The organism is Actinoplanes sp. NPDC049802, assembly GCF_040656595.1.
Taxonomy (GTDB): domain Bacteria; phylum Actinomycetota; class Actinomycetes; order Mycobacteriales; family Micromonosporaceae; genus Actinoplanes.
The window spans coordinates 1-46,798 of the sequence record NZ_JBFAMR010000022.1 but is presented as its reverse complement, the minus strand read 5'-3'; the positions used below and the strand labels follow the sequence as shown (position 1 = coordinate 46,798).

The following is a 46,798-nucleotide window of genomic DNA, read 5'->3' as shown; positions in this document are numbered from 1 at the left end:
GCGAGCTTGCGAGCGAATCAGTTGGCTCAGGTTTGGACTCATGGCGGCGCCGGAGCGCAGCGGAGGGGACGGCATGAGCGAGCTTGCGAGCGAATCAGTTGGCTCAGGTTTGGACTCATGGCGGCGCCGGAGCGCAGCGGAGGGGACGGCATGAGCGAGCTTGCGAGCGAATCATTCAGCTCAGTTGCCAGATCATGGCGGCGCCGGAGTGGAGCGGAGAGGACGACATGATCAAAGTGGTGATAGTGGACGACCACCCGGTGGTGCGGGACGGGCTGCGCGGCATGTTCGCCGGCGACGACCGGTTCACCGTCCTCGGTGAGGCCGGTGACGGCCGGGAGGCTCTCGCCGTCACCGAGGCCGTCACCCCCGACGTCGTGCTGATGGACCTGCGCATGCCGGTCATGGACGGCGTCACCACGATCCGCGAGCTCCGGACCCGCGGCTGCACCGCCCGCGTGCTGGTGCTCACCACCTACGACACCGACAGCGACGTGCTTCCCGCGATCAAGGCGGGCGCCACCGGCTACCTGCTCAAGGACACGCCCCGCGAAGAGCTGTTCCGGGCCGTGCTGGCGGCGCACCGCGGCGAGTCGGTGCTCTCCCCGGCGGTCGCCGGCCGCCTCATGGGCCGCCTCCGCACCCCCGCCAAGGAGCCGCTCAGCCACCGCGAACTGGAGGTGCTCGGCCTGATCGCCCGGGGCTGCACCAACCGGGAGACGGCCAGGCGCCTGTTCATCAGCGAGGCCACCGTCAAGACGCACCTGCTGCACGCCTACGCCAAGCTCGGCGTCCGCGACCGGGCCTCCGCGGTGGCCACGGCGATCGGTCAGGGCCTGATCCGCAGCGAATGAAACACCATTTTCGGTACGCGTGACACCGCCCCCGAAAGCACGACGGCCGTTCCGTCCGCTCCACGCGAGCGTCTGCCACACCGGGCCGTGACGCGACCCCCGGGCTGACGTGACCCCCGGGCTGACGTGACCCCCGGGCTGACGTGACCCCCGGGCTGACGCGACCCCCGGGCTGACGCGACCCCCCGGGCTGACGCGTCACCCGGCCTTGCGCGGCTCGCCCCGATACGTGCCGAAGGACCACAGGTTGCCCTCCGGATCCCGGGCCATGAAATCCCGCGAACCGTAGTCGGTGTCGGACGGCTTCCGCACGATCTCGGCGCCGGCCGCGACCGCACGCGCGTACAGCCCGTCGACGTCGTCGGTCACCGCGTACGCCCCGAACGTCCCCGGACTGAGTTTCCACGGATGGCTGGGATCGCCGCGGTCCGAGCCCAGCATCACGCCGCCACCGGGCGGCCAGCTCAGCTCGCAGTGGTCGACCCGGTCGCCCTCGCCGTAGACGGCGGTCTCCTCGAAACCGAACGCCTCCACCAGGAACCGGATCAGTGCCCGGGCGTCGTTCGCCCGCAGGATCGGCCACACCTGAGGGGCCGGTTCACGCATGTCAGTCATACCGCCCATCGTCGTCGCCCGGCCCCGCGTGCGCTTGGACGAAACCGAAGTCCTCGAACCCGCCGTCCAGTTCCGCGTGCGTTCGGACGAAACCGAAGTCCTCGAACCCGCCGTCCAGTTCCGCGCGCGCTTGGACGAAACCGAAGTCCTCGAACTCGTCGGCCAGCCAGCGGGACGGCGCACATCCGGCGAACGCCCGGAAGTCCCGCACCAGATGTGACTGGTCGGCGTACCCGTGCGCGGCCGCCACCTCGGCCAGCCGCACCCCCGGCCGGATCGCCCGCCGCGCCCGGTCGAAACGGGCCACCCGCGCCGCCTCCTTCGGCCGGATCCCCACCTCGGCCCGGAACCGGTCGGTCAGATGCCGTGGACTCCAGCCCACCTCGGCGGCCAGGCCGGCCACACTGACCGGCCCGGCCCCGAACAGGCGGCGAACCGCGTGCCGGGCCCACGACGGCCCGGTGTCCTCCCGCAGGAGCCCACCGAGCATGGCGTCCAGGACCGCGAACCGGGCCGGCCAGCCCGCGGCCGCACACAGCCGGTCCCGTACCTCCCCGACGAACCGGTCCCCGAGCACCGCTGTCGCATCCACGTCCACGTTGGCGAGCTCGGCGGCCGGCAACCCGAACAACGCCCGGCAGCCCAGCGGGCGAACCGCCACCTGCACCCCCGACTGCCGGCCGTCGTGGGTGATCAGCGCGGGCCCCAGATGCAGCCCGCCCACCAGCGACCGGTACCGCCCCGGCGCCTGCCGCGGATCCGGGTGCGCGGCCACCACCAGCGGATCGTCCAGCGTGAAGATCAACGTCAGGTACGGCGACGGCAGCCCCCGATGCCGGGCCGGGGCGACACCACACTGGCGATACCCGGCGTAGTGACCGATCCACGGGCGCAACACCGGAGCCGGGTGGGACCACGCGTACTCGTCCATGCACGCCAGTGTGCCCCCAACCGTACGGGTGCGAGGATCAGCGCATGGCGCGTGCGGTGGTGATCGGAGCCGGAATCGGTGGGCTGGCGGCGGGACTGGCACTGCGGCGGCGGGGCTGGGAGGTGACCGTCCTGGAACGGGCGCCGTCCCTCGAACCGGTCGGCGCCGGCCTGGCCGTCGCCCCGAACGCGCTGCGCGTCCTCGACGCCCTCGGCGCGGGCGAGCGGATCCGGAAACTGGCCGGTCTCCAGGGCGCCGCCGGCATCCAGCGCCCCGACGGCGGCTGGATCTCCCGCACCGACGCGTCGAAGGCGGCCGCCCGCTACGGCGAGCCGGTCATCGTGGTGCACCGGGCCGTGCTCGTGCAGATGCTGGCCGAGAGCCTCGCGCCCGGTGATGTGTGGATTTGGGGTCCGTTTCGCACCCGAATTCCACACGCTCGGGGGGTTTGGGTCGTTGGTGTAGCGGGTTCGGGCTGGGTGGGGCCGCCGCAGTTGGGTGTGTGGAGTTGGGGTTCGTTTCGCACCCGAATTCCACACGCTCAGGAAGCTCGGGTCGTTGGTGCCGGTTGGAACGCTGCGCGTGGGTGTGTGGAGCCGGGGTCTGATCCGTGGGCCGAGCCGAGTTGATCGTGTGCGGAGTTCGGCCGGCCGCCGGCGTCGTCTCATGGCCGCTGAGGCGGCGCCGGCGCCCGACCGGGCGGGTCAGCCGGCCAGGGTCTTGGCCAGATCGTCGCGGAAGGTGCGCTCGTTCTCGGTGACGGTCTCGCCACCGATGCCGAGCAGGCCGCCGCTGGAGGCCGCGCCCACCACCTCGTCGGCGATCTCCACGAGCCAGTGCCGGTACGTCTCGGCGTCGGCGGCGGACGCCTTCGCGGCCAGCAGCGCCGCCGCCTCGGCAGCCCGGGTCAGTACGTCGGCCGCGTAACCGGCCGGGTCGCGCGGCTCGATGACCGGCGCTTCCTCGCCGATCTCCGGGTCGCCGGCCTCGGCCACCGCGGCCGCGGCGACGGCGGCGACCAGCGGGCTGGCCGACCCGCGGCCGTCCGAGATGCGGTCCAGCCCGGCCGCGCTCTCCGCGCGGGTCTTACGGGCGCTGTCCGGGCTGGCGGCGCTCGCCGCGGTGAGCACCGACTGCGGCAGGCCGGTCAACAGCCCCCACTCGGAGTCGGTGAAGCCCAGTTCGGCGTAGAGCGGTCGGTCCGTCACGCGTTTTCCTTCCCATCAGGTGAGTCATCAGCATTCTTACCTACCCGCTCCGGCCCGCTGATCCACACGTGTCACGATCGTCGGCATGTCGCGCCGCGCTGTCTGTCTCGGACTGTTCGCCGTCTGGGCCGTCCACGACCTGGAGGAGGTGCTCACCGCGACCTGGTGGTCCGAGCGCACCGTCCCGCGCCTGCTCGCCGAAGGCTGGCCACCGGGGCTGGTGGAGAGCATCGGCTCCACCACCCCACGCTTCGCCCTGGCCGCCGCCCTGGTGGGAGTGGCGGTTCTGGCCGCCGCGGTTCAGGGTGCCCGAACCGACGGCGAGTCCCGGTTCTTCCGGGCCGCTCTCCTGGTCTTCGGCTGGCACGGCGCCGTCCACGCCGCGCAGGCGATCGCTCTGCGTGACTACGTTCCCGGCCTGGTGACGGCCGTCGTCCTGGTGATCCCGTACTCGATCTGGGCGTGGCGCCGCCTCCGCCCTGCCCCGGTTCCCGGCCGTGTCATCGCCGCTGTCGCGCTGGCCGCCATCGCCCTCACGGTGGCCGCCCAGGCCCTGGCCCGGATCCTCCTTACCTGACCAGCAGGGTCAGCCAGGGCTCGGGTCAGATCCCGGGCCGGGAGGCGCACCTGAACATCATCCATGTCAGGGCTGTTCGAGGGCGCTGGAAGCCGGACCAGGACACCCGCGCGGCGCCAGCCGCCCGGGTGGGACCGTGCGGCGCCAGCCGCCCGGTCAGGCTGCGGGACGGAGTGGCAGCGCGGCCGCGTGGAACAGACGGGACGGGGAGAATTCGATGGGACGGTCCGCCGCGTACGAAATCAGGGTTTTGCCTCGTAGACGATGTTGAACGGGGTTTCGGCGACGCGGCGGAACCGGGTGAAGCCGGCGTCCGTGGCCAGGCGGCGGATCGGCTCCTCGCCGGCCTGGGCGCCCAGGGAGTAGCCGCCGTCCTGGGAGAGGGCGCTCGGCACGCAGAGGAACGCCGAGAACGAGTAGTAGACGCGGCCGACCGGGTTGAGGTTGTCGGCGACGGTCGCGCCGGCGGCCGGTTCGACGATCATCCAGGCGCCGGACGGGGTGAGCTGGGAGTGGATGTGCCGGGCGGCGCCCAGCGGGTCGCCCATGTCGTGCAGCGCGTCGAACGTGGTGACCAGGTCGTACGGTCCGCCGCCGAACCCTTGGGCGCCCGACGCCTCGAAGGTGACCCGCCCGTCCAGGCCGGCGTCGGCGGCCCGTTTGCGGGCCTGTTCGACGGAGCCGTGGTGGTAGTCGGACCCGGTGAAGACCGAGTTCGGGTACGCCTGGGCCATCAGCACCGTCGACGCCCCGTGCCCGCAGCCGACGTCGGCGACCCGGATGCCCGCGCGCAGCCGGTCGGAGATCCCGTCCAGGGCCGGCAGCCATTCGGCGATCAGGTGGGCGCTGTAGCCGGGCCGGAAGAACCGCTCGCAGCCGGTGAACACGTCGTCGTCGTGCTGGTGCCAGCCGAGGCCGTCGCCGGTGCGGAACGCCGCCGTGATCCGCGGTTCCGCCTTGAGCGCGCCGAGCGCCAGCTGGAACGCGCCGGGCGCGAAGATCGGACCGTCCGGGTCGGTGAGCGCGAACGCCTGCTCGGGGGTGAGCGAGTAGCGCCCGCTCGCCGGGTCGAACTCGACGTAGCCTCCGGCCGCCTGGCCGCGCAGCCACTCCTCGACGTAGCGGGGGGCGGTGCCGGTCCGTTCGGCGAGTTCCTCGGGCAGGGCCGCGCCGGTGGCGAGGGCCCGGTACAGGCCGAGCCGGTCACCGACGACGACGCCACCGGCGGCCATCGTGGCGCCCAGGTCACCGACGAACTTGTGTACGAACTCCATCAGTTTCGCTTCGTTGACTGTCATGCCTCTGTTCTAGAGAAGACCGGGGCCGCGGGAATCCGTGTCGGCTACCTAGCTCGGCGGGGGTGGATACCTAGACCGGCACCTAGACTCCGCCGCATGGGGCGGGCCCTGCTGGAGAGGGATCACGAACTGAGCGAGCTGGGTGTGGTGGCCCGGCGGGCGCTGGACGGGCACGGTTCGGTCGTCCTGATCACCGGCGAGGCGGGGATCGGCAAGTCGAGTCTGGTCGACGCGATCCGTTCGGTGTTGCCGGCGGAGGGTCGCCTGCTCGTCGGCTACTGCGACGACCTGGCCACCCCACGGGTGCTGGGCCCGCTGCGTGACCTGGTCGGCAAGGTCGGGTCGCGGTTGACCGAGGCGCTGTCGTCGGGTGACCGTTCCCGGGTGTTCGAGGCGTTCCGCAGCGAGCTGGACTGGCCGGGCCATCCGACCGTGCTGGTCGTCGAGGACCTGCACTGGGCGGACGAGGCGACGCTGGACGTGCTGCGGTTCCTGGTGCGGCGGATCGCGGCCCTGCCGGTGGCGCTGGTCGCGACCTACCGGGACGACGAGATCGGCGCCGGCCATCCGTTGCACGGCCTGCTCGGGCTGGCCGCGAACACGCCGATGCGCCGCCTGCCGCTGGCCCGGCTGTCCGCCGGAGCGGTGCACCGGCTGGTCGGCGACCGGGGGCTCGACCCGGGTGAGGTCTTCGCGGTCACCTCCGGCAACCCGTTCTTCGTCACCGAGGTTCTCGGCACCGGCGACACCGACGGTGTCCCGGCGACGGTCACCGAGGCGGTGTACGCCCGGCTCCAGTCCCTGGAACAGCCCTGCCGGGACGCCCTGGCTCAACTCGCGGTGGTGCCGTCGGCGGTGGAGTCGTGGCTGGTGGAAGCCGTGGTGCCGGGCGGTCTGGAGGCGCTGGGCGCGGCCGAGCAGCGGGGCATGCTGGCGGTCACGCCGTCGCGGGTGGCGTTCCGGCACGAGCTGATGCGCCGCGCGGTGGCCGCGTCGCTGCCGGCGTCCCGGCGGATCGCCGCCAACCGGGCGGTGCTGGCCGCGCTGCTGGACCGGGGCGGCGCCGACCTGTCCCGGCTGGTGCATCACGCCGCCGAGGCGGGCGCCGACGACCTGATCGTCCGGTACGCCCCGGCCGCGGCCGCCGAGGCCGCCTCCGCCGGTTCGCACCGGGAGGCGGCCGCCCACTACCGGCTGGTCCTCGAACACAAGGCGGCGTTCCCGCCGGATTCCCGGGCCGGGCTGCTGGAGGCGTACGCCGAGGAGTGCTACACCCTGGGCCTGGCCGAGCCGGCGGTCACCTCCCAGCGCGAGGCGGTGGCGTTGCGCCGCGACCGGCACGACCCGGTGGCGCTGGGTCTCGCGTTGCGCCGCCTCTCCCGGGTCTGCTGGTACGCGGGCGACCGCCCGGCCGCCGAGACGGCCGCCACCGAGGCCGTCGAGGTGCTGGAGCGGGCCGGCGACGACGCGGCGCTGGCGTTCGGGTTGAGCAACCAGTCGCAGTTGCACGCGCTGGGCGGGCAGACCGGGTCGGCGGTCGCGGCGGGGGAGCGGGCGATCGTGCTGGCCCGGGCCACCGGGTCGGCCGGGGTGCTGGCGCACGCGCTGAACAACGTCGGCTACGCCCTCTGGGACCGTGGTGATCCGCGCGGCCACCGGCTGCTGGCGGAGAGCCTGGCGGTGGCGCTCGCCGCCCGGGAGGACGATCACGCCTGCCGGGCGTACGCGAACCTGGCCTGGCATCTGATGGACGACCTGCGGCTGCGGGAGGCGTGCGAGCTGCTGGACGAAGGGATGGCGTTCGCCGAGCGCAACGAGGTGCTCGGCTTCCTGCGCTATCTGCACATCACACGCTCGATGGCGTTGCTGCGGCTGAGCGAATGGGACGAGGCGGACCGGCACGCCCGCTGGGCGGAGGGCGCCCCGCTGATCATGCGAAGCCCCGCCCTGGTGGTACGGGGCCTGGTGCGGGTGCGGCGGGGCCGGCCGGGCGGCGAGGCCCCGATCGAGGAGGCGTGGGCGGTGGCCCGCGGCATCGGCGAGGCGCAGCGGGTCGGCCCGGCGGGCGCGGCGATGGCCGAGGTGGCCTGGCTGCGCGGGGACCGGGCCGCCGCCGGCCGGCTGGTACCGGTCTATCTGCGGACGCTGGACCGGGAGGGCGGCCGCCGGCTGGGCGCGTTCGGCTACTGGCTGCGGCGGCTCGGCGCGGACGTCCCGGTTCCCCGTCCGTACGCGTCACTCGTCGACGGCGACCCACGCGAGGCGGCCCGGACCTGGGCGGAGGCCGGCTGCCGCTACGACCAGGCGCTCGCCCTGAGCCACAGCGACGACGCGGACGATCTGCTGGCGGCGGTCCGGATCCTCGACTCCCTGGACGCCGAACCGCTGGCCCGCCGGATCCGTTTCCGGCTGCGTGAGCTGGGCTTCTCCCGGATCCCGCGTGGTCCACGGCCGGCCACCCGGGACCATCCGGCGGGGCTGACCGGCCGCCAGTCGGAGGTGCTGCGCCTGCTCGCCGAGGGTCTGAGCAACCCGGAGATCGCCGCCCGGCTGGTGCTGTCGGTGCGTACCGTCGACGCCCACGTGGCCGCCGTCATGGCGAAGCTGACCGCCCGCTCCCGGCGGGAGGCCGTCTCCCGGGCCCGGGCGATCGGCCTGCTGGAAGAATGATCGCGTGCTAGAGGTGGTGGACGGGGTCTTCGAGCTCCGCCTGGGATATGTCAACGTGCACGTGGTCGTCACCGACGACGGTGTGGTGCTGGTCGACACCGGACTGCCGGGCCGGTCGCCGCTGATCGAACGCGGGCTGAAAAACATCCGGCGGTCGCTCGGCGAAGTGACCGCGATCCTGGTCACCCACCACCATCCCGACCACGTCGGCAGCCTCGCGGAGCTGCGGAGACGAACCGGCGCCCGGGTGATCGCGCACGCCGCCGACGCACCGTGGATCACCGGCCACGTCCCGCCCGCGCAGCCGGTGGGGTGGCGGGCGAAACTGGTCGGCCGGCTGATCGGCACGGTCGAGCCCACGAAGATCGACCAGTTGATCACCGCGGACGGCTCGGAACCGCTGCCCGGTTTCACCGCCCTGCACACCCCCGGCCACACCCGGGGTCACGTCTCCTACCTGCTGGACCGCTCGGGCGGCATCCTCTTCGCCGGGGACGCCGCCGCAAGCCGCAAGGGCCGGGTCACCGGCCCGCCCCGGGTGGTCACCGCCGACCCGGAGCGGGCGGACCGGAGTTTGGCCCGCTTCGCCGAGCTGGAGTTCAACCACGCGGTCTTCGGCCACGGCCGGGCCGTCTCGGGCCTGGCCGTGGAAGCCTTCCGCAAGGCCGTCTCCGGCTGACCGGATCTTCGGTCCCCTTCGATGGGGCGCCGGCGGCCACCAGCTGATCGTCCACGACTCCACCGCCCGGCCGGCCGCGCCCGGGTCACCGCAGCCGGGGCTGGAAGGCCTCCAAATCGCCGGAATCCATGCCACTCTCCTTCAGAAGCGCCTCCGCCTCGTCCCGCCGGCCCTGCGCCACCAGGCTTCTGCCGAGCAGAAGGACAGCCGACGGCGGCCGGCGACCCGAGCCGAACATCGCCCGCACCACCTCCTCCGCCTCGGCGGGCCGGTGCAGGGACAGCAACAGGACGGCCTCCGGCCAGCGCAGCTCCGGATGCCGCTGCGCCCGCTCCAGGGCCAGGTCCGGGCGCCCGGCGTTCCACGCGATCTCGCAGAGCGAGAGCTGAATGTCGGTGGCCCGCCTGCCCTTGTACGGCGGCGGCAGCTCATCGATCCGGGCGAGCACCTCGACCCAGTCCGCCGGTGGGGTCTCGCATTTCAACATCGCGTCCACCAGCGCTTTCGCCTCCTTGGCGGTGCCGCGGCTGGTGCGGAGCAGCGCGGCGGCCTCCAGCAGGTAGGCGGCCGCGGTATCGCCGTGCGACGCGTCGGCGGCCTCCCGCAGCAGGGCCGCCCGGTTCGGAAGGCCCTTCGGCAGCTCCGGCAGGGCGAGCAACTCGGTCAGCAGCAGGTGCGTGGTCTCCCGGTGGCGGCCGTCACGCCGGTACAGCTCGGCCAACAGGTAGCGGCAGCGTGCCGCCTCCATGGTGAGCCCGGCCAGGTCGAGGCTGCGGCGTGCCTCCTCGGCGGTCTCCGTGGCGTCGGCCATCCTTCCGGCGTTGCGCAGCAGATAGGCCAGCTCGAGCCGGGCGCACGCCGCCCCCGCGGCATCCCCGGCCACGGTCGACTCGGCCACCCTGCCCACCAGCGTGGCGACCTCGCCGGCGACCGGATCGTCCACGATCCGCCGCCCGGCCAGAAGGGTGAGTGGCAGCTCCGCCACGATCGGCTCGGCGACGAGGCGTGCCTCGATCCGCTCGCTCTGGTACGTGTTGCGGTTGCGCGCGTCGAACCGGGCCGCCTCCGCCCGGGCCAGCGCGGCCAGCTCGGCCCGCGTCTCGGCGACCGTGCTGTCCCAGCGGCGATCGCCGTTGTCGCTGCGCCGTCCCAGCGTCTCGCCGCCCCGGCCCGCCTCGACGAGCCTGCGCAGCAGCAGCGCGGAAGCCGTTGCGAACTCCATCGCCGCCGCCGGCGAGGCCGGCCGGTCCAGCCACGGCAGGTGCTGCTCGACGATGCGCAGCCCGTGTGTGGCGTTGCCGGTCAGCGCGCAGAATTCCACGTGCAGCGCGATCAGCTCCAGGTCGTCACGCTGACTGCGAACCCGCGCATACGCCGTACGGTGTGCCTCCACCGCCTCGGCGTGACGGCCGGTGTGCAGATAGGACAGCAGCAGGTGGCTGAGGATCTGGTGCGGTTGCTCGATGCACCCGCCGCGGACGAACGGTGCACCCACCTCCACGGCCTCCTCGTGCCGCCCGACGGCCGCGAGGTACTGAACCTGGGTGGTCGGCACGCAGGCCTGGCAGTCGGACAGCCCGTCGCGTGGAGCGGTGAGCATGTCGTCGTAGCGCCGAGCCGCCTCCTCGAAGTCGCCCAGGTGTATCGCCATCTTCACCCGGTGCTGGTGGACGGCGTGCAGGCTGTGGCCGCCGGCCCGGTAGCGCCGCTCCATGTCGTCGAGCAACCCGGCCACCTGGTCCAGTGTCATCCCGTGGAACTGGGACAGCTCCCAGACGATCCACTTGTACGCCCACAGCAGCGCGTGCTCGTCGCCGGGCCGCGTCACCTCGGGATGCCGGTCGAACGTGGACAGACACCACGAGAAGGCCATGAAGGCCCGGGCGTACTCCCCCGAGTTGTGCAGCAGCGACTGCGCGTCCATCCGGGCCCGGAACGCGAACGCGATCTCCCCGGCCGTGTCGGCGTGCCGGAACGCGCAGCCCGTCGCCGAGCGTCGCGCGCACCTGCTCCAGCAGGCTGTCGTCGTAGAGCGCCTCCCGGCTCGCGGTCGGCCGCAACTCGGAGGTGTCGACCACACAGCGGACGAAGAACGCCCACGGTGGCAGCAGTCCCTCGACTCCCTCGGACAGCAGCATCTGCTTCGGATAGACCCGGTGGGCCACCCGCACCGCCGGGTTCGCCGGCGCCGGCAGCACGAACGCGACGCCGCGCACCCCACCCTCCGGCGCCGAGAGTTCGACGACGTCGAAGGGCGAGAAGCCGAAGACCTCCTGAGCGTACGACGAGAGCCGTGCCCACCTGGCCGCCGACGACTCGCCCGGCGCCCGCTCCCACGGTGGCGTGCCGGCCGTCACCAGCGTCTCGCCGACCCGCACCGCGATCGGCAGCATCGAGCCGTAGAGCCCGGCCGGGTCCGGATGGAGGTCGTCCCGAACGGATGGTGCCGGACCGTGCGCCGCCGGCGCCGGTCACCCGTCCAGGTTGACGAACTCGGGGTGATCGAGAAGGAACGACGCGACCCGCTCCTCGGTCACCGCCTCGAAGAAGTCGTCGACCTCGGGGTAGAACTGCTCGCCCTGGTAACCGCCGTTGTAGAGGCCCTTGCCCGGCAGCTTGACGGTGACCATGTCGTCGATGTTGACGGCCTGCAGCTCGGTCGCCCAGTCCAGGATGGAGTGCTCGCCGCCGGAGAAGGTCAGCGAGTCGCCGGCCGCCTCCAGGACCCCGAGCAGTTTCGTCGGGTTGGTGACGACGTCCCGGCTCATCGCCTGCTTGGCCATCGCCTTGATGAACTGCTGCTGGTGGCGTTGCCGGTCGTAGTCGGTCATGCCGTCGCCGTAGCGCTGCCGCACGTAGTCGAGCGCCTCCCACGCTTTCAGGCGTACCGGCTCGTCGCTCTTCTTGTAGACCTTCTGCACCCCGGTGTACGGCCGGGAGCAGTTGTGGTGGCCCTGGCAGGCGGGGGTCCGGTCACGTGGGCTGCCGTCCGGTTTGAGGTGCTCGGACTTGACGTCCATGTCGATGACCATCTCCACACCGCCCATCGCTTCGACGATCTTCTTGAAGCCGCCGAAGTTGACGATGGCGCCGGCGTCGAACTTCTTGATCCCGGTACGGTTGCTGACCGTCTTGGCGAGCAGCTGGAAGCCCTGCGCCGGGCTGAACTCGCCGTTCTTGAGGCGGCTGCCGTACGCCATCGCGGCATTGATCTTGGTGGTGTCCGCCCCGGTGCCGGACGCCTTGAAGGCGGGGATGTCCACGACCAGGTCCCGGGGCATGGAGAACAGGTAGGCGCTGTGCCGGTCCGCCGGGATGTGCGCCACCACGATCGAGTCGGCCAGCGGCGCGGTCTCGTCGTCCCGTGGGTCGATCCCGACGAGCAGCAGGTTCACCGCCCCGTCGATGTTCGCGTCGAGGTCCTTCGGCGGGACCGCCTCGGCCGGGGTCTCGAAATCCTTGAGCAGGCTCTTGTCGGTGACCTTGTTCTCGTACCGGGACAACAGCGCCTGTCCCGCGACCAGCCCTCCACCGCTGGGCACCAGCAGGAGGACACCCGCGACCACAGTGATCCGCGCCCACAACGGCGCACGGCGTTTACCGGACTTGCCCACCAGTGCCGACCTCCCCCGTCGCGGTGACCCGCGCATGATTGCACGCGCACGCAACCACCGTCCCTGGAGATCGAGAGCGCTCCCACCAGAATTACCCGGCGTCCGGCTTCCGCACCCGGTCACGCCCGAACTCCCAATCCGGGCCTATGCCACCAGCACCCGCGAACCGGGCCGCCCTCTCTTTCGAAAGACGCGGGCTATGCGGCGGCCAGGAGGCCGGCGCAGGCCGCATGAACCCCGGCACTCGCGTAGATCACCACCAGTTCTGCCTCAACGAGAAGTGGGAGACGGTCCGTGACGGCCGAGGACGCGCGGTCGGCCACCGCGTCACCTACGAGCTGCCACTGCGTGATGGGCGGATCCTGCGTACCCGGATCTCGCGGCCGGTCAACAAGGACACCTACGGCGCCCGCCTGTGGAAGACCATCCTGGCCGACCAACTCGAGGTGACGGAGGCCGAGTTCTGGGCTTGCGTCAAGGACAAGCAGCCTCCCGACCGGGGATGGGAAGAGGCCGAGATCCCGGCGAAGGCGCTGCCGGCGAGTCTGGTCTACCAGCTCATCCACGAGGTCGGGTTGGCTGAGTCCGAGGTGGCGGCGATGACGCTGGAGGATGCGATGGCCGCAATGGTCGGACACTGAGCAAAACCGCATCCCGGAGGCGACGGCTCCGTTCGAGCCGAAACGGGGGTGTAGTCGACGAAGCCCGCCTTGGCCAGAAGCTTGATGTGCGCTGTGAGGGACTTGTGGTCCTTCCATCCGCAGGCTTAATGAGTTTCGGCCTGGAGACCCGCGCGGCGCCCTGTCTTGCCGTTCGAGCATGTCGCCAGCGTCAAGCGCCGGGAGCCGGAGTTTCCGGTTCAGTCCGTTCTCGGCAGCGGGCGAACGGACGGCACGCTCGAAGCTGAACCGGGATCCACCCAAGGCCAGCGATCACCGGTAGGGCTTTGTCGCCGACTCTCGTGATCGTCGCTGAGTGGTGTGCCGCCATCGCGGCGCCGATGTCGGGTAGCGGACTGGAGATGGCGTGCCGCCACGGCGAACCGAGGCATCGATGTCGGCGTACGTTCCGGTAGAGGCAGGATTCGTGCGTGACGGGGAGGACATCGATGCATCCGGGGCAGCTGGGGGTGGATGTGGTGGCCCTGCGTGTCATGGGCGCGGATGTCACTGGTGCGGCGGCAACGTTGCGGGGTGCGGTGCGGGCGACCGGCTCGGGCCTTGCGCCTGCCGTTCAGCCCGGTTGTTCGGCGGGCGCGGCGGCGCAGGCGGCGGAGAAAGCCTGGGTGGCGGACCTGGAGCGGCTGACTGCCCGGTTGGATCAGCTCGGCCGGCGGATGAGCGAGGCGGCGGACACCTACCGGGCTACCGACCAGGCCGGTGCGGACGAGTTGCGGCGTAGCGGGCCGCCGGGGGTGCTCTGATGAGCGAGATGACATTGGAGCAGCTGTTGTCGTTCGACGCTGGGCCGTGGCATGGGGCGGCGGACGAGTGGCAGCGGCTCGCGAAGGGTGTCGACGACGCCACCGAACAGCTGATCGTGGGCACACGGGATCTCGGTCATGTTTGGACGAGCGGTGCGGGGTCGAGTGCGGCTGCTGAGGAGTCGGCTACGTTGCGTAATGCGGTGGACAACACCTGCAGCCGGGCGAGGTGGGTCCAAAATGTGATGGATCAGCATGCGTATGCGATGACCGCGCTGCGGCAGCAGGCCGAGAACATCCTCGCCTCCGCCCGGACGGCCGGTTACAGCGTGGATACGGCGGCCATGACGGTCACCGCGCCCGCCTCGGCGTACATGGGTGGCAACCTGGACAGGACCGGCCGGGAGACGGGCGCACTGCTCAACGATCTGCGATCGGTCGTGGAGTACGCCCGGGCGCAGGACGACGCGACGGCCGGCAGCATCAACGAGAGTGTTCCGTCGGGGCAGACCGGGTTCGGGGCCGCGTCGCCCGGCACGATCGCGAGGGCTGAGGAACTAGCCCGCAAACTGAAGGATCCGACCTACCAGCCGACCTTTGCCGAACTGGACGAGTTGCGGGACCTGATCAAGCTGTACGGCCGGGATCCGGCTCTCGCCTACACCGTCCTGAACTCCCTCGGCCCGAAGGGGTTGCTGGAGCTCAGCGGCACGCTGGCGACCTACCAGCTCGACTATCCCGGTAAGGGCACCGATGACGCACTGTTCAGCCGCGACACCGCCGACATCGTGCGGGATCTGCAGAACGGTCTCGGGGTGATGCTGGCGACCGCGACCGAGCCGTCCGGTATAACGGGCGGGTTGCGCGGCGAGGACTACGTGCGCGGCGAGCACGAGTTGTCCAGCCAGTGGGTGTCCGATCTGATGGCCGCCGGGCGCAGCCGGATGGACATCGGCGATCCCTTCAGCCCGATGCGATACGTCGAGGACGTCTACGGCTACCAACTGCTCTCGCCGCTCCTGCGCAACGGCGGTCTGGACCCCGGGTTCGTGGCCACCGTCGGCGGCGACATCGTCGACTTCGAGATCGAGCAGGGCCAGGGGAGCGCCCTGTGGAACGGCGGGCGCGGTGAGAACGTCCGCCTGGACTGGACCCAGGGACACGACGAGAACGGCGTGCCGGCTGGCTACGACCCGGTGAATGCCCTGATGGACGGGCTGTCACGCAACGGTGAAGGCGCCCGCGACCTGTTCACCGGCGTCACCGAGTCCTCGACCGACCCGCGAGCTCCGGACGGCGGCCGCCTGCCCCGCCTCGGCTACCTGCTCACCGACCGGGACTGGCAGGCGGACGTGCCCAGCGGGCCCGGCTGGACGGCCGAGGTGATGCAACACGGTGACGACTACCGCAAGAGCAGCCTCCACGATCTCGGCACTGCGCTCGAACGCGGCACCCTCGATCATCCCGGCCCGGCCGCCCGGCACCTGGTCGAGGCGATCGTCTACGAGAGCTCCATCGACGAGAAGGTCACCGCCGCTGCGGCCACCGACGCGGCGGCGCACGCGAACAAGCAGCAGTCCAACGAGTTCATGAAGACCGACGTGATCCCGCCGGAGATGCGTGACTCGATGGCCCGGATCATGTCGGGCTACATCGCCGACGTGAACGGCAACATCGCCGACGCCGACTACGGCACACCCGAGTCCATCGACGTCGACCGCCAGCAGTTGGTGCGGTTCCTGGCCGACATCGGCAAGGACGAGGCCGCGCACGACATCGTCGCCCGCGCCGAGGCCGGCTACGGGGCGGCCGCCTACGACAACGTCCTCTCCGGCAGGCAGAACCCGGAGGCCGACGTGCGCGCCAACCTGGACGCGATGAAGGTCATCTCGCAGAACTACGGCGGCGTCATGGGCGCGCTCGACATGGGTGCAATCGAGGCGGACATCGAGACTAGCGCCCAACTCGACGAGAAGACTAACACCAGCATCGAAACCCGGTACAAGGTCATCGGTCCCCTGGTTGAGGGAGCAGTAGGCGCGGCGACCTCGCGGGTTCCCGGCGCCAGTGACCTGATCAACGGATACGTCGGCGAGGCGTTGGAAGGGCTTGAGGAGTGGGAGAAGTCCGACAGCAGTGGCCAAGCCCGCTACCAGGTCGGCGAAGTACTCGGTGCGGGTCGTAGCTCCGCGGTTCTCCTCGCTGAAGGCGCGTTCTACGAGAGCGGCAAGCTTCAAGAACTTCCACCCATCCTCAGGGACGACAACGGTGGCCTCAAGCCGATGGACGAGTGGACCGGTGACGAGGTCCGGGCGTGGCAGAACTACAAGGGTGCGCGTGGCCTGGACACGGTAGGCACCGCCGCCACCGATGCTGGCAATGCATACCAACTCGGCTACGAGTGGGCAAAATCCACGCTGACTCCAGACGTGCCGAAGGGCGGTGGATCCAAGTGAGACTGCGGATTGCGGCGGCCGTCGCCGTTGCATTCGGTCTGGTGACAGCAGGTTGCACCGATACCAATGATCCCGGGACTGAAGGTCCATTGGTCTCCGGTTCACCGAGCATCGGTGTCTCGTCGATGACGTTTGACGAGGCCTACCACCAGGTGCCGGTTGACGGTGTGGGCGATCTGAAGATCAACTGGGACGTTCCGTCGGAGGCCGATGTCGACGATGTCCTCGCGGCCAGGCGAGCACTCACGCATGTCTACTGGGGATCTCAGGCGACCGACTGGACTCCGATAACGGCAACCGCGCGATTCCTTTTCACCGAGGAGTACTACCAGCGGGTCCTCGCAGGTCTGGGGACCTCTGGAGCTGGCGATCCGATGATCGGCCCGATCTGGGTCAAGTTCATGGGCGTTGAGAACCTTGGCCTCGACCAGACCAGAGTGACGTTCTGTACCGATATCGGCTGGTGGCACGAGGCCAGCGACAGCACACCGCAAGTCCGCGAAGACCGGGCAAACCTGGAATCGTTCGTTATGAGGAACGTCCCGACCGGCGACGGTGAACAGCATTGGCTCGCCGACCAGCACTGGAATCCCGACGCTGACCGGAGAGCGAAGTATGGAGCTGAGTGCACGGAGTGGGCCCAGCACAAGCCCTGACGAGTCACCGAAACGGGAAGAGTGTAAGGGGCCTGCTCGAGTCCCTCCGGCTCTCTGGTGTCCGGAGTCGGGCTGCGAGCGGCTCATCGCGCACCTGGTGGCTTGCCAGCGCAGCGATGAACGTGACGACGAGCTTGGATGGCTGAGAGGGTGATTGACCAAATCTCGCCCGCTTTTGTCCGCCTGATCGCTCCTGTTATGTCTCAGTTTCCGGGTTTCGAAAGCGTCTTGACTGGTGTCAACAACGCGTTCGCGATGACGACCGGCACTGACAACGTCTTGTAGCCGACGTCGTCGAAGAGCACCATCATGCGGTCCTCCTCGTAGTTCATCACCATGCCCACGCCCCACTCGTCGTGGCGGACCTGGCTGTGGACCGGGAACGGGCCCTGGAGTTCGGCGGCGGCGATCTCGTGGGCGGTGCCGTCGGCGCAGTTGTCGCAGTGGCCGCACGGTCTGTGGAGTTCCTCGCCGAAGTAGGCGAGCAGCGTCTCGGTACGGCACTGCCGGGACTGGGCGAAGGCCCGCATCATGTCGGTGCGGGACTTCACGACCGCCTGCTGTCGCTCGTACTCGGTCAGTGCGGCCTCGGCGGCCGCGGCCGGGAGTGGCGCGCGGGCCGGGACCGTCAGTTTGTGGCCGGCGCCGGCTCGCATCGCCCCGGCCTGTTCCAGCAGGTTGAGGTACTGGGCGAGCTTGCGTGGCCCGAGGCCGGTGGTCTTCTGCAGCGCGGTCTTGGTGACCGGTCCTTTGTGCAGTTCGCCGGCGAGTTCGCGCAGTTCGTCGCCGTCGGGGGAGCCGCCCTGGAAGAACCGCTGGATGGCCTCGTCCTCGGAGCGCCAGAGCAGCAGCGCACGGGCCGGCTCGCCGTCGCGGCCGGCGCGGCCGATCTCCTGGAAGTAGCTGTCGGGGGAGTCGGGCAGGGCGACGTGCGCCACCCAGCGGATGTTGGGTTTGTCGATGCCCATGCCGAACGCCGACGTCGCCACCATGATGTCGATCTTGTCGTCGGTGAAGTCGGTGTGCCGCTGTTCGCGCAGGCCGGCGGCCATCCCGCCGTGGTAGAAGGCGGCCGGGTAGCCGGCCGTGGTGAGCCGTTCGGCGAGTTCCTCGGCGGCCCGCCGGGTGGCGACGTAGATGATGCCGGGCCGCTGCTGTTCGTCCAGCAGGGTGGTGAGGCGCCGCCACCGGTACGCGTCGTCGGGGCAGTAGGCGACCTCGAGGAACAGGTTGCGGCGGTCCAGCCCGGACACGTGGATCTCGGGCTTGTGCAGGCGCAGCCGGGCGATGATGTCCTCGCGGACCGGCGGCGACGCGGTGGCGGTGAGGGCCAGAATCGGCGGCCGGCCGATCTGCTTGATCATCTCGCCGAGGGCGAGGTAGTCGGGCCGGAAGTCGTGGCCCCACGCGGAGATGCAGTGCGCCTCGTCGACGGCGACCAGGCCGGGTCGCAGCGCACGCACCTCGGCCAGCCGGTCCGGGTCGCTGAGCTGCTCCGGGGTGATGAAGAGGAATTCGGCGTCGCCGCGGCGGATCGCCTCGATGGCCTCGCGCTGTTCCTTCGGCGTCTCGGCGGAGCTGACCCGGACCGCGCGGGTCCTCGGGTCGTTCCGCTCGTTGAGGGCGGCGATCTGGTCCTGCTGGAGGGCGAGCAGCGGGGAGATCACCACGGTCGGCCCGGGCAGCAGCACGGCCGGGATCTGGTAGATGGCCGACTTGCCGGCGCCGGTGGGCAGCACCACGAGCGAGTCCTTGCGGCGCAGCACGGCGCGCATCGGCTTGAACTGGCCGGGCCGCAGCTTCGGCCAGCCGAACTGTTTGCGGGCCACGCGGCGCAGGCGTGGCCCGTAGACGGGAAGTCTCATCCGAGCTTCGGCAGGATCTCGCGTGCGTACATGTCGAGGAGGCCCTGGTGGTGCGGCCCGGTGTTGGCGACGTAGATTTCGTCGAAGCCGGCGTCGGCGTACTCGCGGATCGTCTCGAGGTGCTCCTCCGGGTCGTTGCCGCAGACGAACGCCTTGGCGACCGCCTCCGGCGTCACCAGCTGGGACGCCTGTTCGAAGTGCCTGGGTGAGGGCAACACCTGGGAGAGTTCGCCGGGCACGCCGGCGTTCGGCCATTTCCGGTACGCGATCCGCGCGCCCTCCTCCGCGGTGTCCGCGAAGGCCGCCTTGAAGCCGCCCTGGGCGACCTTGGCGCCACCGCCGGACTCGCGGAACCGCCGCACCATGTCGCCGTCCGGCATGACGCTGATGTAGCCGTCGCCGATCCGGCCGGCCACCTCGACGGCCTTGGGCCCGAAGCCCGAGACGAGGATCTCCACCGGCTGCTCGGGCAGGGTGTAGATCCGGGCGTTCTCGACGGTGTAGTGCTTGCCGTGGTGCGAGTGGAAGCCGCCCGCCCACAGCCCGCGGATGATCTCGACGGCCTCTTCGAGCATCTCCAGCCGTACGTCGAGCTCGGGCCAGGCGTCGCCGAAGATGTGCTCGTTGAGGGCCTCGCCGGTGCCGACGCCGAGCCGGAAGCGGCCGCCGGTGAGGACGGCGCTGGTGGCGGCGGCCTGGGCGATCACGGCCGGGTGGATGCGGACGGTCGGGCAGGTGACGGCCGTGGTGATCGGCAGACCGCACGCCTGGCTGATCGCGCCGATCATGGACCAGACGAAGGCGCTCTGTCCCTGGGCGTCCATCCACGGGTGGTAGTGGTCGGAGATCCACAGCCCCCCGAATCCGGCCCGTTCCGCGCCCCGGGCTTGTTCGAGCAGCTCGGCGGGGCTGTACTCCTCGCTGGAGAGGAAATATCCGATGCGCATGGCCGCCCCGGTACCCCTATTTGCCTCCGAACATGCGGCGGATCGCCCACAGCAGGAACAGCACCGCCAGCGCGATGCCGAGAAGGCGTACGGCGTGCACCTCGGACCAGTCGACACCGGTCGCCGCCACGGTAGTGAGCACGTGCGCATCCTACCGGCGGGAAGCCACAGCAAATAGAAAGGTTTGTTGACTAAATGCGGCGGAGGGTGTGAACATAGGTCCCCGACGGGGGAGCGAAAGCATCGGAGGTACGGGGGCTCATGTCCATTCACGGCGAATTGCCGGAGTTGGCGGCTGCGGTCCTGCAACCAGGATTCGTCGGCACGACCGCCCCGGACTGGGTCCGCCGGTGGCTCGGCGCCGGCCTCGGGGGCGTGGCCCTCTTCGCGCGCAACGTCGAGTCACCCGGACAGGTGGCCGCCCTGACGGCGCAACTGCGTGCCGAGCACCCGGATGTGATCGTGGCCATCGACGAGGAGGCCGGTGACGTCACCCGGTTCGAGTCCCGGCTCGGCAGCTCCCGGCCCGGCAACCTGGCCCTCGGCGCGATCGACGACCCGCGGCTCACCGAGGCGGTCGCCCGCGATCTCGGCCGGGAACTCGCCGACGCCGGCATCACCCTCGACTACGCCCCCGACGCCGACGTCAACAGCAACCCCGGAAACCCGGTCATCGGGGTACGGGCATTCGGCGCCGAACCGCACCTCGTGGCCCGGCACACCGCGGCTTTCGTCCGTGGCCTGCAGGAGTCCGGCGTGGCCGGGTGCGCCAAACACTTCCCCGGGCACGGTGACACCGCCGTCGACTCCCACCACGACGTCCCGGTCATCGACCGCACCGCGGCAGAGTTGGCGGCCTGCGAGCTGGTCCCGTTCCGGGCGGCGATCGCGGCGGGCGCCAAGGCGGTGATGACCGGGCACCTGCTCGTCCCGGCGTACGACACCGAACAGCCCGCCACCCTGAGCCCCCGCATCCTCACCGGCCTGCTCCGGGAGGAACTCGGCTTCGACGGCCTGATCGTCACCGACGGCATCGAGATGCAGGGCGTGCGCCGCCGCTACGGACTGGAAGGTGCCACGGTCCGCGCGCTCGCCGCCGGGGTGGACGCCATCTGTGTGGGCGGCGACCACGCCGACGAGCGGACCGCGACCCGGCTGCGGGACGCCATCGTCGCGGCGGTCCGTTCCGGGGAACTGCCCGAGGAACGCCTGCGCGACGCCGTACGCCGGGTCCGCCGGCTCGCCTCGTGGACCACCCGCGCCCAGACCGCCACCGGCGCCCGGGCCGTCGCGGACGCCGCGGCCGGCAACGAGGCCGTCGTCCTCGGCTCGACGGTGGGATTCGCGGCCGCCCGCCGCGCCGTCCGGGTGACCGTCGCCGACGGCGGACCCGAACTGCCGGTCACCGGTGCCCCGCACGTGGTCGAGTTCGCGCCGCCGCACAACATCGCGATCGGCAGCGAGACCCCGTGGGGTGTCGGCGAACCGCTCGCCGAACTGCTGGCCGGCACCACGTCGGTCCGGTTCTCCGCCGGCGACCTGGAGCCGCTGGCCGACCCGGCGGCCCCGGTGCTGGCCGGCGCCGGGGAGCGGCCGCTCGTGCTGGTGGTCCGCGACGTCCACCGGCACCCGTGGATCGCCACCACGCTGAGCCGGGTCCTCGCGGTACGGCCGGACGCGATCGTGGTCGAGATGGGCATCCCGGTGACGGTGGCCGGCGGGGTGCACATCGCCACCCACGGGGCGACCCGGGCGCTGGGCCGTGCCGCCGCCGAGTTGATCGCCGGCGTCGACGTCCCCGCTCCGCAGCCGGTCGCCGCCTGAACGACGGTCAGTGGGCGACCAGGTCCGCGTACTCGGGGTGCTCGCCGATGTAGGCGGCGAAGAACGGGCAGGAGGGGACCACCCGGTCGCCCCGGTCGCGGATCCGGTCGAGGGACTGCCGGGCCAGTTCGCCGGCCAGGCCACGCCCGCGCATCTGCGGGGCGGTCTCGGTGTGCAGGATGTGCACCGCGCCGTCCCGGACCCGGTAGACGGCCAGAGCGGCCACCGCACCGTCCACGACCAGCTCGAAACGACGCTCGGCGGTGTTGTCCCGGACCTCGTAGTCGCTCATCCGGACAGCTTAGGGTTGCTTGTCGCGCGTACCGTGAAAGGGTGTTGATCTCGAAGCCCCGTCGCCGCGCCGCCGCCGCTCTCGCCTCCGCCGTCCTCGGCCTCGCGTTGCTCACCGGGTGCGGTGACGACGTGAGCTGCGGGCTCGACCAGTGCACCGTGACCATCGCCCGGGAGAACAACGCCAGCGTCGACGTCCTCGGCGTGGAGGCGAAGTTCGTCTCCGCCGACGAGAACACGGTGACCCTCGACGTCGCCGGCGAGCAGATCCAGCTCACCAAGGGACAGCAGGCGGTCGAGGCCGGCGGTCTGACCTTCACGTTGTCGAGCGTGACGCAGGACGAGATCAAGGTGGAAGTGTCACGCTGAGGCGTCACGTTTGACGATCGTCGCTGCCGGTCACATTGGGGGCATGTCCTCCACAGCCTCGAACGTCAAATACACCGCGTCACGGGCCGCCGACAGCAAACCCCTGGAGTACCTTGCCCGGGGCGGTTTCGTCGGATACGGCATCATCCATCTGCTGTTCGCGTGGATCGCGTTGCAGGTGGCCTTCGGCGTCGGCTCCGGGCAGGACAGTGACCAGTCCGGAGCCCTGCAGACCATCGCCCGGCAGTCGTACGGCAAGACGCTGCTGATCGTCATCGCCGTCGGCCTGGCCGCCATGGCGATCTGGCAGGCGTTCGAGGCCGCCATCGGCGAGAGCGGCCCGCGGGACCGCACCGCGATGGCCGAGCGGGTGCTCTCCGGCGTCCGGGCCGTCCTGTACGGCTACCTCGCCTGGATGGCCGTCAAGATCGTGCAGGGCGCGAACGCCTCGATGGGCGACAGCTACCAGAGCAAGACCTCCGGCCTGATGGCCACCGACGGCGGCCGCTGGCTGGTCGCGCTGATCGGCCTGATCGTGCTCGGCGTCGGCGTCGGCATGCTCTGGTACGGCTACAAGCGCAAGTTCGTGAAGCACCTCAACACCCAGCAGATGCCGGCCGGCACCCGTCAGCCGATCATCCGTCTCGGGGTCGCCGGCTACATGGCCAAGGGCACCGCGTACGCGATCGCCGGCCTGCTGTTCGTCACCGCCGCCGTCAACTACGACGCGGACAAGGCCCGCGGCCTCGACGCCGCCCTGAAGACGCTGGCCGGCTACTCCTGGGGCGTGTGGCTGCTCGCCCTGATCGGCGCCGGCATCGCGGCGTTCGGCGTCTACTGTGTGGCGCAGGCGCGCTACCGGAAGATCTGACACTGGACCGTTGACGGCGGCGGATGTGAGCTATCTCCGACATCCGCCGCCGTCGGTGCGCCCGCACCCCGCCGGGGAGAAGGCTTCTCGTCCGTGGAGGCGATACCAGTGACAAGTGTGATGACCGCCCTGCTGGCCGTCCTCGGCGCGGCCGCCGTGGCGATCGTGTTCGTCGAGATCGTGCACCGGGTGATGCTGCGGCTCGGCCGTGAGTCACCGCTCGCCGCCGACCTGGCACGGAAGGTGCACCGGCCGCTGCTGGTCACCGTCACGCTCGTGGCGGTGCAGCAGGCGATCCGGATCTGGGCCGGCGACTTCCCCGGCCGCTCCGGCGTGATGCACGTGCTCGTGCTGCTCTGCATAGCCGCGTTCGCCTGGCTGGTCGGCGCCATGCTGCTGGTGCTCGAGGACATGGCGCTGGCCCGGTGGCGCACCGACGTGCCGGACAACCTCAAGAGCCGGCGGATCAAGACCCAGGTGGTGATGCTGCGCCGGGTCACGGTGGCCGGCATCGTGGTGCTGACCATCGGCGTCATGCTGATGACCTTCCCGGACATCCGTGCCCTCGGCGCCAGCGTGCTGGCCTCGGCCGGCCTGATCAGCGTGGTCGCGGCGCTGGCCGCGCAGAGCACCCTGGGCAACATGTTCGCCGGGCTGCAACTGGCGTTCAGCGACGCGATCCGGGTCGACGACGTGGTCGTGGTGGAGCAGGAGTGGGGCCGGATCGAGGAGATCACCCTCACCTACGTGGTGGTGCAGATCTGGGACGACCGCCGGCTCATCCTGCCCACCTCGTACTTCACCACCAAACCGTTCCAGAACTGGACGCGTACCGGGTCGGCGGTCCTCGGCACCGCCGAGATCGACGTGGACTGGTCCACCCCGGTCGAGCCGGTGCGGGCCGAGTTGCAGCGTGTCTGCGAGAGCAGCGACCTGTGGGACGGCCGGGTCTGCGTGCTCCAGATGACCGAGGCGACCGACGGCCGGGTACGGCTGCGGGCGCTGGTCAGCGCCGGCGACGCGGCCGCGCTCTGGGACCTGCGCTGCCTGGTCCGGGAGCGGCTGGTCGGCTGGATCTGGCAGCACCAGCGGACCGCGCTGCCGCGGATGCGCGCCGAGGTGGAGTCGGTCCCGGCCGAACCGTTCCGCGCCGACGGCCACGCCGGCCCCGGCCCGTCGTCCGACGCGGCCCGGGTGTTCAGCGGCGGTTTGGACGGCGACACCCGCGGGGTGGTGTTCGGCGGACCGCTGCCGGTTGCCCCGGAGCGCAAGGATTGAGCGGGCGGTGACGAGGGCATACACCGCTCACATGGGATGAAGGGGGGACGCGATGACCCGGCCACTTGTCGAGCAATCCACCGCGGAGCTGGTCCAAAGGGCCAGTGAGCAGGTCAGCCGCCTGATCCGCGACGAACTGACGCTCGCCAAGGCGGAACTGACGGAGAAAGGCAAGCACGCCGGGATCGGCGCGGGTCTGTTCGGCGGCGCGGGCGTGCTCGCCGGCTACGGCGTCGGCGGCCTGATCGCCACCTCGGTCATCGCGCTGAACCTGGTTCTCCCGCTCTGGCTGTCCGCGCTCATCGTCACCGTGGTGCTCTTCGTGATCGCCGGTGTGCTGGCGCTGCTCGGCCGGAAACAGGTGAACCGGGCCGTCCCGCCGGAACCACTGGCCGCGATCGAGAGTGTCAAGGCCGATGTCGACGAAGTGAAGAACGCGGTCAGGAGTGGGAGGGCATGAGCGAGCTTGCGCATGAGAAGAACGGTTCGGCGGCGAAGCCGGATCTGGTGGCGTTGCGGGAGGAGATCAGGCAGACCCGGTCCGAGCTGGGTGAGACGGTGCAGGCGCTGGCCGCGCGCGCGGACGTGAAGGCCCGCGCCCGCGAGCAGGTGGCCGAGACCAAGGAGCGGGTGCGTACCCAGGCGGCGGTGATGACCGGCCGGGTGCGCGAGGCCGCGACCGACGCGGCGGTCCGGGTCCGCGAGGCCGATAAGCGCGATCTCGCACATCGCGCCGGTTCCCGGGTACGGGCGAATCCGTGGCCGGCGGTGCTGACGGTCGCCGGGCTGGCGGCCGTGGCCGGGATCGTGCTGATCATCCGAGGGAGGCGCTGATGGCGGGGAAGTTGAAGAAGGCCGCGTTCAAGCCGGTGAACATCGCGCTGGGGGTCGCGGCGGGCGCGCTGGCGGGGATGCTCTTCAAGGAGGCCTGGAAGCTGGTGTCCGGCGACGACGACGCTCCGGACGCCGGCGATCCGGATCGTGGCTGGGGTGAGATTCTCGCGGCCGCCGCGATCCAGGGCGCGATCTTCGCCGTGGTGAAGGCCGCTGTCCACCGTGGCGGGGCGATCGGGACGCAGAAACTGACCGGCACCTGGCCCGACTAGATCATCTTCTGTATAGACAGGGGTCTTGACGGTCCCCCGCTTCGTTCCGACTTCGTCGGGAAGAAGTGGGGGACCTTTTCCATATCGGCCACCCATTATTTGATTCCTACGTGGGGGAGCTTTACGGCCCGATTTTCGGGTACAGTGTGGCCAGTTTTTGCGTACGTGGTTCGCTGCTTCCGCTTGACCGCGGGACGTCGGCCCCATCCCGGGAGGGTCGGCAGTTGTCTCGAGGTCGGGTGGATGGGTCGTCCTCTGAAAGGCCGCCTCGCGGTACCGCTGCTCGAAAACGGTCATCGGCCCCGCGCTGCCGCGGTTGGGCGGGCCGGCATTTTCAGAAGGAGAGTTCAGCATGGCGCAAGGAACCGTGAAGTGGTTCAACGCAGACAAGGGCTTCGGCTTCATCACCGTCGACGGCGGGGGTGCTGACGTGTTCGTCCACTTCTCGGCCATCCAGACGAGCGGCTACCGCACTCTGGAAGAGAACCAGCGGGTGGAGTTCGAGATCGCCCAGGGCCAGAAGGGCCCGCAGGCGGAGCAGGTTCGCCCGCTCTGAGACTGATCCGCCGGTCGTGAGACCGGTTCGCCGGCCGCCTGGCGGAGGCCGGCCCGACCGTGGCCCCGCACCCTCATCCGAGGTTGCGGGGCCTCTTTCGTCACTGGACGGGTCGCTGGGCGCCGGAGCGACGGCGCATCCCGACGGCGATCAGCAGAAGCCCGGCGACGATCAGGCCGCCACCCACGACCGCCCACACCGTCTGACCGCTCATCCGGCTGTAGGGCAGGACATCCAGCCCCTGAAGCGTCCACACCCCACCGAGCACGACTGCGAGCAGGCCCAGAGACATGGCAAGCCAGCCCCGCAACCGCGGCCTCTCGGTTTCATTGTTCACCATTTGTCGTGCACCTGCGGGCGAATCAACTCATCGTAGACCGCTGTGATCATTTCTCGGGTTTCCGGCGAGAGTTGCGAAACATCTGCCGCCGCCGCGTTCGCCCGCGCCTGTTCCGGGTTACGGGCGCCCGGGATCACCACTGTCACGCCCACCTGATCGATGATCCATCGGAGCGCGAATTGCGCCATGGTGACACCGGCCGGAACCAACGGGCGCAGCCGGCCGACCGCTTCCAGGCCGGTCCGGAAGTCCACCCCGGAGAACGTCTCGCCGACGTCGAACGCCTCGCCGTGCCGGTTGTAGTTGCGGTGGTCGTCGGCGCTGAACGTGGTGCTCTCGTCATAGCGCCCGGAGAGCAGACCGCTGGCGAGCGGAACCCGGGCGATGATCCCGACCCCGGCCTCGGCGGCGGCCGGCAGCACCCGCTCCAGCGGCTTGAGACGGAACGCGTTCAGGATGATCTGGACGCTCGCCACCCCGGGCCGGGCGATCGCGGTGAGCGCCTCGTCGACCCGCTCGACGCTCACCCCGTACGCCGCGATGCGCTTCTCCTCGACCAGGGTGTCGAGGGCGTCGAAGACCGCGTCCGAGGAGTAGACCGAAGTGGGCGGACAGTGCAGCTGCACCAGGTCGAGGGTGTCCACGCCGAGGTTGGCGCGGGATCGGTCGGTCCAGGCCCGGAAGTTGTCCAGGTGGTAGTTCTCCGGCTCCTGCGGCAACCGGCGGCCCATCTTGGTGAAGACGGTAAGGCCGGGACGGTCCTTGAGGAACGAGCCGATGATCTGCTCGCTGCGGCCGTCGCCGTACACGTCGGCGGTGTCGATGAACGTGACGCCGGCGTCCACCGCGGCCTGCAGGGTCGCGTGCGCGTCGGCCTCGCTGACCTGGCCCCAGTCGGCGCCGAGCTGCCAGGCGCCGAGGCCGACCACGCCGACCGTGCGCCCCAGCTTGCGAAAGCTTCGATTTTCCACGCCGTGACCCTACCGCCAGGCCGACGGCTTGAAACAGAACAGACGTACGGTTTGTGGGGAGGATGTTGCGGCGTGCGGCGGATTGGCGCGGATCATCCGCGTACCGTCGGGGGTGAGGCTTCTATGTGAGGGGATACTCCTTTGACGGACCTGACGTCGTTCATCGCCGGCCTGCCCAAGGCGGAGCTGCACGTCCACCACGTCGGCTCGGCGTCACCGCGGATCGTCGCCGAGCTGGCCGCCCGCCACGAGGGCACCTCGCCGGTCCCGGCCGACCCGGCACGGCTCGCCGAGTACTTCGAGTTCCGGGACTTCGCCCACTTCATCGAGATCTACCTGAGCGTGGTCGACCTGATCCGCGACGACGAGGACGTCCGGCTGCTCACCTACGAGATCGGGCGTGAGCTGGGCCGGCAGAACGTCCGGTACGCCGAGCTGACCATCACGCCGTACTCCAGCGTGCGGCGCGGCATCCCGGCGAAGGCGTTCTGCGAGGCGATCGAGGACGCCCGGGCCGGCGCCTCCCGGGACTTCGGCGTGGACCTGCGGTGGTGCTTCGACATCCCCGGCGAGGCCGGTCTGCCCGCCGCCGAGGAGACTCTGCGGATCGCCCTCGGCGAGCGGCCCGACGGCCTGATCAGTTTCGGGCTCGGCGGCCCGGAGATCGGGGTGCCGCGGCCGCAGTTCCGGCCGTACTTCGCCCAGGCCCGCGCGGCCGGGCTGCACAGCGTGCCGCACGCCGGCGAGACAACCGGCCCGGAGACCGTCTGGGACGCGCTGCGCGAGCTCGGCGCCGAACGGATCGGGCACGGCATCGCGGCCGCCCAGGACGAGCGGCTGATGGCCCATCTCGCCGAGAACGGCATCCCGCTCGAGGTCTGCCCCACGTCGAACCTGCGCACCCGGGCGGTCACCGACCTCGACGAGCACCCGATCACCACCCTGGTCGCGGCCGGTGTGCCGGTCAGCGTGAACTCGGACGACCCGCCGATGTTCGGCACCACCCTCGAGCAGGAGTACACCACCGCCGCCCGGCTGCTCGGCCTGGACGCCGCCGGCGTGGCCGACCTGGCCCGCGCCGCCGTCCGGCACAGCTTCCGGCCCGGCGACGGGAAAGCGGCCCTGCTCGCCGAGATCGACGCCTACCAGGCCGCTCAGGGGTAGAGCGGATCCTGCCAGCAGGCGACCATCGTCAGGGTGCCGATGGTCAGGATCGTCAGCCAGCGCACCAGCCGCCTCCGGTTGAACCGGGCCGGATCCTCCTCCGGCTCGGTCTCCGCCTCGCTCAGCAGATCAGGCATCAGCCTCTCCCGTCGTCCTCCGGTCAGTCGGGAACCGCGGTCCAGCTCTGGTGCCGCTGGTCGGTGTCCTTCTGCAGTACCAGCACGCGCCGCGTGCCGAAGCGCTGCGCGCCCACGCCGATGACCAGGTCGCCGGCGGCGGCCCGGATGGTGAAGCCGTACGCCGAGGCGCGCAGCGTCCACCGCGCCGCCCGGCCGGCCTTGCAGTCGCCCTGCACCAGCGGCGCCCCGGCGACCGCGGACCCGCCGAGCGGGACCACACACCGGTTGCTCGCCTTGGACACCAGCGAGTAGGTGCCGCCCTCCGCGGGCACCAGCTGCCACTGCTGCTGGGTGCCACCCTCGTCGCTGCCGAGGATGACCGGGGTGCCGTCGGCCGCTCGGGCCGCGTACAGGTCGGCCGCGCCGCCGGTCAGCGAGTTGGTCAGCACGAACCAGGAATTCTGCACCGGGCGGGCCGACGGCGCCGTCTCGGCGGTGCCCTTGGCGTGGTAGCCCAGTCTCCGGTTACGGACCTCGACCCGGTACTTCGCGTCCGGCCTCAAGCCGATCAGCCGGGCCCGGGTGGCCCGGGTGGTGGCCACCGGCTCGCCGTCCACCGACACCTCGTACTTCGCGTCGGCGGCGGCCGCGCTCCAGATCAGCCGGACCGAGCCGCTCGTCGCCTCACGGATCTCCAGTACCGCCTGCACGCCGTCGTCGGTCACCTCCGGCGGGGCCGCCGGGACCGCGTCGCCGGGCTGGTCGCCGGTGCCGTCCGCGACGGGCGGCGTGGTGTGGTGCGCGACCGGGGTGACGTCCACCGGCGGCAGCCCCGCGGAGACGCTGGGCTGCGGCGCCGGGCCGGTGCTCGCCGAGACGCTGGGTTCGGGTGTGGGCGTGGAGCCGCTCGGGCTCGGCGCCGCCGTGCTCGGCGCCGGTGCCGGGGCGGACGGGCTCGCCGGCGGGGGGCCGGCCGGCGCGCCCTTGTCCGGCACCGTGGCGCCGGGAGCGTCCGGGATGTCGTCACCGCCGTCGCTGCGCAGCAGGAACTCGCTGAGCGCCACGTTCCAGTGCTTCGCCAGGTAGCTGCCCGGCTTCGGGTTCGTGCTGAAGTAGTCGTCGTGCCCGCAGTCGAGGCGGATCTCGTTCTTCTTCGGGCACACGTTCTTCACCGGCTTGCCGGTCCGGTCCTCGCCGCAGAGCAGGTCGTACTCGTCCAGGCAACTACCCGCGCCGGTCGCGTTCGGCGAGTCGGTGAGGACCGCGCCGAGGGTGTGGGTCAGCTGGTGGGCGGCCATCGCGGCGCTCCAGCAGCCGGAGTCGACCCGGGCGTACGACGGGCCGCCGTTGTTGCGGTTGCCCCGGCCGGCCCGGGTGTCGTTGACGTAGGTCGAGATGCCGCAGTACAGGTTCGTGTCGGCGAACATCAGGTACTTGCGGTCGGTGCGGTTGTAGCCGAGCCCGCGCAGCGCGTCGACGGTGGTGGCGAACGTGCGCAGCGAACCGTCCGGCAGTTCCACCTCGGCGACGTCGGCGCGGCACTCGGGCGTCGTGACGTACCGGACGTGCCGGGAGCCGCCGGTCTCGCCCGCGCTGGCGTCGAAGATGGTGTCCACCCCGGCGGCCCAGGTGCGGAACGAGTTCAGGAACCTCGGGTACCGGCTGGCGTTGCCGGACTCGTGCAGGTAGAGCAACTGCACCCGCTTGCCGGTGCGGCCGTCACCGGCGCAGGCCACGTCGCCCGGGCCCAGGATGAAGTCGGCCTGGCCGGGCGCGGCGTCCGGGATCAGGGCCGGGGCGTCCGCGGTGATGGCGCTGCCGCCCTCGTCGCGGGCGATCTCGGCGTCGCCGGGCACGTTCCCGGTCTCCCGCCGCACGGCGGCCATCTGGTCGCCGCCGGCGGTCACCGGGGCGACGTCACGGCGCACCGCGAGACCTGCCGGAGCCGGATCCGGGCCGTGCGTGCAGAGCTCGTCGAACAGCTGGTACGACCCGGCGCAGGCCGAATCGGACGAGGCCAGCTTCAGCCCGTCGTAGACCAGACCCTGCTCCGGGGCGTCGGTCGGCAGCGCGGTCAGCGCGAAGTCGTCGTCGGAGGGGCCGCCGCCGATCACGCTGGGGCCGACGACCCCGCCGACCCCGAGCAGGGCCAGACCCAGCGCTACCGGGAGGAGGCGGAAGGTCGCGGAGCGTGTGCGGGGAGTTTTCGGAGGGCTCGCCGCGCGGCGCCGTCCTGGCGGCGACCCGCGGAACGTCGGCCGGCGATGCGCGGACACGGCGTCTCCTCGTCGAGCGGTGTTGCGGTGGGAGGGGCCCATGGGGTGACCGCCTCCCACCGCACGGTGGCTTCGCGGTTCGCGGCGTAGGGGACGCGCTGCGGGTTGCGATCCGGGAAGCCGGATGGGATCGGTGGGAACCCTGCCAGCCCCGCGCCCCCAGGGGAACGTTCTTAAAACAGATATAAGCCAGGGCTGTCCCGATCGGGGGATACGGCTCATTCCCGTCCTCGTTGCCAGCGACGCCGTCCCGGATCACGGTCGCGTGCCGGCCGGCCCCGTCCGACCAGCCCGAACCTGCTCGGCTGTTTCGGGGTGGCGTCCGCGTCGGCCAACAGCATGACCACGCTGGCGCCACCCATGGCGGCCCGGTCCAGGCTGAGCGACCCGCCGGTCGTCTGCGCCACCCGGCGGGCGATGTCCAGCCCCAGACCGGTCGAACCCTGATTGCTCTGGCCGCGCCGCAGCGCGCCCTGCGGATCGGGGATGCCGGGGCCGGCGTCGTCGACCCGCAGCGCCACCCAGCCGTCGCGCCGCGACAGCCCGACCTCGAAGGCGGTGCCCTGCGGGGTGTAGCGGAAGACGTTGCCGAGCACCGCGTCCAGTGCGGCGGCCAGCTCGGTCCGGGCCACCGGCACCGGGATCCGCAGATGCGCGCCGACCACCCGGTACTGCCGCTCCTGGTCGCCGGCGAGCGCGGACCAGAACATCATCCGCTCCCGAACCACCTCGCTGGCGTCGCACAACTCGTTCTCGGGGGTGGCGGCGACCCGGTCGGCGACGGCCTGCCGGGTGGTGTTGATCAGCTGGTTGACCTCGTCCTCCAGGGTGGTGATCGCCTGCCGGATGCGGCGGATCCCGCGGCGGCGGTCCACCTCGTCCGCGGTGAGGTCGATGATCTGGGTGTCGTCGGGGTCGAGCGCCTCGGCGTCGAGCCGCAACGCGGTCAGCGGGGTACGCAGCCGGTGCGACAGGTCGGCGACGAGTTCCCGTTCGTCGGTCCGCGAGGTGACCAACCGGTCGGCCATCCGGTTGAAGGCGTAACCGGCCTCCGCCAGCTCCCTCGGGCCGGACGGGCTGATCCGGACGCCCAGATCGCCGTCACCGACCGCGAGCGCCGCCTCGACCAGGTTGCGGGCCGAGTCGACGGCGCCGCGGGCCAGCCGGTCCACCACCACGACCGCACCACCCACCAGCACCACCGCGAGACCGAGCAGCAGCCACCAGTCCCGGGCGGTGTTGTGGTTCAGCGCCGAGTCGGCCACGAACGCCTCGACCACCAGGGTCCGTGAGCCGACCGTGACCGGCTGGAGGTGGACCATCCCGCCGTCGACCTCCTCGACGGTCGGTTCGGGCGCGGTCGCGGCGCGGTCGATCAGGCCGGCGTCGGCCCGCCCACCGGCGGACGGTGAGAGCCCCGGGGTGTGCACCACCGGTGCGCCACCGGCCAGCGTGACCGCGGCGGCCACGCCACGCTCGCCGGCTCCGGAGGCGATGGCGCCGGCCACCGTCGCGGTACGGGCGGCGGCGTCCGCGAGAGCGGCGTCCCGATGGTCGTCGCGCAGGCCCCAGCCGAGCGGTACGAGGAAGACGAGTGCGGCGACGGCGGTCGTGGCGGCGGTGGTGTACGCCAGCCGCAACCTCAGTCCGGCGCCACCAACCGGAATCCGACCCCCCGCACGGTGCGCAGGTAGCGGGGCTTCGCCGCGGACTCGCCCAGTTTCCGGCGCAGCCAGTACAAATGCACGTCGATGGTCTGGTCCTCGCCGACCGATGGCTGTCGCCATACCTCCTCCAACAGCTCACGACGGGAAACCACTCGGCCCGGACGGGCGGCGAGGTAGGCCAGCAGGTCGAACTCCTTGCGGGTCAGCGCCAGTGGCTGAGCACCGAGGGTGGCGCTGCGCTCGCCCACGTCCACACGCAGCTCGCCGACCTCGTGGACGGCGGGTTGCGCGGCCCGGCTGGCCCGGCCGACGCGGCGCAGCACGGTGGCTATTCGCGCGTCCAGGTGGGCGCCGGTGAACGGCTTGACCATGTAGTCGTCGGCGCCGGCCCGCAGCAGCCGGACGACGGTCTGCTCGTCGTCGCGCGCGGTGGCGATGATGATCGGCACGTCGGTGATGCCGCGCAGCATCCGCAAGGCGTCCGATCCGTCCAGATCGGGTAGTCCCAGATCCAGCACGACGAGGTCGGGCGTCTCCGCGGCGACCCGCCGCAGCGCTTCCAGGGCGGTGCCGACGGCGTGCACGGCGTGTCCCCGGTCGGCGAGCGATCGGAGCATGGCGCCGCGCACGACATGGTCGTCTTCGACGAGCAACACCGTGGCCATGCGAAGACCGTAGCGTCAATGGCAAGCCAGATCCTAAAGGGTGATCGAGCGAGAGTCCTTGATGACGCTCAGTGAGATTTGTACGCGACAAGAGGGCCCATTCGCGTCAATTGCGCATTGTGGAGCGCAAGGTCGGTCGCCAACGAACGTCAGTGATGCAATACGATCCGAAGTACCGATGTCATTCACCCTTTTCCCCGGTACGCGACTCGCGCTGGCCCTGGAGAGCCTCGCCGGCCTCAGTGTCGGAGACGCCCTCGGCGCCCAGTACTTCGTGCCCGGCAACCGGCCCGCCGACCTGCTCGAGGCGATCCTGCCCGAGCCGCCGTGGGAGTGGACCGACGACACCGAGCAGGCCTGCTGCCTGGTCGCCACGCTGGCCGAGGGCGACTTCGACCGGGACGCCTTCGCCGAACTGCTGGCCCGCCGCTTCGAGCCGTACCGGGGGTACGGTCCGGGCGCCGTGGTGATGCTCCGGGAGATCCGCGAGGGCCTGCCCTGGCCGATCGCCGCGGCCGCCGCCTTCAACGGGCAGGGTTCCTGCGGCAACGGCGCGGCCATGCGGGCCGCGCCGTTGGGCGCCTGGCACGCCGACTCGCTCGCGCACGCCGCGGTCCAGGGGGTACGCGCCGCCGAGGTGACACACGCCCATCCCGAGGGCGTCGCCGGTGGCGTGGCGGTGACCGTGGCCGCCGCGGTGGCCGCCGCCGCCCGGCTGAACGGGCACAAACCGGATCGCGGGCAGCTGCTGCGGGCCACCGCCGGGCACACGCCGGCCGGTGTGGTGCGCGACGGCCTGCTGGAGGCGGCCGCGCTGTCCATGACGACGGTCGCCGAGGCCGCCGAACGGCTCGGCTCGGGCGCGCAGGCGACCGCCCAGGACACCGTGCCGTTCGCGCTCTGGGCCGCCGACCGGTTCCTCGACGACTACCCGGCGGCCGTGGCGGCGTGCGTGCTCGCGGGCGGTGACGTGGACACCACGGCGGCGATCGCCGGGGGAGTGGTGGCGGCCCACACCGGCTTCGACGGCATCCCGGCGGCCTGGCTGTCGGCTCGCGAACCCCTTCCCGGATGGCTCGCCGCCGTGGGCGGCGAATGACGCGTGTGACTTTCGGGTGCGATGCGCACCCCAACTCCACACGCGTGGCTTTCGGCTGCGATGCGCACCCAACTTCACGTGTGGCTTTCGGGTGCGATCCGCGCCCCAACTCCACACGCGTGGCTTTCGGCTGCGATGCGCACCCAACTTCACGTGTGGCTTTCGGGTGCGATGCGCACCCCGGCTCCACGCGTGTGGCTTTCGGGTGCGATCCGCACCCGAAAGCCACACGCGTTTGAGCGGCGCGCGCCGGGCGAAACCCGCCGAAGCTCGGCGGATAGCATCAGGGACGGTCCGCGTCACCTTCCGAATGGAGATCACCGTGTCTGCACCCCGTACACCAGCTGTGGCCGACCCACTAGTCGTCCCGGCCGGGACTACGGCGGCCGACGCGGTGGCCGCCGCCGGGCTCCCGGCGCACGGGCCGAAGGCCGTCGTCGTGGTCCGTGAGGCCGACGGCCGGCTGCGCGACCTGCACTGGAAGCCTTCGGCCGACACCGAGGTGACCCCGGTCGCCATCGACACGCCGGACGGGCTCGACGTGCTGCGCCACTCGACCGCGCACGTGCTCGCCCAGGCCGTGCAGGACGTGTTCCCGGAGGCGAAGCTGGGCATCGGCCCGCCGATCCGGGACGGCTTCTACTACGACTTCGACGTGGCGAAGCCGTTCCAGCCGGAGGACCTGACGAAGCTCGAGAAGCGGATGCAGGAGATCGTCAAGGCCGGCCAGACGTTCCGGCGGCGGGAGTACGCCTCCCTGGACGAGGCGAAGACCGAGCTGGCGAACGAGCCGTTCAAGCTCGAGCTGGTGGACATCAAGGGCGACGTGGACGAGGAGGCCGCCGCCGTCGGGGCGGGCGAGCTGACCCACTACGACAACCTCGACTCCGACGGCAACCGGGTCTGGGGCGACCTGTGCCGCGGCCCGCACCTGCCGTCGACCCGGCTCATCCCGGCGTTCAAGCTGATGCGCTCGGCCGCCGCCTACTGGCGCGGGTCGGAGAACAACCCACAGCTCCAGCGGGTCTACGGGACGGCGTGGCCGTCGCGGGACGAGCTCAAGGCGTACCTCAACCGTCTTGCCGAGGCCGAGCGCCGCGACCACCGCAAGCTGGGCGCCGAGCTGGATCTCTTCTCCTTCCCCGACGAGATCGGGTCGGGTCTCGTGGTCTTCCACCCGAAGGGTGGGGTGATCAAGCGGGAGATGGAGGACTACGTCCGGGCCCGGCACATCGAGGAGGGCTTCCAGTACGTCGGCAGCCCGCACATCACCAAGGAGGGCCTGTTCCACACGTCGGGACATCTGCCCTACTACAAGGACACGATGTTCCCCCCGATGGAGCTGGAGGGGGCGAACTACTACCTCAAGGCGATGAACTGCCCGATGCACAACCTGATCTTCAGGTCGCGCGGGCGGTCCTACCGTGAGCTGCCGATGCGGCTGTTCGAGTTCGGCACGGTGTACCGCTACGAGAAGTCCGGCGTGGTGCACGGCCTGACCCGGGTGCGCGGCCTGACCCAGGACGACTCGCACTCCTACGTCACCGCCGAGCAGGCGCCGGACGAGATCAAGCACCTGCTGAACTTCGTGCGCTCGCTGCTCGACGACTTCGGCCTGGACGACTACTACCTGGAGTTGTCGACCCGGGACCCGAAGAGCGACAAGTTCATCGGTACGGACGAGCAGTGGGAGAAGGCCACCAAGGTCCTGTCCGACGTGGCCGAGGAGTCCGGCCTGGAGTTGGTGCTCGACCCGGGTGGCGCGGCCTTCTACGGCCCCAAGATCAGTGTCCAGGCGAAGGACGCGATCGGGCGTACGTGGCAGATGTCGACCATCCAGTACGACTTCAACCAGCCGGCCGGGTTCGGTCTGGAGTACCAGGCGGCCGACGGTTCCCGGCAGGAGCCGGTGATGATCCACTCGGCGAAGTTCGGCTCGATCGAGCGGTTCTTCGGTGTGCTTGTCGAGCACTACGCGGGCGCGTTCCCGGCCTGGCTGGCGCCGGTGCAGGTGGTCGGCATCCCGATCCGCGACGACCACGCCGACTACCTGGCCGAGTTCGTCGCGAGGCTCAAGAAGGAAGGCATCCGCGCCGAGGTCGACTACTCGACCGAGCGGATGCAGAAGAAGATCCGCACCGCGCAGCAGCAGAAGATCCCGTTCATGGCGATCGCCGGTGACGACGACGTCAACGGCGGCACCGTGTCGTTCCGCTACCGGGACGGCTCGCAGCGCAACGGCGTCTCGATCGACGAGGCGGTCGCCCACGTGGTCGAGGTGGTCCGCTCCCGAGTTAACACCGGCCCGACGGCGGCCTGAGCTCAACTCCCGATCCCGCCGTCCGACGTGACCGCGGAGTAGCCCCGCGGAACGCCGTGGCGGCGGGATCAGGAGGACTGATGCGGTTCCGGACGCCGACGCCGGCGCTGGCGGGGTATTTCCTGGTCACCGTCTGGTTCGTGCTGCACCTGCTGAACGTGGGCGGGTGGGAGTTCCAGAGCGCCGCGTACAAGATCTTCGCCCCGTTGCTGTCGGCGGTCCCGGCCTCCCTCGCCTGGCGGGCGTGGCGGGCCGCCCGCCGGGCCGGGCTCCGCGGCGCCCGGCGGCACCTGCTGCTCACCACGCTCGGCTGGTCGTGCATGACGGCGTCCGCGCTGGTACGGATCGGTGATCCGGCCTACCCGTCGACGTCGCCGGTGGCGCTCGCCCTGGACCTCGTGGTCACCGTGCTGATCCTGGCGGCCCTGCTGCTCACCCCGGTGGTGAACCGCTGGTCGGCCAGCCGGCTGCGGCTCGGCCTCGACATGGCGACCGTGCTGCTGGCCGGCGCCGCGTTCCTCTGGTATTTCCTGGTCTACCCGGCGGTCGAGGCCGGCGCCGACGCGGCCGAGCCGACGGTGGTGCTGGTGCGCACCACCGGCGTGCTGATCGCGCTGTTCGCCGTCACCCGGCTCTGGCTCGGCGGGGTGGCCGAGATCAGCCGCAGGGCGATGCGGTTCGCGGTGGTCGGCGCGGTCGCCCAGACCGCGGTGAACGTGATGCAGCAGACCCTCCCGGTCGAGCACCTGCACTTCGCGCTGGCGGCTCGGCAGATCTTCATCGGCATCCTGATCGCGGCGTCGGTCGCGCACCTGCGCAAGATCACCCATGGCGAGGACTCCGGCGCCGGTGCGCGCGGACCGTCCAGCCTGACGCCGTACGCGGCGGTCGCCGCGGTCGACGCGCTGCTGGTCGGCGCGCTGCTCACCGGCGGGCTGGACCTCGGCGCGTGGGTGGTGCTCGGCGCCGCGATGACGCTGACCACCCTGGTGGTGGCCCGGCAGGTGGTCGGCCTGCGGGACAACACCCGTCTCGTGGTACGCGTCGACGCCGGCATGCGGGCGCTGCGCGAGTCGATGGCCCGCGAGCAACTCCTCAGCGACCTCGGCACCGCGCTGCTGCGGACCACCGACGCGGCCCAGGTGCACCGGCTCGCCGCCGACGCCGCGGCCACTCTGCTCGACGGCTGCGCCAACGCCCGTACCTCGGTGGTCACGGTCTCGCCGGACGGCGTGGTCTGGACCGTGGTGCACGCTTCCGGCGCCGGCGCCGAGGCCCTGCTCGGCGTCGAACTGCCGGGCGCCATGGTGCCGTCCGGGCTGGCCGCCCGGGTGGCCCGCGGCGAGGTCGTCACCGCGCCCGGCTGGTCCGGCCTGGGCGTCGCCGGCCTGGACGCCTTCGACCACCGGCCGATCATGCTGCTGCCGCTGCTCAACGGCGACCGGTTCTTCGGGGTGCTGACCGTCGGCACCGACGAGGAGCTGCCCGCCGACGTGATGAAGGCGCTGCAGACCCTGCGCACCCAGGTGTCGCTGGCGCTGGACAGCGTGGCGCTGACCGCCGAGCTGACGGTGCGGGCCATGCACGACATGCTCACCGGGCTCGGCAACCGGGCTCTGCTGCGCGACCGGCTGACCGGGGCGCTGGCGCGCTCACGGCGTACCGTCCGGCCGGTCGGGGTGCTGCTGCTCGATCTGAACGGCTTCAAACCGGTCAACGACACGTACGGGCACGACGCCGGCGACACGCTGCTCAAGGTGGTGGCCGAGCGGTTGAAGACCTGTGTGCGTACCGAGGACATGGTGGCCCGGCTGGGCGGCGACGAGTTCGTGGTGGTGGCCGAGGATCTGCGGGAACCTGCCGACGCGCTGCGGATCGCCGAGCGGATCGTGACTGCGCTGGACGAGGCGGTCCCGGTCGGCGGGCACCTGTTGCGGACTCCGGCGAGCATCGGCATCGCCCTGTCCGAGCCGGGGGACAGCCCGGACGACGTGCTGCGGTATGCCGACGCCGCCATGTACACGGCGAAGCGTCTCGGGGGCGGCCGGTTCCACGTGCATGGTGAGGCGGCCGTTTCCGCATAGGATGCGGGACGTGGACGATCTGGGTGTGCCGGACGGGCTGGAGCGGCTCTGGACGCCGCACCGGATGACCTACATCTCGGGCGAGGACCGCCCGGAGGGTGGGTATGAGAAGCCGGCCGGCTGCCCGTTCTGTCTGGCGCCCGGCCTGCCCGAGGCGCAGACGCTGGTGGTGGCGCGGGGCGTGCTGGTCTTCGCGGTGCTCAACCTGTATCCGTACAACCCGGGGCACCTGCTGGTCTGCCCGTACCGTCATGTGGCCGACTACACCGACCTCACCGAGGACGAGACGGCCGAGGTGGCCGCGTTCACCCGGACCGCGATGCGGGTGATCCGGGCGAGCAGCAGCCCGCACGGCTTCAATCTGGGGATGAACCAGGGCTCGGTGGCGGGCGCCGGGATCGCCGCCCACCTGCACCAGCACGTGGTGCCGCGGTGGGGCGGCGACGCCAACTTCATGCCGGTGATCGGCCGGACCAAGGTGCTGCCGCAGTTGCTCTACGACACCCGCGATCTACTGGCCAAGTCCTGGCCTTCCGCCTAGCGCCCGGACCCCGGCGACGATCTCCTCGGCGGTCGGGGCGGTCGCCGGGTCGGTGAGCCACTGGGTCACCACCCCCGACATCAGGGCCATCTGAGCCGACCCCAGGGTGCGCACGGTGACCTCGTCCAGCTCGTCCTCGGGGGTGCCGGTGATCAGCGCGGTCATGCCCTTGCGGCCCTCGTGGACGCCGGCCGCCAACTGGGCGCGAAGTGCCGGGTCGTGCTCGCTCTGGGTCAGTGCCTCGACGCTGGCCAGCCAGAGCGGCCGGTCGGCCTGGACGGAGCGGATCACCCGCCGCCAGAACCGCAGCATCGGCTCGGTGTCCGCGTCGCCGTCCGGCTCGCTGAGGGCCCGGCCGACGGCTTCGCCCCAGTCCTCCATCGAGCTGATCATCGCGGCGGTGAGCAGCGCCTTCGTCGACCCGTAGTGATAGCCGATCGACGCGAGGTTCGTGCCCGACGCGGCCACGATGTCGCGTGCCGTGATGTTCGCGTACCCCTTCTCGTAGAGCGCTCGTTTCGCTCCTACCAGCAGGTCTTCCCGGTGGCCCATGTCGCGCATCCTAACTTCTATACAAACGTATAAGACGTTTGTATAGTTGGTGGCATGACGAATCGCGAGGTCCTGATCTCAGGTGCGGGTGTGGCGGGTCCGGCGCTGGCCTTCTGGCTGGTCCGGGCGGGGTGGCGGGTCACCGTCGTGGAGCGGGCGCCGGAGCTGCGGGCCGGTGGCTACAAGGTCGACGTCCGCGGTGCCGGGACCACCGTCCTGCAGCGGATGGGGCTGCACGCCGCCGCCCGCGAGCGCGACACCGGGATGTGCCGCATCACCTACGTGAAGCGGGACGGCCGGCCGATCGCCGTCCTCCCGGCCGACCTGCTGATGGGCCGGCGCGGCGACGACCTGGAGATCATGCGCGGTGACCTGGGCCGGATCCTGTTCGACGCCACCGCCGCCGACGTGGACTACCGGTTCGGTGACGCGATCGCCGGCCTGACCGACGGGCCGGACGGGGTGGAGGTCACCTTCGAAAGCGGCGCGCGGGCCGAGTTCGCCTACGTGGTGGGTGCCGACGGCCTGCACTCGGCGACCCGCCGGCGGGTGTTCGGCGAGACCCCGCTCAGCCATCTGGGCGCGTACATCTCGATCTTCTCGGCGCCCAACGACCTCGGCATCGACCGCGAGGAGATCATGTATTCCGAGCCCGGCCGGCTGATCTTCGCGTACGCGATGGGCGCCGGCGAGCCCGCGAAGGTCGGCATGACCTTCGCGGCCGGCCCGCTCGACCACGACCGGCGCGACGTGGCCGGCCAGAAGGAGCTGGTCCGGGCGGCCTTCGCGGGCCGCGGCTGGCGCAGCGACGACTTCCTGGCGGCGATGGACGCCTCCGCCGACTTCTACTTCGACTCGCTCAGCCAGGTGGAGCTGCCGAGCTGGTCGGCCGGGCGGGTGACGCTGCTCGGCGACGCGGCGTACTGCCCGTCACCCGCCTCCGGGCAGGGCACCAGCCTGGCCCTCACCGGGGCCTACGTGCTCGGCCGGCACCTCGGCGCGCCGGGCGGGCTCGCCGCCTACGAGGCCGAGATGCGGCCGTATGTGGAGAAGAACATGGCCTTCGGCCGGAAGATGGCCCGGGACATGGTGCCCGGCAGCCGCCTCGCCATCGCGTTCCGTAACTACGGGATGCGGACCCTGCGCTTCCACCCGCGCAAGGAGCAGGTGATCGACAAGGTGCTCGCGCCGATGCACGAGGCGGCCAACGCCATCGTCATCTAGCGACCGCGTGCTCCTTGCGGACGGCCTCGGCCAGGTGCGGAGGCATCGGTTCGTGGCGCACGTAGCGCCGGGTGAACGTGCCGGTGCCCGAGGTGAGGGCGCGCAGCTCCACCGCGTACCGGACCAGCTCGGTGGCCGGGACCTCGGCGCGGACCAGGCTGCCCTCGCCCTCGCCACCGGACTCGCTGCCCATCGGGCGGCCGCGGCGGCCGGACAGGTCGCTCATCACCGCGCCGACGTAGGAGTCCGGAACCCGCACGATGATCTCGTCCACCGGTTCGAGCAGGGTGATCTGGCCCTGCTCGGCGGCGGCCCGCAGCGCCAGCGCGCCGGCCGTCTGGAAGGCGGCGTCCGAGGAGTCGACACTGTGCGCCTTGCCGTCGTAGAGGGTCACCCTCAGGTCCACCACCGGGTAACCGGCGGCCAGACCACGCTCGAGCTGGGCACGGACGCCCTTCTCCACCGACGGGATGTAGTTGTGCGGCACGGAGCCGCCGACCACCCGGTCGACGAACTGGAAGCCCTCGCCGCGGGGCAGCGGCTCGATCTCGATGTCGCAGACCGCGTACTGGCCGTGGCCGCCGGACTGCTTCACGTGCCGCCCGTGGCCCTTCGCCCGCGCGCCGAACGTCTCCCGCAGCGCCACCTTGACCGGCTCGGTGTCCAGCTCGACGCCGCCCGAGCGGAGCCGGTCGAGCACCACGTCGGCGTGCGACTCACCCATGGTCCAGAGCACCAGCTGGTGCGTCTCGGGGTTGCGCTCCAGGCGCAGCGTCGGGTCGCCGGCGACCAGCTTGGCCAGGTTCTTCGCGAGGGCGTCCTCGTCGGACCGGGTCTTGGCGACCACGGCGATCGGCAGCAGCGGCTCGGGCATCCGCCACGGCTCCATCAGCAGCGGATCGTCCTTGCTGGAGAGGGTGTCGCCGGTCTCCGCCGAGCCCGACTTGGTGATCGCGCAGATGTCGCCCGCCAGGCAGGAGGGCACCTCGCGCAGCTGTGCGCCGAGCGGCGAGTAGACGTGTGCCACCCGCTCGTCGGCGTCGTGGTCGGGGTGACCGCGCTCGGCCATACCGTGCCCGGAGACGTGCAGCGTCTGGTCCGGCCGCAGGGTGCCGGAGAAGACCCGGACCAGGGAGACCCGGCCGACGTGCCGGTCGATCGTGGTGCGGACCACCTCGGCCACCAGCGGGCCGGACGGGTCGCAGGTAAGCGGCGGGCGGGGCGAGCCGTCCACCCCGGTGACGACCGGCAGGCCGTGCTCCAACGGCGACGGGAAACCGCTGGCGATGGCGTCGAGCAGCGCGTCCAGACCGACGCGGGTGCCGGCGCAGACCGGGATTACCGGGTAGAAGTTGCCCCGCGCGACGGCCTTCTCCAGGTCCGGGATCAGGGCGTCGGTGCTGATCGTCTCGCCACCGAGGTAGCGGTCCATGAGGGTCTCGTCCTCGCTCTCCGCGATGATTCCCTCGATCAGCGTGTTCCGGTCGTCGGCGATCGGGTTCAGGTGCTCGGGCTCGGCGTCGCCGGCCCGCGGCGGGTAGCCCTCGGAGTAGTCCAGAACCCGCAGCGTGATCAGACCGAGCAGCCCGGCGATCGCCTCGCCGTCGTCGGCGAGCATCGGCTGGTAGATCGGCAGGACGTTCTCCCCGAACGCCTCCTGGCAATCCTGCAGCGCCTGGTCGTAGTCGGCACGCGGATGGTCGAGGCGGGTGATGGCCACGGCTCGCGGCATGCCGACCGCGGCGCACTCCTCCCAGAGGGCCACGGTGGACTCGTCCACGCCGTCGACCGCGGAGACCACGAAGAGCGCGGCGTCCGCGGCACGCAGGCCGGCCCGCAGCTCACCGACGAAGTCGGCGTACCCGGGCGTGTCCAGAAGGTTGATCTTCACGTTGCCGTGCATCAGCGGCGCGCAGGCCAGCGCCACCGAGCGCTGCTGCCGGATCGCCGCCGGATCGTGATCGGTGACCGTGGTGCCGTCCGTCACCCCGCCGGCCCGCGGGATCGTCCCGCTGGCCGAGAGCAGCGCCTCGACCAGGGTCGTCTTCCCGGAACCGGAATGGCCGACGAGCACCACGTTGCGAACTCTGCCGGGGTCGGTCACCGCCGGCGCACCGGCGCCGGCAAGCCCTTTCTCCGAAGTCTTCTGCGCCATGCCGAGCGCTCCCGTCGTTTCCCGTTTGTAACGCCGCTGTTGTCTGAATCCCACACCCGGCGCGGTAGTGGTCGCAAGGACTTCCGGCCCGTAACTGTGCCGGATGGTGACGATCCGGCCAACCCACGGCCCGAGCCGTACCACCGCTGGTCGCACGCCGTTATGGTGGGACGGCCATGGCAAAGATCGTTCAAACAACGGCTCGTGCCGTCGTCGCGTATGTCGTCGACCCCGTCGCCCGTTTTCTGCTCAGGATCGGCGTCTCACCAGACGCGGTCACCGTCGCCGGCACGGTCGGCGTGCTCATCGGTTCGTATTTCGGTGCGCAGGGTCACCTGTTCTGGGGCACCGTGATCGTAACCGCCTGTGCCCTCACCGACGTGCTCGACGGCACAATGGCCCGGCAACGGGGCGGTTCCTCCAAGTTCGGGGCGTTGCTCGACTCGTCCATGGACCGCATCGCCGACGGCGCCGTGTTCGGTGCGGTCACCTACTACCTGGCGACCGAGGGCAACCCGTTCGGCGGAGTCGTCGCGGCGCTGGTCAGCCTCGTCTTCGGGCAGGTCGTGTCGTACGTCAAGGCCCGCGCCCAGAGTCTCGGGCTGAACGCCGACGTCGGCATCGCCGAGCGCCTGGAACGGCTGCTCATCGTCGGCGCCGGCGGCCTGCTCGGCGCGGCCGGACTGGAGTGGGGCCTGCCCGCCGCGCTCTGGGTGCTGGCCGTGCTCTCCGTGATCACCGCCGCCCAGCGGCTGCTCCACGCACGGCGCACCGAGCCGAAGGCGGCCGCCGAGTGAAGGACCGGTTGATCGAACTCGGCTACCTGGCCGGGTGGCGGGTGGTCCGCGCGCTGCCGCTGCCGGTGGCGAAGGCCCTCTTCACCGCGGGCGCCGACCGGGCGTGGAAGAGCAACGGGCCCGGCACCCAGCGGCTGCGCGCCAACCTGCGCCACGTGGTCGGCGACGACATGCCCGACACCCTGGTCCGGGACGCGCTGCGCTCCTACGCCCGGTACTGGATGGAGGCGTTCCGGCTGCCGTCGCAGAGCCGCGAGCAGTTCCTCGACGGGTTCTTCATGGTCCCGGAGAGCTACCAGCAGCTCCGGCAGGCGGTCGCCGCCGGTGACGGGGTGATCCTGGCATTGCCGCACATGGGCAACTGGGACGCCGCCGGCGCGTGGGTGTGCTCACACGACTGGCCGCTGATCACGGTGGCCGAGCGGCTCAAACCCGAGGGCGTGGCCGAACAGTTCCTGGCGTACCGGGAGAAGCTCGGCATGAAGATCCTCCCGCACACCGGCGGGGATCGCGCACCGCTGGACGTGCTCGAGGAGCACCTCGGCAAGGGCTGGGTGGTCCCGCTGCTCGGCGACCGTGACCTGTCCCGCAGAGGCGTCGAGGTGGAGTTCTTCGGCGGGCGGACCAGGATGCCGGCCGGCCCGGCCATCCTCGCCATCCGCACCGGCGCGCCGCTCTTCGTGGTCGACCTCTGGTTCGACGAGACCCGCACCACGTCCCGGCTCCACAGGATCGTCCCGGCGGCGGACGGCCGGCTCGACGAGCGTGTGAAGGCCACCACCCAGATGCTTGCCGACGCGTACGCGGCCGGCATCGCCGATCACCCGCAGGACTGGCACATGCTCCAGAAGCTCTGGCTCTAGGAGGCGCCGTGCGGATCGGGATCGTCTCGCCGTACTCGTTCGACGTCCCCGGCGGTGTGCAGAACCACATCATGGACCTCGCGGAGGCCCTGCTCGGGCTCGGGCACGAGGTGAGCGTGCTGGCGCCCGCCGACGACGACGCCGAGTTGCCGGACTACGTGGTGCCCGCCGGACGGGCCGTGCCCCTGCCGTACAACGGCTCGGTGGCCCGGATCGCCTTCGGGCCGGTGTCGACCACCCGGGTCCGGCGCTGGCTGCGCCGCGGCGAGTTCGACGTGCTGCACGTTCACGAGCCGTTCTCACCCAGCCTCTCGTTCCTGGCCGTGGTGTCGGCGCGCGGCCCGGTGGTGGCCACCTTCCACACCGCGATGACCCGGTCGCGGGCGCTGTCCGGGCTCCAGCCCTTCCTCCAACCGGTGATGGAGAAGATCACCGCACGCATCGCGGTCAGCGAACTCGCCCGCAAGGTGCAGGTGGAACACCTCGGTGGTGGCGCGGTCGAGATCCCCAACGGGGTCGCGGTGGCCAAGTTCGCCTCGGCTTCGCCCTTGCCGGGATGGCCCGGCCCGGGTGGGGCGCTGGGCTTCCTGGGCCGGTTCACCGAGCCGCGCAAGGGCTTCCCCCTGCTGCGTACGGCGTACGTGTCGCTCGCCCGGGAACGCCCTGGGCTGCGGCTGCTGGTGGCCGGACCGGGCGACCGCGACGAGCTCTTCGACGACATCCCGGCCGGCCTGCACGATCGGGTGGAGTTCCTGGGCCTGGTCTCCGAGGTGGACAAGGCGCGGATGCTGCGCAGCGTCGACGTCTACGTGGCCCCGAACACCGGCGGCGAGAGCTTCGGCATGATCCTGACCGAGGCGATGGCGGCCGGAGCCGCGATCGCCGCGAGCGACCTGGACGCGTTCCGCCGGGTGCTCGACGGCGGCCGGGCCGGGGCGCTGTTCCCCACCGGCGACCAGGCGTCTCTCACCGAGCTGCTGGGTGTGCTGCTGGACGACCCGGCCCGGCGCGCCGAGCTGGCCTCCTGCGCCCGCCAGGTGGTCGGTACGTTCGACTGGCCGAGTGTGGCCAACCGGGTGCTCGAGGTGTACGCGACCGCCATCGAGGCCACCGACGGGAGGGTTTTCGACGACGAGTGGTCCTGACCACGGCCGCGGACACAACCGGGCACTACGATGCCCGGCATGTGGTGGGTGGTGGGAGTCGTCGTGCTGGCCGCGATCTTCTCGGCGTACCTCGGCTGGACCGCCCAGCGGGTGGAGCGCCTGCATGCGCGGGCCCGGTCGGCCGAGCGCGCCCTGGACGCGCATCTGTTGCGCCGGGCGGCGGCGGCCGCGGTGGTCGCCGAGCGGTCCGATGCGGTGGAGCTGTACGCGGCGGCCCGGCTGGCGCTGGACGCCGAGCCGGGGGACCGGGAGACGGCCGAGAACGACCTGACCCGCCAGCTGCAGAGCATCGTGCTGGATCCGGCCGATCCGGCGGCCCGCACCCTGGTGGCCACCAGCCGGCGCGTCGTCCTGGCCCGCCAGGTGCACACCGACCAGGTCCGTGACGCGCTGAACGCCCGCCGCCGGGTGGTCGTCCGACTGCTTCGGCTGGCCCGCCGCTACCCCCGCCCGGAGTACTTCGACATCGTCGAGCCGGTCCTGCCCGACCTGCCCGCGGTTCCGCTGCCCACGCCGGCCCCACCCGCCGAGGGCATCCTGCCCGCCTCCCTCTGACAGCGAGAAAGGCCGTGTGACTTTCGGGTGCGGTCCGCGCCCCGATTCCGCACGCTGGCTGGCCCGTTGTGTGGTTTTCGGGTGCGGAACGCACCCCCAAAACACATCGGAAGATCACACCAAAGGACACAAGACACCAAACTGCGGGGAGG

General features: G+C 71.2%; 45 protein-coding genes and 1 pseudogene. 27 read left to right on the top strand and 19 right to left on the bottom strand.

Features of this window, described 5'->3' with window-relative positions; all coding sequences use genetic code 11:
• The first annotated feature begins 227 nt into the window (after positions 1 to 227).
• On the top strand, positions 228 to 854 hold the full coding sequence (locus AB0I88_RS17450; protein WP_361024757.1) for a response regulator transcription factor: 627 nt from the start codon (positions 228 to 230) through the stop codon (positions 852 to 854).
• A 198-nt stretch (positions 855 to 1,052) separates the two neighbouring features.
• Here AB0I88_RS17450 and AB0I88_RS17445 read toward each other — a convergent pair whose 3' ends face one another.
• On the bottom strand, positions 1,053 to 1,469 hold the full coding sequence (locus tag AB0I88_RS17445; RefSeq protein ID WP_361024754.1) for a VOC family protein: 417 nt from the start codon (positions 1,467 to 1,469) through the stop codon (positions 1,053 to 1,055).
• Complete coding sequence (locus AB0I88_RS17440; RefSeq protein ID WP_361024751.1) at positions 1,462 to 2,400, bottom strand: helix-turn-helix domain-containing protein; 939 nt, start codon at positions 2,398 to 2,400, stop codon at positions 1,462 to 1,464. The genes AB0I88_RS17445 and AB0I88_RS17440 overlap by 8 nt, the downstream gene beginning before the upstream one ends.
• Positions 2,401 to 2,444: 44 nt before the next feature.
• Here AB0I88_RS17440 and AB0I88_RS17435 point away from each other — a divergent pair, with 44 nt between their 5' ends.
• Positions 2,445 to 3,029 (top strand): FAD-dependent monooxygenase, encoded by a 585-nt coding sequence (locus AB0I88_RS17435; protein ID WP_361024748.1) that lies wholly within the window; start codon positions 2,445 to 2,447, stop codon positions 3,027 to 3,029.
• A gap of 75 nt (positions 3,030 to 3,104) precedes the next feature.
• Here AB0I88_RS17435 and AB0I88_RS17430 read toward each other — a convergent pair whose 3' ends face one another.
• Entirely contained in the window at positions 3,105 to 3,608 is a 504-nt protein-coding gene (locus tag AB0I88_RS17430) for a hypothetical protein (protein ID WP_361024745.1), read from the bottom strand.
• 85 nt (positions 3,609 to 3,693) lie between these two features.
• Between AB0I88_RS17430 and AB0I88_RS17425 the strand changes: the two genes are divergently transcribed.
• Entirely contained in the window at positions 3,694 to 4,185 is a 492-nt protein-coding gene (locus tag AB0I88_RS17425) for an HXXEE domain-containing protein (protein ID WP_361024743.1), read from the top strand.
• A gap of 242 nt (positions 4,186 to 4,427) precedes the next feature.
• Here AB0I88_RS17425 and AB0I88_RS17420 read toward each other — a convergent pair whose 3' ends face one another.
• Positions 4,428 to 5,483: a methyltransferase domain-containing protein gene (locus tag AB0I88_RS17420; protein WP_361024740.1), complete on the bottom strand. Its 1,056-nt coding sequence runs from the start codon at positions 5,481 to 5,483 to the stop codon at positions 4,428 to 4,430.
• Between the two features lie 96 nt (positions 5,484 to 5,579).
• On the opposite strand from AB0I88_RS17420, the gene AB0I88_RS17415 reads away from it, so the two are divergent.
• Positions 5,580 to 8,153, top strand: a complete 2,574-nt coding sequence (locus tag AB0I88_RS17415; RefSeq protein WP_361024737.1) for an AAA family ATPase — start codon at positions 5,580 to 5,582, stop codon at positions 8,151 to 8,153.
• A gap of 4 nt (positions 8,154 to 8,157) precedes the next feature.
• The gene (locus AB0I88_RS17410) at positions 8,158 to 8,832 is read left to right on the top strand and encodes an MBL fold metallo-hydrolase (protein WP_361024734.1); all 675 of its coding nucleotides are present in this window, start codon (positions 8,158 to 8,160) and stop codon (positions 8,830 to 8,832) included.
• An 85-nt stretch (positions 8,833 to 8,917) separates the two neighbouring features.
• Here the strand turns inward: AB0I88_RS17410 and AB0I88_RS17405 are convergent, their stop codons facing one another.
• The 3 genes and pseudogenes from AB0I88_RS17405 to AB0I88_RS17395 all read right to left on the bottom strand — a co-directional run bounded on the left by AB0I88_RS17405 (position 8,918) and on the right by AB0I88_RS17395 (position 12,446).
• Positions 8,918 to 10,756 (bottom strand): hypothetical protein, encoded by a 1,839-nt coding sequence (locus tag AB0I88_RS17405; RefSeq protein WP_361024731.1) that lies wholly within the window; start codon positions 10,754 to 10,756, stop codon positions 8,918 to 8,920.
• A 52-nt stretch (positions 10,757 to 10,808) separates the two neighbouring features.
• Positions 10,809 to 11,249, bottom strand: a pseudogene (locus AB0I88_RS17400) (HSP90 family protein); the annotation flags it as partial.
• Between the two features lie 54 nt (positions 11,250 to 11,303).
• Complete coding sequence (locus tag AB0I88_RS17395; RefSeq protein WP_361024728.1) at positions 11,304 to 12,446, bottom strand: LCP family protein; 1,143 nt, start codon at positions 12,444 to 12,446, stop codon at positions 11,304 to 11,306.
• Positions 12,447 to 12,676: 230 nt separating this feature from the next.
• Between AB0I88_RS17395 and AB0I88_RS17390 the strand changes: the two genes are divergently transcribed.
• The 4 genes from AB0I88_RS17390 (at position 12,677) to AB0I88_RS17375 (ending at position 16,981) form a co-directional block, all read left to right on the top strand.
• A complete protein-coding gene (locus AB0I88_RS17390; protein WP_361024725.1) occupies positions 12,677 to 13,087 on the top strand; it encodes a hypothetical protein in 411 nt (136 codons plus the stop codon).
• Positions 13,088 to 13,554: 467 nt separating this feature from the next.
• On the top strand, positions 13,555 to 13,869 hold the full coding sequence (locus tag AB0I88_RS17385) for a type VII secretion target (RefSeq protein ID WP_361024722.1): 315 nt from the start codon (positions 13,555 to 13,557) through the stop codon (positions 13,867 to 13,869).
• A 245-nt stretch (positions 13,870 to 14,114) separates the two neighbouring features.
• On the top strand, positions 14,115 to 16,325 hold the full coding sequence (locus tag AB0I88_RS17380; RefSeq protein WP_361024719.1) for a hypothetical protein: 2,211 nt from the start codon (positions 14,115 to 14,117) through the stop codon (positions 16,323 to 16,325).
• The gene (locus AB0I88_RS17375; protein WP_361024717.1) at positions 16,322 to 16,981 is read left to right on the top strand and encodes a hypothetical protein; all 660 of its coding nucleotides are present in this window, start codon (positions 16,322 to 16,324) and stop codon (positions 16,979 to 16,981) included. The genes AB0I88_RS17380 and AB0I88_RS17375 overlap by 4 nt, the downstream gene beginning before the upstream one ends.
• A 203-nt stretch (positions 16,982 to 17,184) precedes the next feature.
• On the opposite strand, the gene AB0I88_RS17370 is transcribed toward AB0I88_RS17375, so the two are convergent.
• Genes AB0I88_RS17370 through AB0I88_RS17360 form a run of 3 tightly spaced genes read right to left on the bottom strand, consistent with a single transcriptional unit; the run spans position 17,185 to position 19,935 of the window.
• On the bottom strand, positions 17,185 to 18,846 hold the full coding sequence (locus AB0I88_RS17370; protein ID WP_361024714.1) for an ATP-dependent DNA helicase RecQ: 1,662 nt from the start codon (positions 18,844 to 18,846) through the stop codon (positions 17,185 to 17,187).
• Entirely contained in the window at positions 18,843 to 19,793 is a 951-nt protein-coding gene (locus AB0I88_RS17365) for a TIGR03557 family F420-dependent LLM class oxidoreductase (protein WP_361024711.1), read from the bottom strand. Before AB0I88_RS17365 ends, AB0I88_RS17370 begins: the two co-directional genes overlap by 4 nt.
• A gap of 16 nt (positions 19,794 to 19,809) precedes the next feature.
• Positions 19,810 to 19,935: a hypothetical protein gene (locus AB0I88_RS17360; RefSeq protein ID WP_260178646.1), complete on the bottom strand. Its 126-nt coding sequence runs from the start codon at positions 19,933 to 19,935 to the stop codon at positions 19,810 to 19,812.
• A 119-nt stretch (positions 19,936 to 20,054) separates the two neighbouring features.
• Here AB0I88_RS17360 and AB0I88_RS17355 point away from each other — a divergent pair, with 119 nt between their 5' ends.
• The gene (locus AB0I88_RS17355) at positions 20,055 to 21,617 is read left to right on the top strand and encodes a glycoside hydrolase family 3 protein (RefSeq protein ID WP_361024706.1); all 1,563 of its coding nucleotides are present in this window, start codon (positions 20,055 to 20,057) and stop codon (positions 21,615 to 21,617) included.
• Positions 21,618 to 21,624: 7 nt separating this feature from the next.
• On the opposite strand, the gene AB0I88_RS17350 is transcribed toward AB0I88_RS17355, so the two are convergent.
• Positions 21,625 to 21,909: a GNAT family N-acetyltransferase gene (locus tag AB0I88_RS17350; RefSeq protein WP_361024703.1), complete on the bottom strand. Its 285-nt coding sequence runs from the start codon at positions 21,907 to 21,909 to the stop codon at positions 21,625 to 21,627.
• A gap of 41 nt (positions 21,910 to 21,950) precedes the next feature.
• On the opposite strand from AB0I88_RS17350, the gene AB0I88_RS17345 reads away from it, so the two are divergent.
• The 7 genes from AB0I88_RS17345 (at position 21,951) to AB0I88_RS17315 (ending at position 26,088) form a co-directional block, all read left to right on the top strand.
• On the top strand, positions 21,951 to 22,277 hold the full coding sequence (locus AB0I88_RS17345; RefSeq protein WP_361024700.1) for a hypothetical protein: 327 nt from the start codon (positions 21,951 to 21,953) through the stop codon (positions 22,275 to 22,277).
• Between the two features lie 43 nt (positions 22,278 to 22,320).
• On the top strand, positions 22,321 to 23,148 hold the full coding sequence (locus AB0I88_RS17340) for a DUF1206 domain-containing protein (RefSeq protein ID WP_361024697.1): 828 nt from the start codon (positions 22,321 to 22,323) through the stop codon (positions 23,146 to 23,148).
• 120 nt (positions 23,149 to 23,268) lie between these two features.
• Positions 23,269 to 24,426 (top strand): mechanosensitive ion channel domain-containing protein, encoded by a 1,158-nt coding sequence (locus AB0I88_RS17335; protein ID WP_361024944.1) that lies wholly within the window; start codon positions 23,269 to 23,271, stop codon positions 24,424 to 24,426.
• 52 nt (positions 24,427 to 24,478) lie between these two features.
• Complete coding sequence (locus AB0I88_RS17330) at positions 24,479 to 24,886, top strand: phage holin family protein (RefSeq protein WP_361024694.1); 408 nt, start codon at positions 24,479 to 24,481, stop codon at positions 24,884 to 24,886.
• The gene (locus AB0I88_RS17325) at positions 24,883 to 25,260 is read left to right on the top strand and encodes a DUF3618 domain-containing protein (RefSeq protein WP_361024691.1); all 378 of its coding nucleotides are present in this window, start codon (positions 24,883 to 24,885) and stop codon (positions 25,258 to 25,260) included. Before AB0I88_RS17330 ends, AB0I88_RS17325 begins: the two co-directional genes overlap by 4 nt.
• Complete coding sequence (locus AB0I88_RS17320; protein WP_361024688.1) at positions 25,260 to 25,532, top strand: DUF4235 domain-containing protein; 273 nt, start codon at positions 25,260 to 25,262, stop codon at positions 25,530 to 25,532. Before AB0I88_RS17325 ends, AB0I88_RS17320 begins: the two co-directional genes overlap by 1 nt.
• Before the next feature lie 352 nt (positions 25,533 to 25,884).
• Positions 25,885 to 26,088, top strand: coding sequence for a cold-shock protein (locus AB0I88_RS17315; protein ID WP_011905669.1), 204 nt, complete (start codon positions 25,885 to 25,887; stop codon positions 26,086 to 26,088).
• Between the two features lie 100 nt (positions 26,089 to 26,188).
• Here the strand turns inward: AB0I88_RS17315 and AB0I88_RS17310 are convergent, their stop codons facing one another.
• Both AB0I88_RS17310 and AB0I88_RS17305 read right to left on the bottom strand, forming a co-directional pair.
• Positions 26,189 to 26,428 carry a hypothetical protein gene (locus AB0I88_RS17310; RefSeq protein WP_361024685.1) on the bottom strand — a complete coding sequence of 80 codons (240 nt, stop codon included), beginning with the start codon at positions 26,426 to 26,428 and terminating at the stop codon, positions 26,189 to 26,191.
• Positions 26,422 to 27,399 carry an aldo/keto reductase gene (locus AB0I88_RS17305; protein ID WP_361024682.1) on the bottom strand — a complete coding sequence of 326 codons (978 nt, stop codon included), beginning with the start codon at positions 27,397 to 27,399 and terminating at the stop codon, positions 26,422 to 26,424. The genes AB0I88_RS17310 and AB0I88_RS17305 overlap by 7 nt, the downstream gene beginning before the upstream one ends.
• Before the next feature lie 141 nt (positions 27,400 to 27,540).
• Here AB0I88_RS17305 and AB0I88_RS17300 point away from each other — a divergent pair, with 141 nt between their 5' ends.
• Positions 27,541 to 28,563 carry an adenosine deaminase gene (locus AB0I88_RS17300; RefSeq protein ID WP_361024679.1) on the top strand — a complete coding sequence of 341 codons (1,023 nt, stop codon included), beginning with the start codon at positions 27,541 to 27,543 and terminating at the stop codon, positions 28,561 to 28,563.
• Here AB0I88_RS17300 and AB0I88_RS17295 read toward each other — a convergent pair.
• From AB0I88_RS17295 to AB0I88_RS17280, 4 genes are all read right to left on the bottom strand, one after another.
• A complete protein-coding gene (locus AB0I88_RS17295) occupies positions 28,554 to 28,700 on the bottom strand; it encodes a hypothetical protein (protein ID WP_361024676.1) in 147 nt (48 codons plus the stop codon). The genes AB0I88_RS17300 and AB0I88_RS17295 overlap by 10 nt on opposite strands.
• A 23-nt stretch (positions 28,701 to 28,723) precedes the next feature.
• Positions 28,724 to 30,958, bottom strand: coding sequence for an RICIN domain-containing protein (locus AB0I88_RS17290; RefSeq protein ID WP_361024673.1), 2,235 nt, complete (start codon positions 30,956 to 30,958; stop codon positions 28,724 to 28,726).
• Positions 30,959 to 31,176: 218 nt separating this feature from the next.
• Positions 31,177 to 32,598 (bottom strand): HAMP domain-containing sensor histidine kinase, encoded by a 1,422-nt coding sequence (locus tag AB0I88_RS17285; protein ID WP_361024670.1) that lies wholly within the window; start codon positions 32,596 to 32,598, stop codon positions 31,177 to 31,179.
• Positions 32,599 to 32,600: 2 nt separating this feature from the next.
• Positions 32,601 to 33,290 (bottom strand): response regulator transcription factor, encoded by a 690-nt coding sequence (locus AB0I88_RS17280; RefSeq protein WP_361024667.1) that lies wholly within the window; start codon positions 33,288 to 33,290, stop codon positions 32,601 to 32,603.
• 178 nt (positions 33,291 to 33,468) lie between these two features.
• On the opposite strand from AB0I88_RS17280, the gene AB0I88_RS17275 reads away from it, so the two are divergent.
• From AB0I88_RS17275 to AB0I88_RS17260, 4 genes are all read left to right on the top strand, one after another.
• Positions 33,469 to 34,389 (top strand): ADP-ribosylglycohydrolase family protein, encoded by a 921-nt coding sequence (locus AB0I88_RS17275; protein ID WP_361024664.1) that lies wholly within the window; start codon positions 33,469 to 33,471, stop codon positions 34,387 to 34,389.
• A gap of 322 nt (positions 34,390 to 34,711) precedes the next feature.
• On the top strand, positions 34,712 to 36,709 hold the full coding sequence (gene thrS, locus AB0I88_RS17270) for a threonine--tRNA ligase (protein ID WP_361024661.1): 1,998 nt from the start codon (positions 34,712 to 34,714) through the stop codon (positions 36,707 to 36,709).
• 80 nt (positions 36,710 to 36,789) lie between these two features.
• A complete protein-coding gene (locus tag AB0I88_RS17265; RefSeq protein WP_361024658.1) occupies positions 36,790 to 38,793 on the top strand; it encodes a sensor domain-containing diguanylate cyclase in 2,004 nt (667 codons plus the stop codon).
• Between the two features lie 64 nt (positions 38,794 to 38,857).
• The gene (locus AB0I88_RS17260) at positions 38,858 to 39,334 is read left to right on the top strand and encodes an HIT domain-containing protein (RefSeq protein WP_361024941.1); all 477 of its coding nucleotides are present in this window, start codon (positions 38,858 to 38,860) and stop codon (positions 39,332 to 39,334) included.
• On the opposite strand, the gene AB0I88_RS17255 is transcribed toward AB0I88_RS17260, so the two are convergent.
• The gene (locus tag AB0I88_RS17255; RefSeq protein WP_361024655.1) at positions 39,305 to 39,886 is read right to left on the bottom strand and encodes a TetR/AcrR family transcriptional regulator; all 582 of its coding nucleotides are present in this window, start codon (positions 39,884 to 39,886) and stop codon (positions 39,305 to 39,307) included. The genes AB0I88_RS17260 and AB0I88_RS17255 overlap by 30 nt on opposite strands.
• A gap of 54 nt (positions 39,887 to 39,940) precedes the next feature.
• Between AB0I88_RS17255 and AB0I88_RS17250 the strand changes: the two genes are divergently transcribed.
• Complete coding sequence (locus AB0I88_RS17250; RefSeq protein WP_361024652.1) at positions 39,941 to 41,110, top strand: FAD-dependent monooxygenase; 1,170 nt, start codon at positions 39,941 to 39,943, stop codon at positions 41,108 to 41,110.
• Here AB0I88_RS17250 and AB0I88_RS17245 read toward each other — a convergent pair.
• Positions 41,103 to 43,265, bottom strand: a complete 2,163-nt coding sequence (locus AB0I88_RS17245; RefSeq protein WP_361024649.1) for an elongation factor G-like protein EF-G2 — start codon at positions 43,263 to 43,265, stop codon at positions 41,103 to 41,105. The genes AB0I88_RS17250 and AB0I88_RS17245 overlap by 8 nt on opposite strands.
• A 176-nt stretch (positions 43,266 to 43,441) precedes the next feature.
• On the opposite strand from AB0I88_RS17245, the gene pgsA reads away from it, so the two are divergent.
• Genes pgsA through AB0I88_RS17225 form a run of 4 tightly spaced genes read left to right on the top strand, consistent with a single transcriptional unit; the run spans position 43,442 to position 46,646 of the window.
• Positions 43,442 to 44,062: a phosphatidylinositol phosphate synthase gene (gene pgsA, locus AB0I88_RS17240; RefSeq protein ID WP_361024646.1), complete on the top strand. Its 621-nt coding sequence runs from the start codon at positions 43,442 to 43,444 to the stop codon at positions 44,060 to 44,062.
• The gene (locus AB0I88_RS17235; RefSeq protein WP_361024643.1) at positions 44,059 to 44,925 is read left to right on the top strand and encodes a phosphatidylinositol mannoside acyltransferase; all 867 of its coding nucleotides are present in this window, start codon (positions 44,059 to 44,061) and stop codon (positions 44,923 to 44,925) included. The genes pgsA and AB0I88_RS17235 overlap by 4 nt, the downstream gene beginning before the upstream one ends.
• A gap of 8 nt (positions 44,926 to 44,933) precedes the next feature.
• Positions 44,934 to 46,070 (top strand): glycosyltransferase family 4 protein, encoded by a 1,137-nt coding sequence (locus AB0I88_RS17230; RefSeq protein ID WP_361024640.1) that lies wholly within the window; start codon positions 44,934 to 44,936, stop codon positions 46,068 to 46,070.
• A gap of 30 nt (positions 46,071 to 46,100) precedes the next feature.
• Positions 46,101 to 46,646 carry a hypothetical protein gene (locus tag AB0I88_RS17225; RefSeq protein ID WP_361024636.1) on the top strand — a complete coding sequence of 182 codons (546 nt, stop codon included), beginning with the start codon at positions 46,101 to 46,103 and terminating at the stop codon, positions 46,644 to 46,646.
• Positions 46,647 to 46,798: the final 152 nt, after the last annotated feature.

Excerpts from the sequence above, each read along its gene's own strand:
- AB0I88_RS17450 (WP_361024757.1), top strand. The coding sequence starts at position 228 with ATGATCAAAGTGGTGATAGTGGACGACCACCCGGTGGTGCGGGACGGG.
- AB0I88_RS17445 (WP_361024754.1), bottom strand. The coding sequence starts at position 1,469 with ATGACTGACATGCGTGAACCGGCCCCTCAGGTGTGGCCGATCCTGCGG.
- AB0I88_RS17440 (WP_361024751.1), bottom strand. The coding sequence starts at position 2,400 with ATGGACGAGTACGCGTGGTCCCACCCGGCTCCGGTGTTGCGCCCGTGG.
- AB0I88_RS17435 (WP_361024748.1), top strand. The coding sequence starts at position 2,445 with ATGGCGCGTGCGGTGGTGATCGGAGCCGGAATCGGTGGGCTGGCGGCG.
- AB0I88_RS17425 (WP_361024743.1), top strand. The coding sequence starts at position 3,694 with ATGTCGCGCCGCGCTGTCTGTCTCGGACTGTTCGCCGTCTGGGCCGTC.
- AB0I88_RS17420 (WP_361024740.1), bottom strand. The coding sequence starts at position 5,483 with ATGACAGTCAACGAAGCGAAACTGATGGAGTTCGTACACAAGTTCGTC.
- AB0I88_RS17415 (WP_361024737.1), top strand. The coding sequence starts at position 5,580 with ATGGGGCGGGCCCTGCTGGAGAGGGATCACGAACTGAGCGAGCTGGGT.
- AB0I88_RS17405 (WP_361024731.1), bottom strand. The coding sequence starts at position 10,756 with ATGGACGCGCAGTCGCTGCTGCACAACTCGGGGGAGTACGCCCGGGCC.
- AB0I88_RS17390 (WP_361024725.1), top strand. The coding sequence starts at position 12,677 with ATGAACCCCGGCACTCGCGTAGATCACCACCAGTTCTGCCTCAACGAG.
- AB0I88_RS17385 (WP_361024722.1), top strand. The coding sequence starts at position 13,555 with ATGCATCCGGGGCAGCTGGGGGTGGATGTGGTGGCCCTGCGTGTCATG.
- AB0I88_RS17380 (WP_361024719.1), top strand. The coding sequence starts at position 14,115 with ATGGATCAGCATGCGTATGCGATGACCGCGCTGCGGCAGCAGGCCGAG.
- AB0I88_RS17370 (WP_361024714.1), bottom strand. The coding sequence starts at position 18,846 with ATGAGACTTCCCGTCTACGGGCCACGCCTGCGCCGCGTGGCCCGCAAA.
- AB0I88_RS17365 (WP_361024711.1), bottom strand. The coding sequence starts at position 19,793 with ATGCGCATCGGATATTTCCTCTCCAGCGAGGAGTACAGCCCCGCCGAG.
- AB0I88_RS17355 (WP_361024706.1), top strand. The coding sequence starts at position 20,055 with ATGTCCATTCACGGCGAATTGCCGGAGTTGGCGGCTGCGGTCCTGCAA.
- AB0I88_RS17350 (WP_361024703.1), bottom strand. The coding sequence starts at position 21,909 with ATGAGCGACTACGAGGTCCGGGACAACACCGCCGAGCGTCGTTTCGAG.
- AB0I88_RS17340 (WP_361024697.1), top strand. The coding sequence starts at position 22,321 with ATGTCCTCCACAGCCTCGAACGTCAAATACACCGCGTCACGGGCCGCC.
- AB0I88_RS17335 (WP_361024944.1), top strand. The coding sequence starts at position 23,269 with ATGACCGCCCTGCTGGCCGTCCTCGGCGCGGCCGCCGTGGCGATCGTG.
- AB0I88_RS17330 (WP_361024694.1), top strand. The coding sequence starts at position 24,479 with ATGACCCGGCCACTTGTCGAGCAATCCACCGCGGAGCTGGTCCAAAGG.
- AB0I88_RS17325 (WP_361024691.1), top strand. The coding sequence starts at position 24,883 with ATGAGCGAGCTTGCGCATGAGAAGAACGGTTCGGCGGCGAAGCCGGAT.
- AB0I88_RS17320 (WP_361024688.1), top strand. The coding sequence starts at position 25,260 with ATGGCGGGGAAGTTGAAGAAGGCCGCGTTCAAGCCGGTGAACATCGCG.
- AB0I88_RS17315 (WP_011905669.1), top strand. The coding sequence starts at position 25,885 with ATGGCGCAAGGAACCGTGAAGTGGTTCAACGCAGACAAGGGCTTCGGC.
- AB0I88_RS17310 (WP_361024685.1), bottom strand. The coding sequence starts at position 26,428 with ATGGTGAACAATGAAACCGAGAGGCCGCGGTTGCGGGGCTGGCTTGCC.
- AB0I88_RS17295 (WP_361024676.1), bottom strand. The coding sequence starts at position 28,700 with ATGCCTGATCTGCTGAGCGAGGCGGAGACCGAGCCGGAGGAGGATCCG.
- AB0I88_RS17280 (WP_361024667.1), bottom strand. The coding sequence starts at position 33,290 with ATGGCCACGGTGTTGCTCGTCGAAGACGACCATGTCGTGCGCGGCGCC.
- AB0I88_RS17275 (WP_361024664.1), top strand. The coding sequence starts at position 33,469 with ATGTCATTCACCCTTTTCCCCGGTACGCGACTCGCGCTGGCCCTGGAG.
- AB0I88_RS17265 (WP_361024658.1), top strand. The coding sequence starts at position 36,790 with ATGCGGTTCCGGACGCCGACGCCGGCGCTGGCGGGGTATTTCCTGGTC.
- AB0I88_RS17260 (WP_361024941.1), top strand. The coding sequence starts at position 38,858 with ATGACCTACATCTCGGGCGAGGACCGCCCGGAGGGTGGGTATGAGAAG.
- AB0I88_RS17255 (WP_361024655.1), bottom strand. The coding sequence starts at position 39,886 with ATGGGCCACCGGGAAGACCTGCTGGTAGGAGCGAAACGAGCGCTCTAC.
- AB0I88_RS17250 (WP_361024652.1), top strand. The coding sequence starts at position 39,941 with ATGACGAATCGCGAGGTCCTGATCTCAGGTGCGGGTGTGGCGGGTCCG.
- AB0I88_RS17245 (WP_361024649.1), bottom strand. The coding sequence starts at position 43,265 with ATGGCGCAGAAGACTTCGGAGAAAGGGCTTGCCGGCGCCGGTGCGCCG.
- pgsA (WP_361024646.1), top strand. The coding sequence starts at position 43,442 with ATGGCAAAGATCGTTCAAACAACGGCTCGTGCCGTCGTCGCGTATGTC.
- AB0I88_RS17225 (WP_361024636.1), top strand. The coding sequence starts at position 46,101 with ATGCCCGGCATGTGGTGGGTGGTGGGAGTCGTCGTGCTGGCCGCGATC.